The organism is Streptomyces sp. ID05-26A, assembly GCF_033794685.1.
Taxonomy (GTDB): Bacteria; Actinomycetota; Actinomycetes; order Mycobacteriales; family Pseudonocardiaceae; genus Lentzea.
The window spans coordinates 793,948-847,343 of sequence record NZ_JARAYZ010000003.1; the positions used below are offsets into that span (position 1 = coordinate 793,948).

General features: G+C 68.9%; 63 protein-coding genes and 2 pseudogenes (1 of these 65 running past the window's edge). 26 read left to right on the top strand and 39 right to left on the bottom strand.

Features of this window, described 5'->3' with window-relative positions; genetic code table 11:
- From PV646_RS30850 to PV646_RS30910, 13 genes are all read left to right on the top strand, one after another.
- A protein-coding gene (locus PV646_RS30850; protein WP_500345793.1) for a hypothetical protein crosses the window boundary here: on the top strand, positions 1-388 show its end. Its footprint begins 1,580 nt before the window's first position; 388 of the gene's 1,968 nt are visible here — the last part of the coding sequence; its start codon lies beyond the left edge, outside the window; its stop codon occupies positions 386-388.
- Positions 389-502: 114 nt separating this feature from the next.
- On the top strand, positions 503-2,395 hold the full coding sequence (locus tag PV646_RS30855; RefSeq protein WP_500345794.1) for a phosphatase PAP2 family protein: 1,893 nt from the start codon (positions 503-505) through the stop codon (positions 2,393-2,395).
- A 3-nt stretch (positions 2,396-2,398) separates the two neighbouring features.
- Entirely contained in the window at positions 2,399-2,548 is a 150-nt protein-coding gene (locus PV646_RS30860; protein WP_500345795.1) for a hypothetical protein, read from the top strand.
- The gene (locus PV646_RS30865; RefSeq protein ID WP_500345796.1) at positions 2,545-3,627 is read left to right on the top strand and encodes a Gfo/Idh/MocA family protein; all 1,083 of its coding nucleotides are present in this window, start codon (positions 2,545-2,547) and stop codon (positions 3,625-3,627) included. The genes PV646_RS30860 and PV646_RS30865 overlap by 4 nt, the downstream gene beginning before the upstream one ends.
- A gap of 2 nt (positions 3,628-3,629) precedes the next feature.
- The gene (locus PV646_RS30870; protein WP_500345881.1) at positions 3,630-4,496 is read left to right on the top strand and encodes a DUF6807 domain-containing protein; all 867 of its coding nucleotides are present in this window, start codon (positions 3,630-3,632) and stop codon (positions 4,494-4,496) included.
- A 141-nt stretch (positions 4,497-4,637) separates the two neighbouring features.
- Positions 4,638-4,940, top strand: a complete 303-nt coding sequence (locus tag PV646_RS30875) for a gas vesicle protein GvpO (protein WP_500345797.1) — start codon at positions 4,638-4,640, stop codon at positions 4,938-4,940.
- A gap of 17 nt (positions 4,941-4,957) precedes the next feature.
- The gene (locus PV646_RS30880; RefSeq protein WP_500345798.1) at positions 4,958-5,263 is read left to right on the top strand and encodes a gas vesicle protein; all 306 of its coding nucleotides are present in this window, start codon (positions 4,958-4,960) and stop codon (positions 5,261-5,263) included.
- A complete protein-coding gene (locus PV646_RS30885) occupies positions 5,260-5,943 on the top strand; it encodes a GvpL/GvpF family gas vesicle protein (protein WP_500345799.1) in 684 nt (227 codons plus the stop codon). Before PV646_RS30880 ends, PV646_RS30885 begins: the two co-directional genes overlap by 4 nt.
- Positions 5,936-6,094: a gas vesicle protein GvpJ gene (gene gvpJ / locus PV646_RS30890; protein ID WP_500345800.1), complete on the top strand. Its 159-nt coding sequence runs from the start codon at positions 5,936-5,938 to the stop codon at positions 6,092-6,094. The genes PV646_RS30885 and gvpJ (PV646_RS30890) overlap by 8 nt, the downstream gene beginning before the upstream one ends.
- Complete coding sequence (locus tag PV646_RS30895; protein ID WP_500345801.1) at positions 6,091-6,360, top strand: gas vesicle protein K; 270 nt, start codon at positions 6,091-6,093, stop codon at positions 6,358-6,360. The genes gvpJ (PV646_RS30890) and PV646_RS30895 overlap by 4 nt, the downstream gene beginning before the upstream one ends.
- Positions 6,357-6,707, top strand: coding sequence for a gas vesicle protein GvpJ (gene gvpJ, locus PV646_RS30900; protein WP_500345802.1), 351 nt, complete (start codon positions 6,357-6,359; stop codon positions 6,705-6,707). The genes PV646_RS30895 and gvpJ (PV646_RS30900) overlap by 4 nt, the downstream gene beginning before the upstream one ends.
- Complete coding sequence (locus PV646_RS30905) at positions 6,704-7,411, top strand: GvpL/GvpF family gas vesicle protein (RefSeq protein WP_500345803.1); 708 nt, start codon at positions 6,704-6,706, stop codon at positions 7,409-7,411. Before gvpJ (PV646_RS30900) ends, PV646_RS30905 begins: the two co-directional genes overlap by 4 nt.
- A gap of 761 nt (positions 7,412-8,172) precedes the next feature.
- Positions 8,173-9,357 carry a hypothetical protein gene (locus PV646_RS30910; RefSeq protein WP_500345804.1) on the top strand — a complete coding sequence of 395 codons (1,185 nt, stop codon included), beginning with the start codon at positions 8,173-8,175 and terminating at the stop codon, positions 9,355-9,357.
- 47 nt (positions 9,358-9,404) lie between these two features.
- On the opposite strand, the gene PV646_RS30915 is transcribed toward PV646_RS30910, so the two are convergent.
- Genes PV646_RS30915 through PV646_RS30970 form a run of 12 tightly spaced genes read right to left on the bottom strand, consistent with a single transcriptional unit; the run spans position 9,405 to position 21,275 of the window.
- A complete protein-coding gene (locus tag PV646_RS30915; RefSeq protein WP_500345805.1) occupies positions 9,405-10,766 on the bottom strand; it encodes a class-II fumarase/aspartase family protein in 1,362 nt (453 codons plus the stop codon).
- Entirely contained in the window at positions 10,763-12,649 is a 1,887-nt protein-coding gene (locus PV646_RS30920) for an FAD/NAD(P)-binding protein (protein WP_500345806.1), read from the bottom strand. Before PV646_RS30920 ends, PV646_RS30915 begins: the two co-directional genes overlap by 4 nt.
- Positions 12,646-13,548: a 3-diazoavenalumate denitrifying reductase gene (gene avaA7, locus PV646_RS30925; protein ID WP_500345807.1), complete on the bottom strand. Its 903-nt coding sequence runs from the start codon at positions 13,546-13,548 to the stop codon at positions 12,646-12,648. The genes PV646_RS30920 and avaA7 overlap by 4 nt, the downstream gene beginning before the upstream one ends.
- Complete coding sequence (locus PV646_RS30930; RefSeq protein ID WP_500345808.1) at positions 13,545-14,072, bottom strand: hypothetical protein; 528 nt, start codon at positions 14,070-14,072, stop codon at positions 13,545-13,547. The genes avaA7 and PV646_RS30930 overlap by 4 nt, the downstream gene beginning before the upstream one ends.
- Entirely contained in the window at positions 14,069-15,727 is a 1,659-nt protein-coding gene (gene avaA6 / locus PV646_RS30935) for a 3-aminoavenalumate diazotase (protein WP_500345809.1), read from the bottom strand. Before avaA6 ends, PV646_RS30930 begins: the two co-directional genes overlap by 4 nt.
- Positions 15,724-16,275, bottom strand: coding sequence for a beta-ketoacyl synthase N-terminal-like domain-containing protein (locus PV646_RS30940; RefSeq protein WP_500345810.1), 552 nt, complete (start codon positions 16,273-16,275; stop codon positions 15,724-15,726). Before PV646_RS30940 ends, avaA6 begins: the two co-directional genes overlap by 4 nt.
- Positions 16,272-17,414 carry a beta-ketoacyl-[acyl-carrier-protein] synthase family protein gene (locus tag PV646_RS30945; RefSeq protein ID WP_500345811.1) on the bottom strand — a complete coding sequence of 381 codons (1,143 nt, stop codon included), beginning with the start codon at positions 17,412-17,414 and terminating at the stop codon, positions 16,272-16,274. The genes PV646_RS30940 and PV646_RS30945 overlap by 4 nt, the downstream gene beginning before the upstream one ends.
- Positions 17,407-17,673, bottom strand: coding sequence for an acyl carrier protein (locus tag PV646_RS30950; RefSeq protein WP_500345812.1), 267 nt, complete (start codon positions 17,671-17,673; stop codon positions 17,407-17,409). The genes PV646_RS30945 and PV646_RS30950 overlap by 8 nt, the downstream gene beginning before the upstream one ends.
- Positions 17,670-17,939, bottom strand: a complete 270-nt coding sequence (locus PV646_RS30955; protein ID WP_500345813.1) for an acyl carrier protein — start codon at positions 17,937-17,939, stop codon at positions 17,670-17,672. Before PV646_RS30955 ends, PV646_RS30950 begins: the two co-directional genes overlap by 4 nt.
- A gap of 26 nt (positions 17,940-17,965) precedes the next feature.
- Positions 17,966-19,354 (bottom strand): class I adenylate-forming enzyme family protein, encoded by a 1,389-nt coding sequence (locus PV646_RS30960; protein ID WP_500345814.1) that lies wholly within the window; start codon positions 19,352-19,354, stop codon positions 17,966-17,968.
- The gene (locus PV646_RS30965) at positions 19,354-20,445 is read right to left on the bottom strand and encodes a 3-dehydroquinate synthase II family protein (protein ID WP_500345815.1); all 1,092 of its coding nucleotides are present in this window, start codon (positions 20,443-20,445) and stop codon (positions 19,354-19,356) included. The genes PV646_RS30960 and PV646_RS30965 overlap by 1 nt, the downstream gene beginning before the upstream one ends.
- A complete protein-coding gene (locus tag PV646_RS30970; RefSeq protein WP_500345816.1) occupies positions 20,442-21,275 on the bottom strand; it encodes a 2-amino-3,7-dideoxy-D-threo-hept-6-ulosonate synthase in 834 nt (277 codons plus the stop codon). The genes PV646_RS30965 and PV646_RS30970 overlap by 4 nt, the downstream gene beginning before the upstream one ends.
- A 288-nt stretch (positions 21,276-21,563) precedes the next feature.
- Between PV646_RS30970 and PV646_RS30975 the strand changes: the two genes are divergently transcribed.
- The 3 genes from PV646_RS30975 to PV646_RS30985 are packed head-to-tail and all read left to right on the top strand — an operon-like array spanning position 21,564 to position 24,657.
- Positions 21,564-22,169, top strand: coding sequence for a flavodoxin family protein (locus PV646_RS30975; protein ID WP_500345817.1), 606 nt, complete (start codon positions 21,564-21,566; stop codon positions 22,167-22,169).
- 14 nt (positions 22,170-22,183) lie between these two features.
- On the top strand, positions 22,184-23,698 hold the full coding sequence (locus PV646_RS30980) for an MFS transporter (RefSeq protein WP_500345818.1): 1,515 nt from the start codon (positions 22,184-22,186) through the stop codon (positions 23,696-23,698).
- Positions 23,699-23,703: 5 nt separating this feature from the next.
- Positions 23,704-24,657, top strand: coding sequence for a LysR family transcriptional regulator (locus PV646_RS30985; protein ID WP_500345819.1), 954 nt, complete (start codon positions 23,704-23,706; stop codon positions 24,655-24,657).
- A gap of 37 nt (positions 24,658-24,694) precedes the next feature.
- Here the strand turns inward: PV646_RS30985 and PV646_RS30990 are convergent, their stop codons facing one another.
- Together PV646_RS30990 and PV646_RS30995 are read right to left on the bottom strand one after the other, a co-directional pair.
- The gene (locus tag PV646_RS30990; protein WP_500345820.1) at positions 24,695-25,942 is read right to left on the bottom strand and encodes a sensor histidine kinase; all 1,248 of its coding nucleotides are present in this window, start codon (positions 25,940-25,942) and stop codon (positions 24,695-24,697) included.
- Position 25,943: 1 nt separating this feature from the next.
- Positions 25,944-26,627 carry a response regulator transcription factor gene (locus PV646_RS30995; protein WP_500345821.1) on the bottom strand — a complete coding sequence of 228 codons (684 nt, stop codon included), beginning with the start codon at positions 26,625-26,627 and terminating at the stop codon, positions 25,944-25,946.
- A gap of 1,196 nt (positions 26,628-27,823) precedes the next feature.
- Between PV646_RS30995 and PV646_RS31000 the strand changes: the two genes are divergently transcribed.
- Positions 27,824-28,297 (top strand): hypothetical protein, encoded by a 474-nt coding sequence (locus PV646_RS31000; protein WP_500345822.1) that lies wholly within the window; start codon positions 27,824-27,826, stop codon positions 28,295-28,297.
- A 51-nt stretch (positions 28,298-28,348) separates the two neighbouring features.
- On the opposite strand, the gene PV646_RS31005 is transcribed toward PV646_RS31000, so the two are convergent.
- From PV646_RS31005 to PV646_RS31020, 4 genes are all read right to left on the bottom strand, one after another.
- Positions 28,349-28,681 carry a discoidin domain-containing protein gene (locus tag PV646_RS31005; RefSeq protein ID WP_500345823.1) on the bottom strand — a complete coding sequence of 111 codons (333 nt, stop codon included), beginning with the start codon at positions 28,679-28,681 and terminating at the stop codon, positions 28,349-28,351.
- A 22-nt stretch (positions 28,682-28,703) separates the two neighbouring features.
- The gene (locus PV646_RS31010) at positions 28,704-29,132 is read right to left on the bottom strand and encodes a hypothetical protein (RefSeq protein WP_500345824.1); all 429 of its coding nucleotides are present in this window, start codon (positions 29,130-29,132) and stop codon (positions 28,704-28,706) included.
- On the bottom strand, positions 29,126-29,956 hold the full coding sequence (locus PV646_RS31015) for an NB-ARC domain-containing protein (RefSeq protein ID WP_500345825.1): 831 nt from the start codon (positions 29,954-29,956) through the stop codon (positions 29,126-29,128). The genes PV646_RS31010 and PV646_RS31015 overlap by 7 nt, the downstream gene beginning before the upstream one ends.
- 223 nt (positions 29,957-30,179) lie before the next feature.
- On the bottom strand, positions 30,180-30,521 hold the full coding sequence (locus tag PV646_RS31020) for a hypothetical protein (protein WP_500345826.1): 342 nt from the start codon (positions 30,519-30,521) through the stop codon (positions 30,180-30,182).
- Positions 30,522-30,807: 286 nt separating this feature from the next.
- Here PV646_RS31020 and PV646_RS31025 point away from each other — a divergent pair, with 286 nt between their 5' ends.
- Complete coding sequence (locus PV646_RS31025; protein WP_500345827.1) at positions 30,808-30,948, top strand: hypothetical protein; 141 nt, start codon at positions 30,808-30,810, stop codon at positions 30,946-30,948.
- A gap of 65 nt (positions 30,949-31,013) precedes the next feature.
- Here the strand turns inward: PV646_RS31025 and PV646_RS31030 are convergent, their stop codons facing one another.
- Together PV646_RS31030 and PV646_RS31035 are read right to left on the bottom strand one after the other, a co-directional pair.
- Positions 31,014-31,361, bottom strand: a complete 348-nt coding sequence (locus PV646_RS31030; RefSeq protein ID WP_500345828.1) for a hypothetical protein — start codon at positions 31,359-31,361, stop codon at positions 31,014-31,016.
- 9 nt (positions 31,362-31,370) lie between these two features.
- Positions 31,371-31,838 carry a cupin domain-containing protein gene (locus PV646_RS31035; RefSeq protein WP_500345829.1) on the bottom strand — a complete coding sequence of 156 codons (468 nt, stop codon included), beginning with the start codon at positions 31,836-31,838 and terminating at the stop codon, positions 31,371-31,373.
- A 106-nt stretch (positions 31,839-31,944) separates the two neighbouring features.
- Between PV646_RS31035 and PV646_RS31040 the strand changes: the two genes are divergently transcribed.
- Positions 31,945-33,075 (top strand): helix-turn-helix transcriptional regulator, encoded by a 1,131-nt coding sequence (locus PV646_RS31040; RefSeq protein WP_500345830.1) that lies wholly within the window; start codon positions 31,945-31,947, stop codon positions 33,073-33,075.
- 243 nt (positions 33,076-33,318) lie between these two features.
- Positions 33,319-33,648, top strand: a complete 330-nt coding sequence (locus PV646_RS31045) for a hypothetical protein (protein ID WP_500345831.1) — start codon at positions 33,319-33,321, stop codon at positions 33,646-33,648.
- Positions 33,649-33,771: 123 nt separating this feature from the next.
- Here PV646_RS31045 and PV646_RS31050 read toward each other — a convergent pair whose 3' ends face one another.
- From PV646_RS31050 to PV646_RS31060, 3 genes are all read right to left on the bottom strand, one after another.
- Positions 33,772-34,092 carry a peroxiredoxin gene (locus PV646_RS31050; RefSeq protein ID WP_500345832.1) on the bottom strand — a complete coding sequence of 107 codons (321 nt, stop codon included), beginning with the start codon at positions 34,090-34,092 and terminating at the stop codon, positions 33,772-33,774.
- Between the two features lie 68 nt (positions 34,093-34,160).
- Positions 34,161-34,796, bottom strand: coding sequence for an anti-sigma factor family protein (locus PV646_RS31055; protein ID WP_500345833.1), 636 nt, complete (start codon positions 34,794-34,796; stop codon positions 34,161-34,163).
- On the bottom strand, positions 34,793-35,314 hold the full coding sequence (locus tag PV646_RS31060) for a sigma-70 family RNA polymerase sigma factor (RefSeq protein WP_500345834.1): 522 nt from the start codon (positions 35,312-35,314) through the stop codon (positions 34,793-34,795). The genes PV646_RS31055 and PV646_RS31060 overlap by 4 nt, the downstream gene beginning before the upstream one ends.
- 144 nt (positions 35,315-35,458) lie before the next feature.
- Here PV646_RS31060 and PV646_RS31065 point away from each other — a divergent pair, with 144 nt between their 5' ends.
- Entirely contained in the window at positions 35,459-36,310 is an 852-nt protein-coding gene (locus tag PV646_RS31065) for a DUF4394 domain-containing protein (RefSeq protein ID WP_500345835.1), read from the top strand.
- 65 nt (positions 36,311-36,375) lie between these two features.
- On the opposite strand, the gene PV646_RS31070 is transcribed toward PV646_RS31065, so the two are convergent.
- Positions 36,376-36,513, bottom strand: coding sequence for a hypothetical protein (locus PV646_RS31070; RefSeq protein ID WP_500345836.1), 138 nt, complete (start codon positions 36,511-36,513; stop codon positions 36,376-36,378).
- Between the two features lie 3 nt (positions 36,514-36,516).
- On the opposite strand from PV646_RS31070, the gene PV646_RS31075 reads away from it, so the two are divergent.
- The 3 genes from PV646_RS31075 to PV646_RS31085 all read left to right on the top strand — a co-directional run bounded on the left by PV646_RS31075 (position 36,517) and on the right by PV646_RS31085 (position 37,553).
- Positions 36,517-36,681, top strand: a complete 165-nt coding sequence (locus tag PV646_RS31075; protein WP_500345837.1) for a hypothetical protein — start codon at positions 36,517-36,519, stop codon at positions 36,679-36,681.
- 166 nt (positions 36,682-36,847) lie between these two features.
- Complete coding sequence (locus PV646_RS31080; protein ID WP_500345838.1) at positions 36,848-37,012, top strand: hypothetical protein; 165 nt, start codon at positions 36,848-36,850, stop codon at positions 37,010-37,012.
- A 364-nt stretch (positions 37,013-37,376) separates the two neighbouring features.
- The gene (locus tag PV646_RS31085; RefSeq protein WP_500345839.1) at positions 37,377-37,553 is read left to right on the top strand and encodes a hypothetical protein; all 177 of its coding nucleotides are present in this window, start codon (positions 37,377-37,379) and stop codon (positions 37,551-37,553) included.
- A gap of 124 nt (positions 37,554-37,677) precedes the next feature.
- Here the strand turns inward: PV646_RS31085 and PV646_RS31090 are convergent, their stop codons facing one another.
- From PV646_RS31090 to PV646_RS31140, 11 genes are all read right to left on the bottom strand, one after another.
- Positions 37,678-39,342 (bottom strand): FAD-binding dehydrogenase, encoded by a 1,665-nt coding sequence (locus PV646_RS31090; RefSeq protein WP_500345840.1) that lies wholly within the window; start codon positions 39,340-39,342, stop codon positions 37,678-37,680.
- Positions 39,339-39,947, bottom strand: a complete 609-nt coding sequence (locus PV646_RS31095; protein WP_500345841.1) for a TetR/AcrR family transcriptional regulator — start codon at positions 39,945-39,947, stop codon at positions 39,339-39,341. The genes PV646_RS31090 and PV646_RS31095 overlap by 4 nt, the downstream gene beginning before the upstream one ends.
- A gap of 146 nt (positions 39,948-40,093) precedes the next feature.
- Complete coding sequence (locus PV646_RS31100; protein WP_500345882.1) at positions 40,094-41,296, bottom strand: MFS transporter; 1,203 nt, start codon at positions 41,294-41,296, stop codon at positions 40,094-40,096.
- 7 nt (positions 41,297-41,303) lie between these two features.
- Complete coding sequence (locus tag PV646_RS31105) at positions 41,304-42,065, bottom strand: SDR family NAD(P)-dependent oxidoreductase (protein WP_500345842.1); 762 nt, start codon at positions 42,063-42,065, stop codon at positions 41,304-41,306.
- A complete protein-coding gene (locus PV646_RS31110; protein WP_500345843.1) occupies positions 42,062-43,018 on the bottom strand; it encodes a fumarylacetoacetate hydrolase family protein in 957 nt (318 codons plus the stop codon). The genes PV646_RS31105 and PV646_RS31110 overlap by 4 nt, the downstream gene beginning before the upstream one ends.
- On the bottom strand, positions 43,015-43,482 hold the full coding sequence (locus PV646_RS31115) for a nuclear transport factor 2 family protein (protein WP_500345844.1): 468 nt from the start codon (positions 43,480-43,482) through the stop codon (positions 43,015-43,017). Before PV646_RS31115 ends, PV646_RS31110 begins: the two co-directional genes overlap by 4 nt.
- Positions 43,479-44,414: a VOC family protein gene (locus PV646_RS31120; RefSeq protein WP_500345845.1), complete on the bottom strand. Its 936-nt coding sequence runs from the start codon at positions 44,412-44,414 to the stop codon at positions 43,479-43,481. The genes PV646_RS31115 and PV646_RS31120 overlap by 4 nt, the downstream gene beginning before the upstream one ends.
- On the bottom strand, positions 44,411-45,430 hold the full coding sequence (locus tag PV646_RS31125; RefSeq protein WP_500345846.1) for an amidohydrolase family protein: 1,020 nt from the start codon (positions 45,428-45,430) through the stop codon (positions 44,411-44,413). Before PV646_RS31125 ends, PV646_RS31120 begins: the two co-directional genes overlap by 4 nt.
- Positions 45,427-46,551, bottom strand: a complete 1,125-nt coding sequence (locus tag PV646_RS31130) for an FAD-dependent oxidoreductase (protein WP_500345847.1) — start codon at positions 46,549-46,551, stop codon at positions 45,427-45,429. Before PV646_RS31130 ends, PV646_RS31125 begins: the two co-directional genes overlap by 4 nt.
- Before the next feature lie 11 nt (positions 46,552-46,562).
- Complete coding sequence (locus PV646_RS31135) at positions 46,563-47,549, bottom strand: cyclase family protein (protein WP_500345848.1); 987 nt, start codon at positions 47,547-47,549, stop codon at positions 46,563-46,565.
- A complete protein-coding gene (locus PV646_RS31140) occupies positions 47,534-48,460 on the bottom strand; it encodes a fumarylacetoacetate hydrolase family protein (protein ID WP_500345849.1) in 927 nt (308 codons plus the stop codon). Before PV646_RS31140 ends, PV646_RS31135 begins: the two co-directional genes overlap by 16 nt.
- A 107-nt stretch (positions 48,461-48,567) precedes the next feature.
- Here PV646_RS31140 and PV646_RS31145 point away from each other — a divergent pair, with 107 nt between their 5' ends.
- Positions 48,568-49,473 carry a LysR family transcriptional regulator gene (locus PV646_RS31145; RefSeq protein WP_500345850.1) on the top strand — a complete coding sequence of 302 codons (906 nt, stop codon included), beginning with the start codon at positions 48,568-48,570 and terminating at the stop codon, positions 49,471-49,473.
- A 33-nt stretch (positions 49,474-49,506) separates the two neighbouring features.
- On the opposite strand, the gene PV646_RS31150 is transcribed toward PV646_RS31145, so the two are convergent.
- The 3 genes and pseudogenes from PV646_RS31150 to PV646_RS31160 form a co-directional block, all read right to left on the bottom strand.
- Positions 49,507-50,406, bottom strand: coding sequence for a cellulose binding domain-containing protein (locus PV646_RS31150; protein ID WP_500345851.1), 900 nt, complete (start codon positions 50,404-50,406; stop codon positions 49,507-49,509).
- A gap of 249 nt (positions 50,407-50,655) precedes the next feature.
- Complete coding sequence (locus PV646_RS31155; protein WP_500345852.1) at positions 50,656-51,858, bottom strand: S8 family peptidase; 1,203 nt, start codon at positions 51,856-51,858, stop codon at positions 50,656-50,658.
- A 186-nt stretch (positions 51,859-52,044) separates the two neighbouring features.
- A pseudogene (locus tag PV646_RS31160) lies at positions 52,045-52,410 on the bottom strand (substrate-binding domain-containing protein); the annotation flags it as partial.
- 32 nt (positions 52,411-52,442) lie between these two features.
- Here PV646_RS31160 and PV646_RS31165 point away from each other — a divergent pair.
- Entirely contained in the window at positions 52,443-52,886 is a 444-nt protein-coding gene (locus PV646_RS31165) for a class F sortase (protein WP_500345853.1), read from the top strand.
- 80 nt (positions 52,887-52,966) lie between these two features.
- On the opposite strand, the pseudogene PV646_RS31170 reads toward PV646_RS31165, so the two are convergent.
- Positions 52,967-53,396 (bottom strand): annotated as a pseudogene (locus PV646_RS31170) (cytochrome bc1 complex cytochrome b subunit); the annotation flags it as partial.

The window sequence follows — 53,396 nt, forward strand, 5'->3', positions numbered from 1 at the left end:
CGGGCTCGCGTTGAGCTCGGCCGGAGAGCTGCGGGTGGAGAACCCGCCGGACGGCCCGGCGTACTTCAACAGCACGAGGACCGCGAGGATGACCCAGGAGCAGTTGTCGTTCTGGCTCGGCGACGATCCGCGGGGCTACGGCGACCCGGACGCCGGCTGGCGCCGTGTCATCGCGACCAACCAGGTGCTGGCGGACCCGATCACCGACGCGCCGCGCGGACGGGTGGTCTTCGCCCTGTGTTACGGAGCCGAGCCCGTGGCGTTGGAGGCGTCCGCGGAGGAGGTCGCGGACGGTCTTCGAGTGCGCACACCGTTCTTCACGGCGCTCGTCGGTCATCCTTCCGGCGACGTGTCCGGCGAGCCGGTGTTGCGGCTCGCCCCTGCCTAACCTGTTAACGTTCACATCACCTCGATTCGAGCCCTGACGCGTTCCGTTGCGTATTGTGCATCAAAATCCCCGTGCCGCCACACGTGTCCGCGAAGGACTGTTGGGAGCGTTAACATGACCAGCGCCAGTGGGTTCGACCGCAGAACCCTGCTGCGGCGAACCGCGATGTTGTCCGCCGGGCTGCTCCTCGGCCCCACCGCTCTGGACCGGGCGTTCGCGGCAGAAGCCGCCACGTTGCCGACGGGCGCGGTGCCGTTCGTGGACTCCTATCGGACCAACGTGCTCGCCAACCTCACGCCCGAGACCAACGCCGCGGTGCGCGTGCTGTCCGGGATGTCCGAGCTGTGGCGCACCGGAAGTGTCTGGGACAACGGAGTCGTGCTCAACCGCGACGTGCTCAAAGCCAACATCCGGTATTCCGCGCGGATCACGGGTACCCGGACCCTCGACGAGGCCAAGCGAGCGTTCATCGTGGACCGCCAGCACCAGAGCTACGGCGCCATCGGTGGTCTGGGGCCACTGGCCGAGCTGTACAAAGTCGGAGCCAAGGCCGTCACCGGCATCACCTCCGCGCCCGACGGCACTCCACCATCCACTGTGGACGACAAGCTGCCGGCGGACGCGCCGCCCGGATCAGCGCTCGGCGCCGGCTCGCCCGACTCCGCTCTGGGGCAGGTCGTGCTCCTGGTCAACACGCTGCGCGGGCCGTTCGCCTCCGGCAACCCGTCGAAGTACGCCTACCAGTACCCCCGGCCGTGGCGGCTGAGCCCGGAGAGCACCGTCAGCGCGACGGGTGCCATCGACGAGTTCGGTTACCCCGTCTACCGGTCCGACGTCGAAGTCGCCCCGCAGCTGGCGCGTCAGCGCAACCTCAGTCCCGTGGACGACGGCGGCTACCCGAGTGGGCACACGAACGCTCTGCACCTGGCCTGCCTGGCGCTCGCCTACGCGATCCCCGAACGCTTCCAGGAACTCGTGACCAGGGCGTTCGACCTGGCGGACACCCGGATCGTGGCCGGCATGCACTCTCCCACGGACGTCGTCGGCGGCCGGATCCTGGCCACCGCTCTCGCCGCGGCGACCCTCGCCGATCCGCAGCACGCCGCGCTGAAGGCCGCGGCCAGAACGCAGGCGAGCGAGTACTTCCGGCAGCGCGTGTCCGGCGACCTGGCCGCCTACGCGCGCTCAGCGGGCACCGACACCGATCCGTACGCCGACCGCGAGGCCAACTCGGCACTGGTGACTCCCCGGCTGACCTACGGGCTGTCCGGAAAACGGCGCCACGACCCGATGATCGTGCCGAAGGGCGCCGAGGTGCTGCTGGAAACCCGGCTTCCCTACCTCACCGCTTGTCAGCGACGTGAAGTCCTGCGCACCACCGCGCTCCCGTCCGGGCACGCACTGCTCGACGGTCCGGAGCAGTGGGGGAGGCTGAACCTCTTCGCGGCCGCGGACGGTTACGGCGCGTTCGACTCGGACGTGCGCGTCGACATGGACGAAAACCGCGGCGGCTTTCACGCCGCCGACGTCTGGCACAACACGATCGGTGGCCGGGGCGCGCTGATCAAGAGGGGGAGCGGCGCGCTCACGCTCGCCGGTGCCAACACCTACGTCGGTGGGACCCGCGTCGAGGGCGGCACGCTCGTGGCGGCGTCGATCTCGGCGCTGGGCCAGGGAGACGTGGACCTTCGCGCGGGAGAACTGCGCGTCACGAACGAGGTCCGGGTGAAGGGATACCGGCAGGGCGCGGGGGCCACCCTGTCGGTGACCCTGCGACCGGGCGGCCGCGCCGTGCTGACCTCGCGGCGCCCGATCTCCCTCGCTGTCGGCAGCACGCTGGAGGTCTCGCTGGAGAACGTCCGCGCCGGCGCCGTCGTGCCGGTGCTCGCCGCGCCGGCGTTGCTGGGCCGGTTCGCCCGGATCACCACGTCGGGAGGGAAAGGCCGGGTGGAGGCCGTGTACAGCCCGACCGGCCTTTCCGTGCGCGTCGTCGCTTCATCCGTATAGGGCGTGGATCGACCGCGAGGTCAGTTCGAGAAGGTCCACGAGGAAGTCAAGGAGCGTCTGGACACCGTGCCTGTCATCGGCCTGCCGCGCGTCGCCGGCGCTTTCGGCCTCGTTCATCAGAGGGTTCCGTCCGAAGTGGACGTGGCGCGGTGAGGCGCGCGGCCATCGTCGGCACCGGGGCGATCGCCACCTCCCACGCCGAGGCGTTGCGGTCGGCGGGAGATCGCGTCGAGCTCGTCGCGGTCGTGGACGTGGACATCGAGCGGGCTCAGGCGTTCGCCGCCACCTGGGGCGTGCGGCGTGCCTACGACAGCCTCGCGGCGGTGCTCGACGAGGAACGGCTGGACGTGGTGCACGTGTGCACCCCGCCGCGCCTGCACGTGCCGCAAGCGCTCGAGTGCCTCATGGCGGACGTGCACGTGCTCATGGAGAAGCCCCCGGCGTTGTCGCTGAGCGAGATGGACCTGCTGATAGCGGCGGAACGCGACTCGGCCGGGCGGGTCGCGACGGTGTTCCAGCACCGGTTCGGGCCCGCCGCGGTCCGCTTGCGGCGCATGATCGCGGACGGTGTGCTCGGCCGGTCGCTGGTGGCCAAGTGCGACACGCTCTGGTATCGCGGCGACGCCTACTTCGAGGTGCCCTGGCGTGGCACCTGGAACAGCGAGGGTGGAGGCCCGACGATGGGTCACGGCATCCACCAGTTCGACCTGCTGCTGTCGATTCTCGGTCCCTGGCAGGAGATCCGGGCAGTGGCGGCGAGACGTGCGCGGAACGTGCAGACCGAGGACGTCTCGATGGCACTGGTGACGTTCGCGGACGGCACGGTCGCCTCGGTCGTGAACTCCCTGTTGTCGCCCAGGGAGACGTCGGAACTGAGGCTCGACTTCGAGCACGCCACGGTCGAGCTCCAGCACCTCTACGGCTACACCGACGCGCACTGGACGGTCACGCCCGTTCCGGGCCACGACGAGGTCGTCACCCGGTGGCAGACGGGTCGGTCGGAGATCGTCAGCGACCACCGGTGCCAGCTCGCCGCGTTCCTCGACGCGCTGGACAGCGGTGTGGCGCCTCCCGTGACCCTGGCGGACACGAGGAACACCATGGAGTTCATCGCGTCGCTGTACGCCTCCGCGTTCACCGGCACCGTCGTGCGGGCCGGCCAGATCGGGCCGGACAGCCCGTTCTACGCGAGCATGGAAGGAAGCGGCGCCCCGTGGGCGAGCGCCCGGTGAGCATGCGGCAGGACGGCGAGGTGCTCGTCGTGGCCGCGGGTGACGTCGAGCTCTTCGAGTACGTGTACCGGCCGTCGATGCCCGCGTTCGAGGGCCCGAAGCCGTACCTGCACCCGGTGCGCACTCTCGCAGGTGATGTCGTGACGGCGTTCCGGCCGCACGATCACCGTTGGCACAAGGGCGTGCAGATGACCGCGACCGACGTGTCGGGGGAGAACTTCTGGGGTGGCAACACCTACGTTCGCGACCAGGGGTACGTGGCGCTGCCGAACGTCGGCACGATGAGGCACGAGGAGTTCGTCTTCGCCGAGGACGACGTGCGTTTCGCCGAACTGCTGTCGTGGTTCACGGAGGCCGGGCAGCACTGGGTTGACGAGACGCGCGAGTTCGCCGTGCGCGACGTGCTCGAGGACTCGTGGACGCTCGAGTTCACCACCTCCCTGACGAACGTGCGCTCGGAGCCGTTGGTGTTCGGCAGCCCGGTGACCAACGGCCGCGAACTCGCGGGCTACACCGGGTTCTTCTGGCGTGGCCCGCGGTCGTTCACCGGCGGTGAGGTGATAGCGGACGGTGGGGGAGCGGGGCAGGAGATGATGGGCCAGGCCGCGCGCTGGCTCGCGTTCGTCGGGCACCACGACGAGGTGGCCCGCTCGTCGACGTTGCTGTTCCTCGATCATCCGGGCAACAAGAGCACCCGTTGGTTCGTGCGCAGCACGCCGTTCGCCGCGGTCAACCCCTCGTTCGCGTTCCACGACACGGTCGAGCTGCCGCCCGGTGAGACGCTGAGCCTGCGCTACCGGCTGGTCGTCGCCACCGGCGACTGGGAGCGAGAACGGCTGGAGTCCTATGTGGAGGAACACCGGTGGTGACCTCGTTCCCCCGTACGGCTGAGAACCGCACTGGATCGATGTTCGACGAATTCGGCGAATTCGACAGCGCGGGTTAACGTGTCAATTCTTTCCGGGTGGGCTTTCTGTCAGGCAGGGGTTTCGCGTAACTAAGATGATCTGGTGAGTGTCGACTCGAATGATCCTCCGTCCTCCGGAAATCCCGCGAAGTTGTCGGCAGCAGTTGCCATTCGAGTCGTGGCGGAGCAGTTCGGTGCTCTGATCGGCCGTGCGCCGGAAACCGTTTCCGGGGCGCGAGCGTTGCCGGACGGCGGCTGGTCGCTGCTCGTCGACGTGCTGGAACTCGAACGTGTCCCGGCGACCACCAGCGTCATGGCGACCTATCGAGTCGACCTCGACGCGACCGGGGAGTTGTGCGGCTTCGAGCGTCTCAGGCGCTACACCCGTGGGACGACCGACATGTGACGGGATGGTTGCGACAGGTGGAAAACAGATCCAGTTCGCTCGCGGACACATTGGAACGCGTCCTGGACAAGGGCGTGGTGATAGTCGGGGACATTGCTGTTTGCGTGGTGGACATCGAGCTCCTCACGCTGCGGGTGCGGTTGTTCATCGCGTCCGCCCAGACCGCCAGGGAAATGGGGATGGATTGGTGGACGAACGATCCGTTCTTCACGCCGAAAGCGGTGACAGGTCCGGCGGAGATCACCGAACTGGCCGAGCAGAACGCCGGTCTGCGGGACCGGGTGGCGGACTTGGAACGGCTGCTCGAGGAGAGGCGGCGGTGAAGCTGGGCCTGTACGCCTACGCGATCACCAGGGACCATCTGGCAGAACTCCGCGGACCCAGGCTGATCAGGTACAGAGGCCTCGCGCTCGTCGTGGCTGACGTTGATCTCGGCCGGTTCGCCGGGCTCGAGTTCGACGAGCCCGCCGAGGACGGTGCACTGGCTGTGCTCGTTCGTGAGCACGACGCCGTCGTGCGTGCGGTGTTCGAGCGGGAACCAGTGCTACCGCTGCGATTCGGCACCGTCCTGGACGGCCCCGATGCCGCCGTGCGGCTGCTCGATGCCCGGCACGAGGAGGCGTCGGCCTGGCTGGGCCGCGTGGCCGGGCGGCGTGAGTGGGGCCTGCGAGTGCGCACCGCGGCGCACGAGCAGGTGGATCTGGACCGGGTCTCGGGAACGACCTACCTGGCACTGCGGCGCCAGCGACTCAACGCCGTGCGGGATGCACGCCGCGACGCCACGACGGTGCACGAGACGTTGGCCCGGATCACGGCCGAAAGCACGTGCCGCGACCAGTCCGGCGAGCTGCACCTCGAAGGGGCCTACCTGGTCGATGTCGCCGCGGAGGAGGACTTTCACGCGGAAGTCCGCCGGCTGACCGGGGAACTGGGGCTGTCGTTCGAGATCACCGGGCCGTGGCCGCCCTACTCGTTCACCAGGACGGAGCTGTCCGATGCCTGAGCCCGGGACCGCGAGCCTCGTCGACCTGCTCGACCGGGTGGTGCACCGGGGAGCGGTCGTGCGCGGTGACGTCGTCATCACGCTGGCGGGTGTCGAGCTCATCCGGCTCGACCTGCGACTGCTGCTGATCGGGCTCGGCAGCGCCCGGTGAGCGCCTCCGATGCGGGCCGGGGACTCGGCCGGATCGTCGTGGCGGTGCTGGAGATCGTGTGCGAACTGCTCGAGCGTCAGGCGCTGCGCCGGGTGGACGCGGGGACGTTGACCGACGAGGAGATCGAGAACCTCGGCCAGGCGCTGATCTCGTTGCAACGCCAGTTCGCCTCACTGCGCGAGGCACTCGGCGAGCCGGACACCCGGGGCGTGCGCTTGCCGGTGGACATCGCGAGCCTGCTCGACGAAGAGAGGACATCACCATGACCGCTCCCGCCGTCGCCAACTCAGGCGGCCTGGCCGACGTGTTGAACATCCTGCTGGACAAAGGACTCGTGATCGACGCGTCGATACGGGTCTCGCTGATCGGCATCGAGATCCTGGCGATCGAGATCAAGGTCGTGATCGCGAGCGTGGACACCTACATCCGCTACCTGGAAGCGATGCAACGGCTCGACGCGGCCCGCCGGGGCGGGGTCGCGCCCGCCCCCATGTCGCAGGGCATCGCCGGGACCTACGGGCTGTTGGCCTCCGCTGTTCCGGCCGTCGTCACCCAGACCGTGGTCACCCCGGAACCGGTTGCGGCTCCGGCCGCCGCCAAGCCCAAGCAGTGAGCCTGCGCCTGCACGCCGTCGTACGGGCGACGCACCGCCTGCCGGAGGACTCACCGTTCCGGCTGGTAGAGGTCGAAGGTCTCGCCGTCGTCGTCAGCGAGGTGGAGAGCGGCCGCGCGCCGACCGAGCAGGAAGCGACCACTTCACTGGCCGGCTTGTGCGCCCTGGTGCCCACCGGTCCCGTGCTCCCGTTGCGGATCGGGACCGCGGCGCCGGACGAGCCCTCCGCCCGTGCCGCCGCTCTCGCACTGACCGTGCCGGTCCTGCAGGGACATCTGGACCGGCTGGACGGACTTGCGGAGATGCACGTGCACCTGGTGTTCGACGAAGAGGTCGCGTTGCGCGAGGTGTACGACGAGGTTGCTCTCACCAGCCGCAACACCGACATGGCCGCGATCGTCGCACAGGGTGAGCAGATCGCCAGGAAGATCGTGGCGTGGCGCCGTGTCCAGGCCGATGCCTTGCTCGCACCGGTGACGGCGCTGGCCCGCGAGGTCGCGCTCATCGATGCTTCCGGGCACACCGAAGAACGTCGTGCGTTTCTGGTGCCGCTGGAGCAGGTCGAAGACGTGCGTGCCGCCGTCTCCGCTGTCGAGAGCGTCACGGCGACCTGCGTCGGCCCGTTGCCCGCGTTCCACTTCCTCGGCCCGGCGACACCCTTGGCGCGTCAGGACAGCAGGCCCACCTCGCGCTGGGGTTGGTGAGACCGCGCCCACGCCACGGTCTCCCTTCGTTCGTCGAACGTGACATCGGTGCGTTGCGGCAGCGCCCCCGCCACAGCTCTGATCCATTCAAGTGATGGTGTAACAACCGACTCGCTTTTTCGCCGGAGGCGGAACGTTTCCCATGACCTCCGGGCCCGCCTGCCCGGCAGACGCATCCATTGTGGAACCAGTGCGGAGACGTTGCCGAAACATTTTTCGGCTGACACAGTGCTAAGAGGCGTACTCGCCGAGTCGGCAGGCGAGCCGCCGCGTCCTTTGTGGATGGTGCCTGCTCCGCCGCCTCCCGACAGACCGATCAGCTCTCGCGTGAGGATGTGAGGAACCGACAACGCGTTTCGCAGGACTGGTCATGCCTGCGGTGCCGGTCTGCTGACGTAGACGCGCGGCACAGGTGGAGAACGGCCCGTACGGCAGCTTTCGGTACTGATAGCGAACTCTGAGCACCGAGCACTACCAGGCACCAGGCGGACTTCTCTGCGGTCAGCCGGCGCCTCATCCCCGCGGTTCCACCATCGACCCCTTGCCCGACCCGCCTGCCGCCCTCCCCGCCAGCGGCAACCAGTCCCCGGCCGCCTCGTCCACTGCCGGGACACCGGAGAAGGTCCTGGATGCCCGGGACCGCTCCGCCGCGATGTGACCACGCCGTCCTTCGCCTGCCCCACTGTCCGGCCGCCGCACTGACCGGTCGTCGCCATCCGGCTCGGCCCAGACGCAACCCTGCCCGACCGTTGGAGGTCTCAGTGCCGACGAAGAAGTTCCTCTCGGTGATCGCGTCCTGCGCGATCACCGCGTCCGTCATGGCCTTGCCCGGTGCGGCCGCCGCCGGCACCCCGGTTCCCATCGCCGCTGCCGCCGACCTCGGTCACACCCACGATGACCACGCTCACGCCGAGGGCACGGCTCTGCACTCGCATGGGCCGTCGGCTGCGGAACGTTGTCGCCGTGCCGATGAGTTCGCGCCCGAGCCCGGCCTGGGCGACCGTGTGTGCGCGATGGGCAACGGCCAGTTCAAGGTGCGCACGGCGCACGGCGACATGGTGACCCACATCGATGCCCCGCTGGCCAAGGACAAGGGCGTTCGGGACGCGGTGGGCTCGTCGGCGATCACGCCCCTGGCCGCGCGTTCTCATCACTGCGCTTCGGACTCGTACCGGATCCAGCTGGTCTACATGATCCCCGCCGGTGCGCCCGACGCGTCGGCGACGATGGTCCCGCTGATCAGGCAGCACTTCACCCAGTCCAACGCGATGGTGTCGAACCGCGCCGCGGAGTACGGCGGTGACCTGTCGCTGCGCGTCGCGTGCGACGCTTCGGGCCAGCCCGCCGTCCGCGTCCTGCGCAGCAGCCACAACAACAGCGACATCGGTGCGATCGACAGTGAGATCGCGCGTCAGGGTCAGCGGATCACCGGTCAGGACAACGTCGTGTACTGGGGTGACGGTGGTTGCGGAGGCGGCGTCGCCTACGGCAGCGGCGACACCCGGCCCGGTGTGGAGAACGCCGTGAACAACGCGCCCGGCATCGCGGTGGTCTACGGCCGGTGCCCCTTCACCTACATGTTGCACGAGCAGGGGCACTCGATGGGCGCCGTGCTCCCGAACACCCCCAACGGCTCGGGCGCCGGTCACTGCAACGACGACGCCGACGTCATGTGCTACAAGGACGGCGGTCCCCGTTCGGGCAACTACCGCTCGAACGTGTGCCCGTCCCCGAACGGGAACCTGGACTACTACTGGGACTGCAACGTCAACGACTACTTCCACCCCAACCCGCCGGCCGGGTCGTTCCTCGCGACGAACTGGAACCTCGCGCGTTGTTCCAATCGAATGGTGTACCGCCCCAACTGTGGCGTGACCGGAACGACCGCGCGGGCGGTTTCATCGATCACCGGAACCGTTCCTGACCCCGACCCCGTTCGGGAGTGATCTCCGTCCGTTCCGAACGGCGCTCCAGAGGAACATCGGGCCATCGTTCACAAGCCCATGTAGCTGCGGTACCTGAGCAGCACCCGGTCCACCAACGGGCCCGCGGCGCCGGTGTAGCGAGCCGGGTCGAGGAGGTCGTCCAGGTCGAGGCCGGCCAACTCCGGGAGTGTGCGCAGGACGTCGCCGAACGTCGATCCCTCCGTGGTGGAAGCCTGGGCGATCAACGCCTTGGCCCGCGCCTTGCCCAGTTCGGGTGTCAGCGCCACCGCCAGCCGTTCGGCGACGATGGCGCCGTGGGTCAGGTGAACGTTGGCCCGCATCCGGTCCGCGTGCACCTCCAGGCCCTCGACCAGTTCCGCCGCGGTGAACGCCGCACCGCCCGCCAGCCGCAGCGCCTCGCGCAGTGCCTGCCACTCGCTGTGCCAGGCGCCGGCCGGCCGTTCGTCCTCGGCGATCATCGACTGCACCAGCACCAGTGCGAGGGCGGGGACCTGCCGAGCGGCGGACACGATCAGCGTGGCCAGTACCGGATTCCGCTTCTGCGGCATGGCGGACGACGCGCCCCTGCCGGTGGCAGCGGGTTCGGCGACCTCGCCGATCTCGGTGCGGGAGAGGGTCAGCACGTCCACCGCGATCTTGCCGAGCGCCCCGGTGACGAAGCTGAGCAGCGCGGCCAGGTCCGCGATCGGGGTGCGCACGGTGTGCCACGGCAGGACCGGTTCGGCCAGGCCCAGTTCCTCGGCGAAAGGGGCGAGCAACTCCACACCGTCGAACGTCTGCCTGCCGAACTCGCGATAGGCGGCCAGGGTTCCCGCCGCGCCTCCCAGCGACGCCGGCAGGCCCGCGCACGCCACGGATCGGACCTTGGCCAGTGAGTCCAGCGCCAGTTGCAGCCAGCCCGCCGCTTTCAGGCCGAACGTGGTGGGGACGGCGTGCTGGGCCAGCGTGCGTCCTGCCATGAGCGTGTCGCGGTGCTCCTCGGCCATCGCGGCGAGTGCCTCGGCCACCCGGCTCAGGTCGCCGTCGATCTGGGCCAGCACTCGGCGGGCGATCAGCATGGCGGCGGAGTCGAGCACGTCCTGGCTGGTGGAGCCGCGATGCACATATTCGGCGGCCTCCGGGTCCACGGCGGCCACCAGCGCGGTGAACGCCGGGACCAGCGCCACCACGGGGTTGGCCGACGCGCGTGCGGCCCGTGCCAGCGCGACGACGTCGAGACCGCCCGCCTCGGCCGCCTTGGTGATCACCTCGGCGTGCGCGGCGGGCATCAGGCCCAGCCGGGCTTGGCTGCGGGCCAGTGCCGCCTCCACCTCGAGCATCGCGCTCAGCCACGCCTCGTCGCACGTGACGGCCTCGACCGGTGTGCCTGCCCACGTGGGGGCGAGAAGCCCGGAATCGGTGCGGCTCAAGCGTTCACGCTCCTGTGTCTGGTGTGGACGGTCAGCACTGCCCTGGCGATGGCGTCGGAGTCCTCCAACGTCACCGAGCCGACGCCCGGACGGATACCCGCCGCCGTCACCCAGTGCACGCCCTCGGTGGGCACACCGAACGCGAACCTGGCCGGGTGCGCCAGACCCGCGCGGTCGAGCAGCCGGTACGGGCGTTCGGTCACGGCCAGGCCGCCGCTCTCGTAACCGCCGACGTGGTACGGCCGGGACTGGCCGGTGGTGAGCAGGTAGCGCAGCAGCGGGTTGGCGCTGCGCCGCAGATCGATCTCCGGCAGCCGGGCCTCGATGAGGCCGCGGCAGCGGACGGGCGGGCCCGGGACCGACCGCGAGTCGACCAGGAACACGGCCTCCTTGGTGCAGCGGCGGATCCGGATCCGCGGCCCGACCACGTGCAGCACACCCGCCTCGACCAGCGCGATCATCTCCTCGATCCGCCGCACCGGCGGGCCGATCGAGGTGAACGCGTTGAGCGGGTTGTACCAGCCCTCCAGTTCGTGCCGGTAGGAGTCGCCGCTGATCCCGCTGTGGTCCACCACGAGACGGATCTCGTTGCGCAGATCCCGCAGCACGTCCAGAGCGGACTTGAGCGGGCTGGACAGGTTGCCGAGCCTCGCCTCCCGCACGTCGCGGCGCAGGTGGTCGAGCAGCCACCCGCGGAACTCGGCGTGGTCCGCGAACGCCCGATCGCCCTGCGGTCGCTCGATGCTGTCCCAGTCCCACCGCTCGGTGACCCCGTACCGGTTCAGCACACGGTCGTCGTCGTCCGGGATGCCCTGCACGAACGACTGGAGGAACGCTCTCGACGCCGCGTCGCCGCGCCGGGACCTGACGACCAGACCGTAGTAGACGGCCCGGACCTCTCGATCCACCAGCGGCCACACCGCGTCGCGGAAGGCCACCGGCTCGCCGGACTCGGCGCGCTTGCGCAGGCTCGCGATGACCATCTCGGTGAGGAAGTACGGGTGGTGCCTGCCGTGCGCGCCCTTCTGGTTCTCGCCGCGCGCGTGGTACGGCATGCCGCGCCGGGAACCCACGTGCAGCACCGGTTCCCGGCCGGACGGGAGGTAGCGGAGGCCTCCCTCGACCTGGTCGAACGTGCCGCCACGGCCGACGGTGAGCAGCGCCATGTAGTCGAAGAAGTTGAGGCCGACGCCACGCACCGCGACAGGTGTGCCCGGCCCGATCCCGCTCAGGTCGACGTCGGCGGGGTTGCCGGGCTCGACGTGGCTCAGCCTGTGCCGCAACGCGAACCGGCGGTTCTCGTCCTGCTCGCGGTCGCGCGCGAGCGGACCGTGGCCGAGGGCCAGCACGACCGCGTCCAGACCGGTCAGGGAGCGACCGTCGAGCAGCGTCACGGTCTGCTGCCCGCCGGCGTCGTCGTCCACGGCGACCGCTGTGCCGGTGTGCACGACGACACTGATCGACTCCGGTGCCGTGGTGACCAGCCGGTGGAACACCCAGGCGAGGTAGTGGCCGTAGAACGCCCTGGTCGGGTAGTCGTCCGGCCCCAGTGAGCGGGCCAGGTCCGGATCAAGCCCGGATGATCCAGGCCAGTCGGCCTCGCCGGCCGCGGCCATCCGCGCCCACTCGTACAGGCTGGGCCCCGGCAGCACGGGCCCTTCGCACGGCACGCTGTCGTCGGTGAACAGGCTGATCTGCGAGGAGACCGTGTTCATCAGCAGGTGGCCGGACTGGCGAGTGCGCCAGACCCCGCCCGGACCTGGCGGGAAAGGATCCACGACGTGCACCTCGACCGCGCGGCCACCGGCGTTGGCACAGATCCGTTCCAGCACAGAGGTTCCCCGCGGCCCGGCTCCGACCAGGCAGATCCGCAGAGCACTCATCCCGAGGCCAGGCCGTGGCGCCAGGACACCGTCGGCTTCCAGCCCAGCTCCGCACGCGCCCGGTCCGTGCACGCGCCGCGCATGGCGGTGAGCTGGTAGTTCGTGAACCACCCCAACACCTTCTCGGCCATGCTGGACGGGAGCGTGCGTGGTGCCGGAGCACCCAGCAGACGGGCGTACTCGGGCAGCCACGTCGCACCCTCCGCCGGTTCGTCGTCGGCGATGTTGAACACGCCGGTGGCGTCACTGTCCACAGCGGACAGGGCGGCCAGCGCGGCGTCCTGGACGTGCAGGAACGACGTCACGCCCGCGGCGGCCTCCGGGATCGGCATCTTGCCCCTGCCGACCCTGGCGCCGAACGGGCCCGCGGGGTCGTACTGGGTCCGCGCGCCGAACAGCGTGCCGTAGCGCAGGACCGTGCCCGCGATGTCCGGTGTGCCCAGCACCAGCCGTTCCAGCTCGGCCACGGCCTGCACGGTCCTCGACCACGACGGGTCCGGCGCGGTCAGGTACAGCGGCGCGTCCTCCGGCAGGACGGGGTCGCCGAGCGGGGCGGTGGCGAAGGAGATGCTCTGCACCACCAGCTTGGGGGCACCGACCTCCCTGGCCGACATGATCAGGTTCGCGGTGCCCTCGGTGCGCAGCCGTGCCGTGGTCTCCCACGCTTCCGCGCTCATCCGGCGCAGCGAGGTCAGCTGGTGCACCACGACTTCCGGCCGGGCAACGCGCAACGCGTCGCGCACGGCCACCGGGTCCAGCGCGTCCGCGACGACGGCGTCGGCGTCCACGGCAGTCGACTCGGCGCGCACGAGCGCGGTCACGTGATGGCCCCTGGCCCGCAGCAGCGGGAGCAGCGCGGACCCGATGACTCCGGTGGCCCCTGCGACGAGGATCCTCATGACGGGGCTCCTTCCGGCGCGACGCGGATCAGCAGCCGGCACGCCGGGTCGCCGAACCGCAGGCACGCGGTCGAGCAACTCTCCGCGAGCACCACGCCCAGTCCGTCCGACCACCCGGCGTGCACCTCGGTGCACGGGCACTCGTACCCCTCCAGCGAGCCCGCCATCCGGACCATGGTGACCGCGAAGTTCTGCCGCATGACGACCTCGATCGCGCCCTCGTCGAGCACCATCGCCTGGAGGTCCCGCAGCTCGCGCGGGAACGTCCTGTCCGCGCACATCTCGTAGCGCTGCCGCAGTTCCTCCATGTCCCGCGCGGGTTTCCCGCCGAACTGGCGCGCGACCTTCCGGCCGATGCCGGTCGCCACGAACCGCAGCGCCTCCGCGTTGATCTCGTTCGCGACGGCGGGCCCGAACCGCTTCGCCACCCCCTGGTACCAGCGGGCGTCGTGCAGCCACCACGAGCGGTAGACATCCATCAGATCCGCGCGAGTCGTGGTGTCGGCCTCGTTGATCGTGGTCATCCGCGTCCTCCGGTGAGCTGTTCCCGGAAGCGTTCGCGCATGAGCCGCTTGAGCACCTTGCCGGTCGCACCCTTGATCACGTCGGCCGCGTCCATCCGCAGCGCCCGCGTGACCGGTGGGAAACCCTTGGCACGCAACGCCTCGTTGGCCAGCTCCGTCCACTTGGCATCGTCCGGGCCGCCATCCGCGACCTGAAGGAGCGCGTACGCGTCCGCCACGCCGTCGCCCTCCCAGTCCGCCCGTACCCCCTCCGGCGCCACGCCGACCACCGTGCAGTCGGCCAGTTCGGGGAGTTCGGCCAGCAGCAGCTCCTCCGTGCGAGTGCTGAAGACGATGCCGTCACGCGTTCGGATCGCGTCCGGCACACGATCGAGGTGGTAGAAGTTGCCCTCCTCGTCCCGCATGGCCAGGTCGCCGGTCAGCCAGTAGCCGCCGAGCCGCAGTCGGTAGAACGTCAGCGAGTCGTTCCAGTAGCCCGGTGTCAGCGTGGGGGAGTGCACGCCGAGCCTGCCGACGACCCCGGCCGGCAGCGGCTGCCCGTCCTCGGACAGCACGGCGGCGTCGGCGAAGCTGATCGGCTTGCCGATGCAACGGCCGTAGGTGGAACTTCCCTTCCTGTGGCCGATGTGGAACATCGAGTAGCCGGCTTCCGACGAGCCGAGGCCGTCGGTGAACACCGAGCCCGGCATCCGGACGCGTTGGAAGTCCTCGTTCACGGTCATGTGGCTGCCCTGAGTGACCAGTTCGCGCACGTACGACTCGTGGATCGCGTCCCCGGTGTTGTACCAGGCCTCCACGCTCTCCAGGTCGCGCGCGGCCAGGTCCTCGGCGACGATCTCGCCATACGTCCCGGCGAACGCGAAGACGGTCGTGGGCCGGAACTCCTCGATCGCGTCCAGCACGTCGACGCCGCGCTGACTGGACTGCAGCGCCACCGGCGCGCGCAGCAGGAGGCCGAACAGCAGCACCGACACCGCCGCGTTGTGCGAGCCCGGCATCGCCACGAGCAGCCTGCCCATCGCGTCGCCGACCGACAGCTTCAGCCGGTACAACTGGGCGTACAGCAGGGTTTCGTGGGTGTGCGGCACGCCTTTCGGCATCCCCGTCGTGCCGGACGAGTGCGAGATGATGATCGGGTCGGTGCGGTGGTGCCGGTACGGGTAGCCGGCCGGCAGCGGCCCCGCCGCGGTGATGTCCGCCGCGGTGACGAGGAACCCGAGGTCCAGGTCGCCGTCGGCCAGTGTCCCGGCGTGCTCGTCGTCGGCCACCGCGCCGACCACTCGCTGACGGCGGACGTACTCGCGGGCGATCTCGGGCCGCAGGTTCCCGTTGACCAGCGACGGGATCGCGCCCAGCGACGTCAGCGCCAGGTAGTTGACCGCGAACTCGGTGCTGGAGCGGGTCTGGACGGCCACGATGTCACGTGGCCGCACGCCCTGGGCGTGAAACCACGACGCGTAGACCTCGACGGCGGCGTGCAGGTCACCGAGCGTCAGCACCGCGGGGTGGCTGCCGTCGGGCGCCCGCCACGTGCCGTCGGTCCACAGGACCTCCTCGTCCATGGACCTCCCGTAGGCCTTCAACCGGTGGATCACGTTGCCCGCGCCGAGCGTCGTGTCCGCCAGGACCTGTGCGCGTTCCGCTTTGCTGATCACGGTGTCGTCCCCTTCGTCTCGGCCAGCCCTCGGAGGTCCAGCCCACCTGGCTCGCACGGAGCGCTGTCGCGGTCGATCAGCACGGCGACCGCGAAGTCCTCGTGGGGCTGCTCCAGCCCCAGTTCCCGGCAGACCGCGGTGGTGCGGTCGCTCCCGGCCAGTTCGACGCCGACGACCAGCACCCGGTCCAGTTCCTCGTCGTCCAGCAGGACGTCCGCCGTGTCGAGGAGCGCCGAGCCGAGGTCGGTGAGCGCGGACATCGCGACCAGCGGCCCGGTGATCCCGAACTCCTTGCTCAGGTAGCCGAGGATCGCGTTCGCGGTGGCCTGCATGAACAGCAGCGGGTTGCTCACCTGCCCGCCGATCATCAACCTGCTCGCCAGGTCCGTCGTGCCGGAGTCGCCGACCACGCTGCCCAGCAGCAGCGCGGTCCGCGCACCGTCGCCGGGACGTTCGGCCAGACAGCGCTGAGTGACGTCGTGGACCAGCGGGTTGAACGCGGACTCCACGAACCCCGGTACCGGGTCCGCCCGGTTGGCAGTGATCATCGTCGCTCCAGCACGAGTGCGGTGTTGACCCCGCCGAACGCCGCGTTGACGCTCAGCGCCCGGTGCAGTTCGGCGTCGCGGGCCTGGTTGGGCACGTAGTCGAGGTCGCACTCCGGGTCGGCCCTGGTGAAGTTCGCGGTCGGTGGCAGCACGCCGTCGGTGAGCGCCAGCAGGGTGATCACGAACTCCACGACCCCCGCGGCCTCCAGCATGTGCCCGGTCGCACCCTTCGTGGAGCTGACCGGGACCTGGTCGGCGCGCGTGCCGAACACCTGGCGCAGACCCCGGGTCTCGGCGGGATCGTTGAACCTGGTGGCCGTGCCGTGCGCGTTCACGTAGCCGATCCGCAGCCCGTCCGGGTCGTCCGCCCGCCGCAGCGCCCGCCGTGCCGACGCGGCCAGTCCGGCACCTTCCGGATGCGGCCGGGAGACGTGGTGCGCGTCCGAGGCGGCGCCCCAGCCCACGACCGCGGCGAGCGGCCGGCCACCCCGGCGTCGCACCGCCTCCGCCGACTCCAGCACCACGGTCGCGACGCCGTCGCCCAGAAGCATGCCGCCGCGGTCCGCGCTGAACGGCCGGACGAAGCCGTCACGCGACATCGCCCGCCCTGAGTCGAACTTGGCGAAGACCTCTTCCTCGACGAGGTACGCCCCCGCGCAGACGGCCGACTCCACCCTGCCGGACGCGATCAGCCCGCAGGCGTGGATGATCGCCGCCGCCGAGGCGACGCACGCGTTGGTGAACGCCAGCCGCCGCCCGCTCGCGCCGATCCGTGCGGCGAGCAGATGGGCTTGCCACGCGGGGACCGTGTCGGCCGCCTCGACGCCGGCCTCGCCGCGCCAGAACCGGGTCAGCTCCGCGAAGTCGCCCGACGTCCCGATCAGGACGGCCGTGTCGTCGCGGGCGGTGAAGCCGGCCATCTCCACGGCCTCGTCCGTGCAGTCGCCGAGCACGTCCCGCATCAGGTCGGGCTTGTCGCTCCCGTCCGTGGCGGCGAACGGCGTCCGGTACGGACCGGTGTCGAACCGCCTGGTGGGCGCGAACGACGGCGCGCCTCCGAACACTCCGCGGCGGAGGGCGCCGGCACCCTGACCGAACGCCGTCCGCACGCCGAACCCGGTGACCACCACCTCACCCATCGCCGGGTTCACCCGCCTGCACGCGGTTGAGGTAGTCGGTGATGCCGCGCAAGGAGCTGAACTCGGTGAGGTGCTCGTCCTCCGGCTCGACCACCAGGTCGTACCTGGTGCCGAGCTGGTGCAGGAACCACACCAGCCCCAACGAGTCCAGCGCCAGCTCCGCTTCCTCGTCGAGGTCGGCCGGCAGCTCCGGGAAGATCTTGGGGTCGGAGAGCAGCTCGCGCACGACCGCGGTCGTGATCTCCACGCGCGTGGTCATGCCGTGGCGCCCCGCTCCACTGTGACGGCGGTCAGCTCGGCCAGCGTCATCGAGCTGAGCGGCTCGATGTCGGTCTCCGGGAACTGCACGTTGAACCGTCGTTCGAGGCGCATGGTCAGCTCGATCAGGCTCAGCGAGTCCAGGTCGATCCCGCCGCTGCCCAGCGGGCTCTCGCCGTTCACCTGGCCGGGCTCGATCGGGTGGTTCATCTCCTCCACGACCGTGCTGAGGATGAAGTCGTGGATCGCCTTCTCCAGTGTCTGCATGGGCCAACCCCTTCTGTGTCGGGAAATCAGGACGGCTCTGGAACGGCTCCGCGCAGGGCCTGCGTGCGCCGGATCAACTTTCCGTTGGGGGTGCGGGGTAGCGCGGGCAGCACGCGGATCAGCCTCGGCACCTTGTAGGCGGCCAGCCGGTCGCGGCACCAGCCGGCCAGCTCCCCGGCGGCGGGCCCGTCCTCGTCGGCCGCCACGTAGGCCTCGATCGACCCGGCGTGGATCACCACCACGTCGCTGATCCTGGGGTGCTGGCGCAGCACGGACTCGACCTCGCCGAGGTCGACCTTCAACCCGCCGATCACCACCAGCGAGTCGCTGCGGCCCAGGAGCCGCACGGCCCCGTGCTCGTCCTGCTCGGCCCGGTCGCAGGTCCGCAACCAGCCGGCGCGGTACCTGTCCACGTCGGAACCCCGCAGGTACGGGGTGCCGTCGGGCAGTTCCACCTCCAGCTCGCCCTGCTCGACCCGCAGCACGATGCCCGGTGCGGCCCGGCCGACCGCGGGCCGGGACGTTCCGCTGACGTCCATCGCGATCACGCCGGTCTCGGTGGTGCCGTAGGACTCGCCGAGGTGGACGCCGAACCGCTCCCGGAACGCCTCGGCGACCCCGGCGCTCATCAGCTCGCCACCGGACACCGCCGCCCGCAGGGAGGGCAGCACGGGCACGGACGTCGCCGTGGTCAGCAGCTCGTAGTGGAACGGTGTGCCGAAGATGAGGTGCACGTCGTGGTGCGCAGCCGTCGCGAGCACGTCCTTCGCGGACAGCCGTGGTGTGAACACCGCGGCCGCGCCGGCCACGAGCGAGTGCAGCAGCCCGGCGATCAACCCGAAGCTGTGCGCGGTCGAGCTGAGCAGCAACACCCGTTCGCCCGTCCTGGGCATCCCGTCGATCCTGGCGAACCGCTCGACCTCCGCCGCCAGTGACGCCGGTGTCCTGCCGATCACCTTCGGCTGTCCGGTCGAGCCCGAGCTGAACTGGACCAGGCGGTGCTCGGTCGCCGCCCGCTCACCTTCGCGGTGGTGTTCGGTCACCACCTCGTACGCGGCCTGGAACGCCATCGCGAACCGCCCGCCCGCCGTGGCCCGGACGCTGAACTCCGGGCGGCACAACGACCGCAGCGCGTCGACCTCGGCCGGTGCGAGCCGGTGGTCCACCAGCAACACCTGGGCCCCCAGCGACCACAGCGCGAACACCACCTCGACCTGGGTGCGGCTGGACGGGATCTGCACCAGGACCGTCGAGCCGTCCCCGATGCCGAACCCGCTGAACACCCCGGCTTCCTCGGCGGTGCCCGCGCGAACCTCGGCGCGGCTGACGACGTGCCTGTTGTGCACGAGGTAGGGCAGTTCGCCCGGATGCGCCTCGAACAGTTCGTCGAGCAGTGCCCGCATTCCGCCGCCCATCAGCTCTCCTTGCAGAATTCGCCGATCGGGATGCCCACGTGCCGCTGGTCGGTCGCCAGGTAGCCGAGCAGTTCGTCGCCCTGCTGGAGCTCGGTGACGTTGCGGACCTTGCCGCCGGGACCGAGCAGCCGGACGTGCCAGTCGTCCTGCACGGTCAGGCTGATCTCGACGCCGTCGACGGAGTGCGCGGTGATGCTGAGCAGCGGGCGGGACTCCAGCTTGGACCTGCCGACCACGACCCTGCGGGTGCGGCCCTCGGAGTTGACCGCGAGGACCGTGCTGCCGGAGTGCAGTTCGCTGAGGTAGTTGGTCCGGTTGTCCGGGCCGAGCACGTAGGAGTGCAGCGCGCCCGCGTTGACCCGGAACGGCCGGGTCGGCATGTAGGGCAGCGGATGGGTTTCGCTGCAGCTCAACAGGAAACCGGTCGAGAACGAGCCGACCAGGATGCCTTCGTCCTCCTCGAAGTGCGTGCAGGTGTCGACGCACACCCGGTCCCCGAGCCCGTGGTGCTCGATGCGGTCGACGACGAGCGTCGTCAGTTCCAGCTTCGGACTGGTCGTCTCCAGCATCCGGCTCAGCGCGAAGACCTCGGTCGCGTCCTTCGGCACCAGCAGCACACCCTCCGATCCGCGCTCCAGCACGTCGACCACGATCGACGCCTCCTCGAGGTCGGCGCAGACCGTGAACAGCTTTCCGGGCGCGCGGTCGGCCGAGGCCAGCACGATCTCCAACGGGATCTTGGTCGGGTCGGCGAACCGCACCACGCTGTAGGGCAGAGCGACGGCGGCGGCGCACGCGAGTTGGAGCGTGCGGTCGTCGTGCACGTCCACCCACGCCGCGACGGTCTCGCTGTCGCCTGCCGCCAGCACGAGCGCGTCGAGTTCGGCCTGGTCCGCCACGACGGTCGTGGTGACGCCGGTGAAGCCTTCGTCCTTGCCCACCAACACACTGGCGATGGTCGGGGGCAGAGTCGCCAGCACGGAGGGGTCGTCGGAAACGATGCCGTGCAACCGGGAGTGGATGGCGGCGTCCACGACGCCTTCGACGTGCTGCGGGGCCACGGTCCGGAGGTCGATCCAAGCGAGCGTCATCGGGCACCTGTCGTCATCGTCGGGATGAGGGAGAGATCGGCCTGGTGTGCCGCGGAATCCGGCACCCCGGTGTGCGGCCCGTGCACCACGGCGGCCAGCCTGGCCACCAGCGACGCCGGATTGGCAGAGGTGAAGACCTTGCGGCCCACGGCGAGGCCCGCGCAGCCCGCCGCCATCAGTTCGGTGGCGTAGGAGATGAGGTCGGAGCCGTCGACCGGTCCGCCCGCGGCGAGCACCGGGATCGGCGAGTTCGCCACGACCTCCGCCATCCGCCGCACCGGCAGGGTGACGGAGGTCTTCACCAGGTCCGCGCCGAGGTCGGCGGCGATGTTGACGACGTGGGCGAGCAGCGCGGGATCGTGCGGGTCGATGATCCGCGGTCCTCGCGGGTAGATCATCGCGATCAACGGCAGTCCCCAGGCGTCGCACGCCGTCGCGACCGCGCCGAGGTCGCGGAGTTGCTGTTCCTCGGTGTCGGAACCGATGTTCACGTGCACGCTGACCGCGTCGGCGCCCAGACGCAGCGCGTCCTCGGCCATGCCGACGAGCACCTTGGCGTTGGTGTCGGCGGCGTGGGCGGTGCCCGCGCTGAGGTGCACCACCAGAGCGCAGGAAGCCAGGACGGCCGGTGGCACCAGCCGCGCGCGTCCTTTGTGGACGATGAGGGCGTCCGCTCCGCCCGCCACCAGGTCCCCGAGCAGCTCGTGCCACCGGTCGTGGGGCACGACCGGGCCGTCGGACACGCTGTGGTCCAGCGGGACGAACAGGTGTCGTCCGTCGTTCGCCGAGGACAACCGGCGCATCCGGAATAGCTTTCCTGTATTCGTCATGCCGTCTGAACCCTCCTTTTCGAAAGCTGGTTCAGCGAAGAAGTCGAATGAAAAACTCTAGATCGGAAGGCTAGTCACGGCAGCTGGTTCCCAACAAATAACTCTTGCCCATGACTCGGGGGTTATACCGGTTCAGGCGAAACGAAATTCTTTCGTCGTGGGCCGTGTGGGCGTGTCGTTCCGTCCATTTGGACGGTTCCTGTTCCTGTCGATTCTCTAAGAAGTTTCTCATTTTCTTCTGACAGATTCTGTGGTGCCGCACGTATCGATGAAGAGCTGGAGGTGTCCTTGAACGGGCAGACGGATCCGGCGCGCGTGGTGGTGGCGTGCCACGGCGGGCGCGGTCACACGGGCAAGCTCGCCGCGGCGGTGCGGCAGGGAGCCCAGGACGTGGGCGGCGTCGACGTCGTGGCCATCGAGGTGGCCGAGATTACTCCTGAACAGTGGTTTCAGCTGGACGAAGCCGACGCCGTGATCTTCGGCGCCCCGACGTACATGGGGTCCGCGTCGGCCGCGTTCCACCAGTTCGCGGAGGCCAGCAGTCGCCGGTGGCTGACCCGGCGCTGGCAGGACAAGCTGGCCGCGGGCTTCACGAACTCGGGTGCGAAGGCCGGTGACAAGTCCGGGACGCTCGGGTATTTGACCACGTTCGCCGCCCAGCACGGAATGGTGTGGATCAACCTGGGCCTGCGTTCCGGGTGGAGCTCCACCAAAGGCAGTGAGTACGACCTGAATCGACTGGGCTTCTCGCACGGTGCCGCCGCGCAGTCCAACACCGACGAAGGGCCGGAACTGATGAACAAGGCCGATCTCCAGACCGCCGAATACCTGGGGAGAAGAGTGGCCACCTACGCGCGGATCGTCGTCGCGGGCAAGCGGGCGTTGACACTGTGAAAAACGTTCCCGGCGTGACCGGCGCCGAGGCGAGGAACCAGGGAAGCACACGGACCTGGGCGGTCGTCGCGGTCGCGGTCGCGGCGCAGACGCTGCTCTGGCTGGACAACTCCATCCTCAACATCGCCATGGAGACGCTGGCCGATCCGGTGCGCGGCCTCGGCGCGAACGCGGGGGAACTGGCCTGGGCGAGCAGTTCGTACTCGCTGGTCCTCGCCGCGGCGATGTTCGCGGGCGGCGCGCTCGGCGACCGCTACGGCCCGCGCGCCACCCTGTACGCCGGCTTGATCGTGTTCTCGGCGGCGTCGGTGTTCGCCGCGTTCAGCGGGAGCGCACTGGAACTGATCGTGACGCGCGGGCTGATGGGCCTGGGCAGCGCTCTGGTTCAGCCCGCGACCCTGTCGATCATCGTCCGAACGACGTCGGACGCACAACGCTTCAAGGCGATCGCGCTGTGGGCGGCGGCCAGCGGCCTCGGTGTCGCACTGGGCCCGGTGCTGGGCGGCGCGCTGCTGGCCCGGTTCTGGTGGGGCTCGGTGTTCCTGATCAACGTGCCGATCGTGCTGGCCTGCCTGGCCGGTGCCGTCGCCTTCGTGCCCCGGCTGCGCTTCGCGGACCGGCGCCCGCTCGACCCGTTCGGTCTGGCGCTTTCGGTGCTGGGGCTGGGTTTCCTCGTCTACGCGGTCATCGAGGGTGGTCAGCGCGCGGACTGGCTGGGCACCGGTGTGCTCGTCCCGCTGGTGCTCGGCATCCTGCTGCTGACGTGGTTCGTGCTGGTGCAGCGCTTCGCCGAACACCCGAGCTTCGACGTGAAGCTGTTCGCGGTGCGGCAGTTCGCCGGCGGCAGCATCGCTCTGCTCTTCACCTTCTTCGGCCTCACCGGAGTGCTGTTCGCCACGGCGTTCTACCTCCAGGGCATTCGTGGGCTGACGCCGCTGGGCGCGGGACTGGTGATGGTGGCCGCGGCCGCCGGGATCGTGGCGGGCAACCTGGTGTCGCCGCGGGTCACCAGTCACCTGAGCGTCCGCTGGACGGTCGTCGGTGGCATGGTGCTGGCCATCGCGACGTTCGCGAGTTACCTGGCGTTCGACCTGGAGACGCCGATCCCGTTGCTGGTGGCCGTGTTGTCGGTGCAGGGCTTCGGCATGGGCCTGATCAGCGCGCCGATCACCACCGCGATGATGGCCGTCCTGCCACCGAGGGTGAGCGGCGCGGGGGCCGCGATCAACAGCGCCATGCGGCAGGTCGGCGGCGCGCTCGGCACCGCCGTGCTCGGATCCGTGCTGACCGCGGACTACCAGCGGCACATCTCGCCGTCACTGCCGAGGCTGCCGGAGGCCGCCCGTGACCAGGCGGCGGAGTCGGCACAGGGAGCCAGGGCCGTGGCCGCCGCCGCGCGTGAGCCGTGGCTGGTCGACGCCGCGAACCACGCGTTCCTGCAAGCGATGTACACGTCCTCGATCTGGGCCACGCTGCTGTCCCTGATCGGGGTCGCGTTCGTGATCAGATGTTTCCGACCGGACAGGTGAGGCACATGGAGTTGGGACTTCGGCATCTGCAGGTCGTCGTGGCCGTGGCCGATGCGGGCAGCGTCAGCCGGGCCGCCGCCCTGTTGCAGATCGCCCAGTCAGGCCTCACCGCCCAGCTCGGCCGGATCGAGCGGGAGCTCGGCGCGCCGCTGTTCTTCCGCCGCCCGCACGGGGTCGAGCCGACCGAACTCGGCACCCACGTCCTCGTCGGCGCGCGGCTGCTGATCGGTCAGTTCGACGACCTGATCGCCGGGGCGCGCACCCGTGCGCAGGGCGGCGGGGAGGCGACGGTCCGGCTGGGAGGGGTGGACAGCCCGTGGATCTCCACCGTCGGCGCGGCGCTGCGCGGTCTGCTGCCGGACCACGAGCAGATCACCTACGTGGAGGAGAGTTCCGAGGCGGTCGTGGAGCTGGTGCGCACCTCACGGCTCGACCTCGGGGTGATCACCGAGCACCCGGACGCCCCGGCGCCGAAACCGCACCGGCTGGTCTTCCGCGACCTCGGCGTCGAGCCGCTGCTGGTCGGCCTGCGCTTCGATCACCCGGAGGCCGGACGCGACCGGATCAGCCTGGCCCACCTCGCCGAGTACGACTGGATCGCGCCGACCGACAGGACCGGCGGTCTGCGGCAGAGCCTGCGCACCGCCTGCGAGCGCGCCGGGTTCGTGCCGCGGTTCCGCCACTTCGGCGCCGACCGCGGCACCGCGGCGGGCATCGTCGGTTCCAGCACCACAGTCGGCCTGTTCCCCGTCACCTCGGCTCCCGTGCCGGACGTGGTGTTCCGTTCCCTTGCCGACGAACCGCTCTGGCGCCGCACCATGCTGGTCCTGCGGCCGGGTTCGCCGGTGGCGGGCGTCGCGGCTGACCTCGCCGCCATGGCTTCCGAGACGTGTTTCAGCGCCCGCAAGCCCTTGTTCGTGCTGGAAACCGACCCGGTCGGCTACCTGCGCGCGATGTGAGCCCTCGGCGTCTTGGCCCGCCGCAGCGCCGCCCGCGTCACCGAGATGGGCGCGGTGCAGGAGACGGGGTCGCGGGTGCCACGGCGGGCAGGTCCACCGTGAACATCGCGCCCGCGCCGGACCTGCCTTCGGCGGACACCGTGCCGTGGTGGGCCTCCACGACCTCGCGGACCAGCGACAGACCGATGCCGAACCGCGGGCCGCGCCCGGCAGTGCCGCGGTGGAACCGCTCGAACAGCGACCGTCCGTTCGCCTGGTCGAAGCCGACCCCGTTGTCGCGCACCGACAGCCGGACCGTGTCCGGGATCGGCACCCGCAGCGTGACGACCACCCTGCCGCCCGCCGGCGTGTGGCCGATCGCGTTGTCCACCAACGCGGTCACCACCCGGCGCAGCGCGGACGCGTCACCTGGCACCAGGAACGGACCCGCTTCGCGCTGGACCTCCAGCACCAGGCCCGTCTCGCTGGCGCGTGCTTCCTCCGCCGCGACCACCTCGTCGGCCAGTTCCGCCAGGTCGACCAGGTCCGACTGCGGCTGTTCGGCGGAGATCGCGGAGCGCAGGATGTCGTCGACCACGTCACCGAGCTGGCGGGTGCCGTTGACCAACCGGCGCATCTCGACGGTCAGGACCTCCGGGCACTCCAGTTCGTCCACCTGACGCGACAACAGTTGTGCTCGCAGGTGCAACTGGGTCAGCGGGGTGCGCAGCTCGTGGCTCGCGTCGGCGACGAACCGCCGCTGCCGCGCCAGGGCCTCGTTCAGCGGCGCAGTCGCCTGGTCGTAGAGGAAACGGCTCCCCGCAGCGACGACGACGCCCACCGTGAGGGCGGTCAACAACAACGCCACGCTGAACGCGAACAGCAGATTCTGCCGCTCCAGGGCGTGGAACCGCTCGTCGTAGACGATCTGCACGGCCTCCGCGCCGCGCCGCTGGGTGAGCACGCTGTAGGTGTTCCCGTCGCGCTCGACCTGCTCGAACCGCGGCGCGCCGGCGTGGCGCAGACTCTCGGCCAACGGGAACCCGGCGGGCAGTCCTGGCGTTCCGGCCACCACTCCGTCGCGGTCGACGACCAGCCAGGTGCACACGGGTGGGCTGGAGATCGACGAGTGCTCCATCGCCCACAGCAGGTCGTCGCGGGTGTCCTTCTCACGCATGCTCGCCGTGACGAGGTAGATGAGGAGCTCGATCAACAGCACGATCATCGTGGCCAGCAGCGTCAGCCGAGCGGTGATCGACCAGCGGGCTCGGGTGAACGTGCTGTGTTCCGGTGTGGTCGCGGTCATCTCAGACGGAGCCGGCGCGGTAACCGAGACCGTGCACGGTGCGGATGACCTCGCGACCGAGCTTGCGGCGCAGGTAGTGCACGTACGTGTCCACTATGGACTCCGAGGTGGCTTCCGGGAACACTCGCGCGCGCAGGTCCGTGCGCCGGCAGATGACGTCGGGGGCGGCGGCGAGCATGCGGAGCAGGTCGCATTCACGGGCGGACAACGTGACCGAACCACCCTGCGACGTCAGCACTTCGCGTTGGCGCAGGTCGAGGTGACCCCGGCCGAGGGGGAGCAGATCGGTGTGCTCCAGATGTCTCCGGTGCAGCGCCCGCACCCTGGCGACCAGCTCGTCCACGTCGAACGGCTTCCCGAGGTAGTCCTCAGCACCGGCGTTCAGCCCTCGCACCCGCTCGGCGACCTCGCTACGACCGGTCAGCACCAGGATCTTCGAGGTCACCCCCACCCGCCGCAGCCGGACTACGAGGTCGAGTCCGTCGATCGCGGGCAGCCCTCGGTCCAGCACCATGATGTCCGGCTTGCGGCTCAACGCGAGGTGCAGCCCCTGCTGCCCGTCCAAGGCCACGTCGACCTCGTAGCCCTCGCTCGTGAACAGTTGGGCCAGCATCGTCGCCGTCTCCTGGTCGTCCTCGACGACCAGGAGACGAATCGGCTCCGGCGCCTGGGCAGGATTCGGCACGGTGACACTCTTCCAGGTTTCGCGCCGTGCTCACATCCCCCGCGTCGAACTCGAGCATCGTGCTGGTGAAACAGACCGCGACAACTGGGCGAGCCTGTGATCACCTCATGCCGGAAGCGTGCGCTGATCGTCGTCTCGGACGCCGGCTTGACCGCCGCTGAGGCCCAGGTGGGATGTCCAGGGAGGAACCAGCCGGACAGAGGTGTTCGGTGTTCGGTTCTGACCTGTAGAGGCCCAGCCGTCGGCAAGCGTGCGGTTGCAGGGCAGTGAGTCTGCCGCGCAGTTCGCGGGACCAGGTCTGGTGGGTCTGATCACGCAGGTCTGGGCGCGTTCGTCGGAATCCTGGTTGACGCGCTCTCCTTCGTCTGAACCGCAGTCAGTGGAGCGAGTTCGCGTCAGCTGTCGCCGAACGGACTTCGAATTGGCTCGTGATCGACCTTTCGCCACTCGACGATCCGCGTTCCATCACAGGCATCTGACCCGCTGCTGATCCATCTGGTCCGACTTGTCCACATCGTCACCCGACAAGGTTCTGTCGTCGGCATGAGCGCGTCTCGGTGCGGCACGCGATCAGCGGGATGAGCGGACCCCGATGCGTCGTGATTGTGAGCACAACTCTCGTTCTGCGGTGTCAGTGCTGTGGGCGTTCGAGGTGTCGTTCCACGTAGTCGGTCACGCGTGTCCATGTGCTGACCGGGCCGTGCCCGTCACCGAGTGCCAGACGTAGAAGACCCGCGGGTGGATCCGTCGGGGTCCTGATTCGACGGCCTCGAACGAGATGATGACAGGCGGGTGGAGCACCTGCTCCACAGTGGGCAGGACCAGCAGCGCCAGGTCATCCAGATATCTGTCCTGGCGGGGTGGGACCACTAGCATGATGATCTTTAGTGGCACGAGCAGTGGTACGAGGACCGGGCGACGGGCCGCGATCTTCTCGACCGCTCAGCGGACATCGGCGGTGAAGTCTCTGCCTTGTCCGCCAGCCCGTGGAATTCCCGGAAGCGGTAGGGTGAGCAGGTCGGACAACACTAGAGGTCCGGGCTGGCTCATCGTCTTCGCGGCGTGCTGCTTGATCGCGGGCACAAGGCGGTGTGGACGTCGAGGGAGCGCCTCTGGTGCGACTGCCGAGCCACCCCCGGCGACTGGTGCGTGCAGTCAAGTGGTGACTTCTTGGTTGTGCCTGGCAGGCTGTGTGCATGGCGGATCTGACCGGGCGGATCGCGACATTGGTTGCGGCGTCGAACCAGCATTTCTACGTCGAGGACATTGATCTTCGAGAGCCGCCGGACGCGCTGGACTTCTCCGATCCTCACCGCTGGTTGCTGGTGATGCGCAACCGTCTCGCTCTGGTCAGTGAATCAGCGGTGCATTCCGACGTGCTGGCAACACTGGAATCCTGGAGTGGTGAACCGTCGCGCGTGGACGGAGCCGGAAGCTGCCAGGACGACGTGGTGGAATTGGGCGCCGGGACGGTGGAAGTCCGGGAGCTTGGTGGCGAGCTCAGGCGCGGTGATGCGCTTGAACTCGGGGCAGGCGGGGTGTTCCACGTTCGTGCGTACCGCACTGGTGGCGGTCAGCCTGTCGTTGACGAGTTCCGTCGGACAGGCGAGATCGTGCCCGGACGTGAGAGGTTCCTGATCCAGTTCTGGCCTGCAGTCGCTCGACAGTAGCCCTAGTGGTGGGGGTAGGTGGCCGGCCGCGACGGCCACCTACCCCTGGGGCTACGCGGGTCCGCGTACCTCGATCTCGTCGAGCAGAGTCCAGGCAGTTCCGTCGTCCACGACGACCTTGACGAACCGGCCGGACTTCGGCTGTGCCCCGTCCTTCAGGTTAATGGCCCTGTATGTCTTCGTCTGCAGCCCGGCGCTGACGGCGGGGATGTAGATCGAGCTCACCTGACTGAAATTGTCGCCGTCGTTGGAGATCAGGTACTTGACGTTGGGTGGCAGGAAGGCGTAGTCCTGCCTGACCTGCAGCCAGTTGCTGTTGATCTCAGTGATCGGGCGTGCGGTGCCGAGGTTGACGGTGAGCTGTAGATGCCGGCCAGGACGCACGCCCGAATGCGCCGAACTACGTCTACGACGGGGTGGGGCGGCTCACCAGGTAGTCGTCGAGAAGGCCCATGAACTGGTGGTACGCGGCAACCGGTTGTCCGGCACGTCCCAAGCTTTCAGCGGCGAACCTCAGCACGCGGCGGGCATCGGTCGCCCACAGGTGGCCTGGGTTGGTGATGGCCAGCAGGACCTGTGCCAGCCCAGTGTGTCCCTCCCGGTCCGGCCACACCTGCAGCATGGCCTCGGCAGCGGCACGCACTACGACTGCGGTTCGTTCGTCCGGCAGGTCATCTCGGGTCGCGCGCTGGACCAACGCGTGCACCCGCACTGCCCGCGATGGCGAGTCTGGACTCAAAGTGATCAGGCTAAGCCGGTGCAAGCATCCCAACCCGTCCCGCGCGTCGTGCTCGTCGATGACCCGTCCAGCCGTTTCGGTGAGCACCTTCAGCACGGCGGGTGCGATGAACACCCGAGTGGAATTCCGTTGGCGTCCAGGACACTTGCCACCTCCAGCAACGGCCGCGCAACACCCTCTGGCACCAACCGGTCGGCCTGCTGCAACGACAACGACCACGTTGCCGCCACCGTGGCCCGATGCTCGTCGGGTAACGCATCGGGCTCGGGCACCACACTCGCCAGCCGCCGCTCGACCAGCCGAACCTGATACGCGGCGCAGGACAGGTGACGGTCCAGCATGTAGGCCGCGGCCTGCGCCAACGCCAGCGGCAAACATCCCAGCTCCACGGCCAGCTCGGCTGCGCCAGCCACCAGGTGCGGCTGCTCCGCCAGCGAGGCCCGCAGATACCCCTCGGCTTCCTGCGGTGTGAACACGTCGACCTCGACCAGGCAACGTCCGTGCTCACGCAGTGCGGCATCACGGCGCCGTGTCGTCACCAGCACCCGCCCGCATGTGGTCGCGGGTGGCCACAGCCCACTTAGATCCGCAGGGCTGTGCACGTCGTCGAGCACGACCAGCCATCGGGCAGATGCTGTGGACAGCCATTCCAGCAGCCGCCGCGCACCATTCTCGGGGTCAGGTTCCTCGACGCCGGTGAGGTCGGTGGCCAGGCGTGCGAAGCTGGACACGATCGTCTCCCTCGATGACGCCGTGACCCACACCCACAACTCCACTTCACCCGCGGCCCAGAGTCGATGGGCGTAGTCCAGCGCGACCTGTGTCTTCCCGACCCCGCCCATTCCCGACACCACACCGGTGTGCACACCTGAGTGGCCGGTCAGCACCGCCGTGTCCCCGCGTTCCGGCGCTTGCGCCAACAGGCGTGTTGTTCCCTCGCGGTTCTGAAAGCCGCCGCCCGCGGCAGCGCGACACCAGCCCGACAAGGCAAAGTCACGGCCGGCCGGTGTGCCTGGTGGTGATGGACGTGCACGTCGCCCATCACTCCGGAGTTCGCCACACCGCCGTGTTCGGCCGTCGCCTCACCCGTGTTCTGGAGCTCCACCACGTCACGCGCGGCGGCAGGCCGGGACTCTTGAGTGGTCACGAGCGGGGAACATGCCGCACACCGGTATTGGCCACCGATCCCGACCCTTCGGCGACCGCCTTCCCCGACCCGGTCACCCGTACGGCAGCCGCGTCTCTCTCGACGGTCTCCACGCCGGTGTTCGCCACGCCTCCCGCCGTGGCTTTGGCGTCACCGGAGCCTTCGACCACCACCTCGCGGGCCTGAGCACCGTTCGGCATCAGGTTCTCTCCTTGCGGCCGGGGTAGCAGGTACGGAGCGCCCAATGCGACCAGTGCGACAACACCGCCAACACTGCCGCCCACCTTGTCGGCCCTGTCCAGACCGACCACGAACTGGTACACCACCAGACCAGCCACGATCACACCGAAAACAACCCGACCCACCCACACCCACCGTGCACTGCGCCGAACGGCCACGATCTACCCCACCTGACAACCGATCAGGCCAGCGGCCCTGGCCTGCATCCGATTGGCCCCAAACTCGTACCCGGCATCTCGCTCACATCTCGAGCAGCGTCACTTCCGCCTCCTCCGTCCAGGCAGCTGCACAAGGCCAACACCGGCTTGGCGGCTGCGACCGGGTGTTGGCAAATGCGGTTCAGATGGCCGCTGGTCAGGCGGTCGAAGCGACTGGAGGCGGCCCGTGGCGGCCGCGCAGAAGATCAAACGAGGCGCCTGCAAGAGCGCGCAGGCACTCGAGAAGGACGTCCGGACCTGGATCGCCGACTGGAATACCCACCCCAGGCCGTTCCTGTGGACCAAGACCTCCGAAGAAACCCTCTAATCACTCGCACGCTCTTGCAGGCGGATTTCCGGCGCAGGACGCCAGCGTCGACCGGTCGGGAACCTTCACGCTTGCCGTTGTTCGCCCAGGTGCGTCCTTGCGGTGGCGCGTTCGGCAGGGAGAAGCACCGAGATCGCGAACCGCCAGCCGTTCCCGTGTCGGCAAGCGACGTGCGCGGATCCCGCGCCGAGCACGAGTGCCATGCCGCCGCGTTGTAGAACGTGCTGCTGCACGGCGACGTACCTGGTCTCGAGCAATGATCTCGCGATGAGGCGGCGGCCACGTAGCTCCGGCCCGCCGATCACGCACAGCGCGTCCTGTTCGAACAGCTGTGGCAGGGCTGTGCGGTCGCGGAGCAGGATGGCGTCCTCGAGCAGTTGGTCCAATTCCTCCGGAGTGCGGGCGGGTGGCATGCCTTCCGCCTAGAACAGCAGTCCGTGGCGTTCGGCGAGCGGGCCTGTGGCCGCGAAGTCGACGTCGCAGCCGTACTCGGCGGCCATGTCCGCTAGCGCTGACGGCGCAGGTGGCTCGGTCAGCGCGCCCAGAGCGCGGAACAGGTGCTCCAGGCCCGACGGCGAGATGATCTCGAGAACGCGCGCGGGTTCATCGCCCGCGTTCCAGAACGTGTGCCACTGGCCGCGCGGTTTGAAGATCAGGTCACCAGGGCCGCCGACGATCTCCTCCTCGCCCAGCAGCACGCCGACCTTTCCTTCCAGCACGAAGCTGTACTCGTCCTCGCGGCTGTGACGGTGCACGGGTGCGGCAAGTGCGCGGGGTGCCATTGCGTGCTCGACGAGCGCGAACCGGTCGCAACTGGTCAGGTATCTGTCGGTGACTGCGGCCGGGTCGCCGGTGATCTCACCGGTGCCAGCGGTCAGGATCGTGGTCATGGGGCTCCTCCTTCGTCCTGACCCGAAGTTAGGAGCGGACGCTGCCGAAGCCCATTCCAGGTTTCTGGTATTTCTCGCGCACCAGCCAGACTCGTAGTCTGACTCGGTGGACGCGTTGCGGCGGGCCGGCGACGAGATCGCCAGACTCGCGGGCAGGCAGCTGGACCTCGTGTCGTTCTGGCGCGAGGCGTCCGGCGTGCTGAGTGACGCCGTGCCGCACTTCCTGTCGCCGTGCTGGTACACATTGGATCCCGCGTCCCTGCTGATCACGAGCCACTTCCAGGAGGGACTGCAGGAGTTCCCCGCGGAGTGGCTCACCGCCGAGTACTTCGCCGACGACGTGCACAAGCTCACCGACGTCAGCAGGTCGGCGAGCGGTGTGTCCACTTTGCACGAGGCCACTGGCGGCGACCCGTCGTCCAGCTCGCGGTGGCGGGCGAACATGGAGTACGGCGCCGACCAGGAGATGATCGCGGCACTGCGCACGCGGTCCGGCGAGGTGTGGGGCGCGGTCGGTCTCTACCGGGAACCGGGACGGCCATTGTTCGCCGCCGCCGAACTCGGCTTCATCCGGTCCGTCGCGCCGCGGTTGGCCGAGGGCGCGCGCCGGGCTTTGCTCGTGGGTGAGGCCGGTGATCCGGAAGGGCCGGAGGCTCCTGGTCTGCTGGTGCTGAGCGAGGACGGCGCGGTCGAGTCGGTCACGCCGGGCACCGAGCGGTGGCTCGACGACCTGCCCGACGGCGGCGACGGCCACCTGGCGTCCTCGGTACTCGCGATAGCGGTGCGGGCGTTGCGGTCGGGCTCGGATGCGGGAGATTCCGGTGAGGTCGCGATGTCAAGGGTGCTGACGCGGTCGGGCCGGTGGGTCGTGCTCCATGGCGCGAGCCTCGTCGGGCCGGGGTCGCGGCGCGTCGCGGTGATCGTCGAGCCCGCCCATCCCGGACGCATCTCGCCGCTGCTGATGTCCGCGTACGGGCTGACCGAGCGGGAGCAGGAGGTGACCCGGCTGGTGCTGCAGGGCAGCTCCACCACCGAGATCGCCGCAGCTCTGGTCGTGTCGGCGCACACGGTGCAGCAGCACCTCAAGAGCGTGTTCGACAAGACCGGTGTGCGGAGCAGGCGCGACCTCGTGGGGAAGATCTTCTTTGCGCACTACGAGCCTCGGGTCCGGGACAACGAACGTCGTGCGGCAGCAGGACGACCGCTGCGCGGCGGTCCGTTTCCCGGCTCCGAGTGATCGAAACTGGTTCTGTGCCCAGGTTGATCGCCCTACTCAGTTGATTTGCCTAGCCCTTGTTTGGTGGCGTAGCCGAGTGCGTTGAGGTCGGCGATCCACTTGTGGCGCCAAGTGCGATGATCGCATCGAGTGGCGTAGAGCTCCAGTGCAGGAAGATGTGGCAGAGGCGCATGCTGCGGCAGTCGTTGACAACTCCTGCCGTGCAGGCTGGTTGCAGCTGTTGAACTCCGCGAGGATGGCTTCGTGGCCGTCCTCATCATCGAGATCCATGTCCCCTTCCCCCTGGAGCCGGTTGTGGCCGAGGGTGAGTATCCGTTTCCTTGGATCGATGTGATCGAGGACTTCCTGGGCGAGTTGGAGGAACAAGGCGAGATCGAGGTCTTCGACGACGGCGAGGAGCACGAAGACGCTTACATCTTCTTCGTCACCGGTGCGGACGAGCGCGATCTGTTGGCCGCAGCATCGCGCACCGCGAAACTCGAGGGCGTTCCTGCAGGCGTGTTCGCCGTGATCAGTGACGACGAGGCAGGGGAGTGGGGAGTCGGCCGTCGAGTAGATCTGCCGCTGAACTGAGTGACCCCTGGTTCGGGCACCGCGCCTTCGTGCGGTGCGTGCGACTGCTCGATGCGATCCTCACCGAGGTTGCCTCTAGCTGTTACGACGCTTCTGGCACACGGTAGGAAGAACAGGGATAGATCAGCGCCGCCAGGCACCGAACTGCTTCGCAACGGCGCCATCCACATCGGACAACAGCGGGTAGTCGGATCCGTGGGTGGTGGAGATCTCGCTCTGCTTGTTGACCGCGTCCGGGCTGATCCCGATCCGGTGTGCCCCGAACACACGGAACTCTCCTGCGAGGTCACGGAAATGACAGCTCTCCTGGGTGCAGCCGCCGGACAGCGCTGCCGGGTAGAAGAACAGCACGACCGGGCCGTTGGCCAGGAATTCCGACAGCGTGCGGAGTGTGCCCGTGTCGTCGGGAGGGGTGAAGTCGGGGCAGGTGTCTCCTCGTTTCATGCTGATGCTTCGGATCGGCGGTCGGCGCAGATGCAGCCCGCGGCTGCGGCGGACGGGCGTTTTCCTGCTCAGCCGCGGGGAAACGTGGAGGACAGCATGGTCCTGCCGTTCTCGTCACGGACGACGAAGCCGTAGGCGTTCGCGCGCAGGACTGAGCTGTTCAGGTTGCATTTCATGAGGTTCGTGCCCGTGCCGATGAATGAGCCCGCAGACACCTCACCTCCGTCGTTGCCGGTGACGGCGACCCGGTAGGTCTGTCCGGAGGCGAATCCGCGGCCGTCGAGTTTGATCTCGACTCCCCAGGTGTGCGGGACTATCGAGGCCTCGGCCGTCACTCCGGGGGCCTGCTGGGCGAGTGCGACCGGCTCGATCGGCACGGAAGGGCGCAGCAACCACCAACTGGTGGCCGCGACCGCCAGGACGGAGGCAGCGGCGGCTAACAGCAGCCGTGTGCGTACCCGCCGTCCGCGCTGGACGTCGAGCCGCCGCGCCACCGAGTCTTCCAGATGCGCGGGCACCGTGACGGTGTCAGCGTTCACGCCGGCGAGCGCGCGTGCCACCGGGGCGAGTTCGGCGACGGTGTCCTGGCAGGCGGCGCACCTGTCCAGGTGGTCCCGCACGGCTTGCAGTTCGGAGCCCGTGAGGTGACCGAGGACGTAGGCGCCGAGCAGTTCGGTCCGCCGTTCGTGCACGGAGTCGTTCACCGCCGCACCCCCATCTCCTGCATGGCCAGCCGCAGTGCCTTCAGTCCGAAGAAGACGCGGCTGCGCAGCGTCACCTGCGACACATCCAGCTCGGTTGCGACGTCCTGGTAGGACCGGCCGCGCAGGTAAGTCTCCACCAGGGCTGTGCGGTGGTCGTCGCTGATCCTCAGCAGGGCCTGTTCCACGAGACGTTGGTCGAGCACCGCGTCCGCGTGATCGGAAACGCTCCCGGCGGGCTCTGCCGCCACGGCGTCGAGCCGCCGGTGGTGCCGCGCACGTGCTCGCGCCTCGTCGATGACGACGTTGCGCGCGATCGCGAACAGCCACACGCGCAGGCTCGCCAGCTCCGGGTCGAAGCGGTCCGCGGACCGCCACGCTCTCAGGAACACTTCCTGCACGGCCTCCTCCGCGGCCTGGCCGTCCCCGAGCTGCCGGAGCGCGAAGCGGTACAGCTCAGGTCCGTGCGCGGCGTAGACCTCCCGGAGGTCCAGATCCACCCGCTTGCCGGTGATCGCCATGAGCTCCCCATCGCCGCACCTGAAATCCAGTTCGTGGCACAGCCCGTCATGGATGGGTCGGAATTGTTCGGTTCGCCCTTCAACACCGGATGGGGACGTGTCGTAGACACCCGTGTTCCGCGTTCACGGCCTTTGGGAGAAACCATGCGCATCGTCCGCACGACCGTCATCGCCGCCGCGGCGGCACTGCTCGCCGGTGTGCTCGGCGCGGCCCCCGCCTCGGCGTCGGGCGACCAGCTTCGCGTGCACCTGCTCACTGACGACGGCGTGCTCAGCACTCGCACCTGGTCGTCCCCGCTGTTCTCCCAGCACCGGGTCCGCGTCACCGGCCTGAAGGCCCACGACCGGCTCGCCGGCATCGACGTGCGACCCGCCACCGGCGTCCTGTACGCGATCGGACGCTCGGGCCAGCTCTACACCCTCGACGCCCGCACCGGCCGGGCCACCGCGGTCGGGTCCCCGATCGCGCTCAACGGCACGGCGGTCGGGTTCGACTTCAACCCGACCGTGGACCGCATCCGCCTGGTCACCTCGACCGGCCAGAACCTGCGGCTCGTTCCCGACACGGGCGCACTCGCCGCCACCGACGGTCCGCTCGCCTACGCATCGGGCGATCGTGCGGCGGGCTCCACGCCGAGGGTGTCGGCGGCCGGTTACACCAACAGCGTCGCCGGCGCGACCTCCACCACGCTCTACGACCTCGACAGCACCAAGGACGCGCTCGTCACCCAGGGCACCGCGGCCGGGGTCACGCCGGTCGTCTCCCCGAACACCGGCCAGCTCTTCACCGTCGGCAAGCTCGGCATCGATGTCGACAAGGCCAACGGCTTCGACATCGCCACCGTCAACGGCCGCCATCACGCCCTTGCCGCCGTGCGGCCGGGACTGTCGTTGCTGGGCGGCTCGCTCCTGGTGAAGGTCAACCTGGAGACCGGCCGCGCCTCGGTCGTCGGACTCGCGGGCGGCGAGGTCGTCGGCGTGGCGTTCGCGAAGTAGTAGTCAGAGGCCGGGACGTCGATGCCGGAACGGCACCGGCGTTCCGGCACCGGCTGGGCTGGTGCTCACTGAACCGGGAGCGCGTGGTTGAGGAACCGCATGATCGCGAAACGTGCCGTCTGGGCGGGGAGCGATCCCCAGACCAGGTCGAAGCAGTGGTCCGCCTGCTTGAGCGCCACGAGCGTCGGCAGTTCGACGGCCATCAGGTGGCCACCACGCTCACGATCGTCGGCCTGCTCCTGGTCCGCCTACGCGACCGCCTGGCCGCAGCCGAACGCTTCCGAGACCGTTTCACCGCCCTGCCCGCCATCACCGCCGGGCTCGTTCTCGTCGTGGGCCTCGGGCTGACCTTCCGAGCCCTGTTCGAATAGGAGACGTGATGCGCGTTCCGTTCCTGCTCCTGTGCTGCGCCATCAGCCTGATCTCCTGCTCCTAGCCACCCGATCCCGGCCCGGTCTTCGACAACGAGAACGGCGCCGAATTTGCCTGCCTGCGCCACCAACCCAACCGCCAGGGCCGCGCTACACCGACGAGTCAATGCGCAACACCGGCGAAACCCTGTCGCTACTGCGCTACTACACCGCACACGGACGCAAACCCTTCTGCGACAGCCAAAAACCCACCGACATCGACAAGCAATGGGCCCAGCTCTACGTGACCCTCGGCGCCGACCGCGCCAACGTCACCGCGCTGCTCGGCTGAGATCACCGCACACGCAGCCCCAGTTCCGTTCTCGCACGAGGACAGTGGCGTGCACGCCCGGACCCTGTCGCCGCGAGTTCCGACCCGCTCAGGCCCGCTGACGGCACGATCAAGGCGACCCGTGACAGTCAAGGACCGGACTGGGCAGCACAAGTCCCGGCCACCCGAAACATCGGGGAGACGTAGACGCTGGTCGATCTCTTGCTACCGGCGCTCGCCGGTACGACTGGATCGGCGCTCCGATCAGTGCTGACGGGCCCGCTCTGTTGGATCTCGAGCTTCGGTTCCGGCTCTGCCGTGCAGGCGCGGCAGAGCCGGTAGAACACCTCGTTCATCGCGTTTCACAGAGCAGCACGCTGCTCGCATGCGGGGATTGCCGCTGTCGATGAGCAACATGATCGGGTTTCCTGCAGCAAGCAATACGCCACCGAATCATTCAAAGTGGACGCGCTCTCGTGATCAGGAAAGCGTCGAGGTCGTCCGGCACCGCGACGGCTGGGAAGTCGGTTTTCAGCACGGTCAGCCGCGCGTTCGGCTGTGATGCCATCACTGAGTTCACGGCGCAGCCTCCGGCGTCGCCGTATCCGATGACGAGAACCTGGGAGCCCGTCGGGCTCGGTGATCCCCCTGCGGGCTCAACGGTGAGCGTGGCTTCGCTGAACTCGTTACGACAGGGTCCGGGCCAGCGCGCGACCCGCGGCGCGGCCGGAGAAGATGCAGCCTCCCAAGAACGTTCCTTCCAGAGCGTTGTAGCCGTGCACGCCACCGCCACCGAATCCGGCGACCTCGCCGGCCGCGTACAGCCCGGCAAAGGGTTCGCCGTTGGGGCGCATGACCTGCGAGTCGAGATTGGTCTGCACACCGCCGAGGGTCTTGCGGGTGAGGATATTGAGCCGTACGGCGATCAGCGGGCCGTGGGCGGGGTCGAGGATGCGGTGTGGCTTGGCAACTCGCGCGACCCGGTCGGCGATGTAACGGCGAGCGTTGGCGATCGCCATCATCTGCAGGTCTTTGGAGTACGGGTTCGACACCTCGCGGTCTCGGGCGACGATCTGGTGTTCCAGCGCTGCGAGGTCCAGTTGTGGGCCTCGGGATAGCTTGTTCATGCCCTCGACGAGGTCGGGCAGCGTCTCGGCGACGACGAAGTCCACACCGTGCCGTTTGAACGCGTCAACAGGGGCGGGTGCGCCTTTGCCGACACGGCCTGTCAGCGTGCGCTTCAAATCCTTGTCTGTCACGTCGGGGTTCTGTTCGGAGCCGGAGAGCGCGAACTCCTTTTCCAGGATCGACTGGGTCAGCACGAACCAGGAGTAGTCGTAGCCGGTGGCCAGGATGGCCTTCATCGTCGTGTTGGTGTCGAATCCGGGAAAGTTCGGCGCGGGCAGCCGCCGACCGGTTGCGTCGAACCACATCGACGACGGCCCGGGAATGATCCGGATCGCGTGGTCCGGCCAGATCGGGTCCCAGTTGTGGACGCCCTCGACGTAGTGCCACATCCGGTCGGCGTTGACGACGGCTCCGCCGGCGGTCTCCGTGATGGCGATCATCCGCCCGTCCACGTGGGCGGGGACACCGGAGATCATCGTCTTCGGGCACGGGCCGAGCCGTTCGGTCGGCCAGTTGCGCCGGACGAGGTCATGGTTGTGGCCGATGCCGCCCGAGGTGACCAGGACGGCTTTCGCGCGCAACTCGAACTCGCCTGCCTTCACGCGCGATGAGGCTTTGCCCCGTTCGAGATCGCTGGGCTCGAGTACGGTGCCGCGCACACCGACCACCGCACCGCCCTCGTCGAGGACCAGTTCGTCGACCTGGTGGCGGAACGCGAACCGGACCAAACCGCGCCTCTCACCATCGAGGACTGGTTCGGCGAAGACACGGACGACCTCCGGCCCGGTGCCCCAGGTGAGGTGGAAGCGGGGTACCGAGTTGCCGTGCCCTTCGGCGCTGCCGCCGCGTTCGGCCCACCCGACCAGCGGGGTCACCCTAAGGCCGAGGTCACGCAGGTACTGTCGCTTTTCTGTGGCGGCGAACCGGACGTAAGCCTGCGCCCACTGTCGTGCCCAGTGATCTTCCTCGTCACGGTCGAAGCCCGCAGAGTCCATCCAGTCCTGCAACGCCAGTTCGTAGGAGTCCTTGACTCCCAGACGTCGTTGCTCCGGGCTGTCGACGAACAGCAGGCCGCCCAGCGACCAGAAGGCCTGGCCTCCCAGGTTGGCGCGGTTCTCCTGCTCGACGACGAGCACACGGCGACCGTCGCGGACCAGTTCGTGCGTCGCGACCAGCCCTGCCAAGCCCGCGCCGACGACGATGACGTCAGGTTCGAAAGTCATGATCGTCCTTTGGTTTCGGTGCTGTAGGCCGTCATCACCCGCGCGGCCAGATCCGCGCGGCGCTGCCAGACGGCAGGATTGTCCGGATCCATCAGGCATTGCAGGGTCGTGCCGTCGTGGACGGCGACCAGCGCCTGCGCGAGAGCGGTCGGATCCGGCGCGGTGCGGCCGATCCGGGCCAGCAGGGTTTCCAGAAATGGCGCGATGGCGTCGGTGATTGCATCCTCGCGCGCGGTCATTACCCGGCGCAGCGCCGGGTTGCGCAGGGCATGTGCGGAGAACTCGGCGCTGACGCGATACCAAACGTCGTCCACCTGGGCGGCGGGGAGCAGGTGTTCGACGATCGACCGCACGTCGGTGACATCGGTGCTCGCCACATGCTCGAGTGTCGCCCGCATCACTGTGATCAGGTCGTTGGAGCGCTGTTCCCACATGGCCAGGAACAGCTCGTCCAACGAGGCGAAGTTCGAGTAGAACGCACCCCGTGTGTAGCCGGCGCGAGCGCACACCTGCTCGACCGTGGAACGGCCGAAGCCCTCCTCGGCGAACACGAGTGCTGCGGCGTCGAGCAGCCGCCCGCGGGTCTCGTTGCGCCGCTTGGTCACCCGAGCACCCTGTTCACCGTCCACGTGTCGCGGCGAGGCTGCCGGTGTCGGCTTCACGACGGGTCACCTCCGGCGGTAATTCGATACATCCGTGTATCAGATACGCGACTGTATCCGATACACGGATGTATCCGGAAGTGGGTGGGCTACGGCGCCAACGCCTGATCAGGAAGCGTGGCTACCTGGCCGGACGACGTCATGCGGAACCACAAGGCAGCAGCCATGACCGCGCTGGCGACGCCGAGGACGGTGAGTGCGGGCCGCAGGCCTCCCGCTGCCGAGGCCACGCTCGCGATCACCAGCGGAGAGAGGAACTGACCCACGAACAGCGTGCCCGTCCACAGGCCCGTGCCACGGCCGCGGTGCGCGAAGTCGAGCTGGTCCAGCGCCCAGGTGAGCAGCGTCGGCAACAGCGCTCCGGTGCCGAGGCCGGTCAGCACGGCGCCCACTGTGATCACCGGCACCGCGTCCGACGCCGCCACCACGACAAGCCCCACCGCCGACAGCAGGAACTCACCGATCAGCAGCTTCTTGCGTCCCAGAACGGCCAGGCGTCCGAACGCCGCGCCACCAGTGGCGGTCGCAATCGCCATCACGGCGCTGATGAGACCAATGAGACCGGTGGACGTGACGCCCGCTGCGTCGAGCACGTACGACAGCTGCACGATCAACGCGTAGAACACGATCCCGCCGAGGAACGTGACACAGCACGGCGCGAGGAGCTTGCGCCACGGCACAGGTGACCGCAGCGCGCGTTCCGCAGGAGAAGGCGTCGGCGCCCACAGCGACCGCGCCATCGGGATCACCAGCACCAGGGAGACGAGGTACATCCAGAACGGGGTGCGCCAGCCGTTCGCGCCGAGCAGTCCTCCCAGCAGCACGAACAGGGTGGCGCTGATTGCCGCCACGGTGGCCTGCAGGCCGAGGTAGCGGTTGCGCCTCGCGCCGGACCAGTAGTCACCGATCAGCGTGGTGCAGCACGTCATGATGGCGGCCTCGCACACACCGACCATTACACGGCTGCCGATGATGGCGCCGAGGCCGTCGAGGTAGAGCGGAGCCGTGCCGAAGATCGCATAGGCCACCATCGCGGCGACGAGCAGCCGCACCCTGCCCAGCCGGTCGACCACCACCCCGGCGAACGGCGACGCGAGACCGATCATCAGTGCGGGCACGGTCAGCACGATCGGAACCAGGACCGCCACGCCGGGTGTCGCCCCGAACTCCTTGGCCATCAGCGGAAGCACGGGCGCTATCAGCACCGCTCCGAGTACCGACATCGAACTCGCTGCGAGAAGCAGGATCAACTGAGGCATGCCCGCCACGCGGGTGCTGCCGTTGCCGTTCATGGTCACCTCACGACGTTGTGGGAGCTGGAGCTCTGCGGGCGGCGTCCGAAATGGACTTGACGCCGCCGTGCGCGGTGAGTCCGCCGTCCACGGCGATCTCCGCGCCGGTGACGAACGACGCCCCGTCACCGAGTAGGAAGAGCACGACCGCGGCGATCTCCTCGGGAGTGCCGGTGCGGCCGAGCGGGGTCTCCGCGATGTTCGCCGCGCGGAACGCAGGAGATGTGGACGCGGTCATCGGTGTCTCGACGTAGCCGGGATGGACGGCGTTGACGCGGATGCCGCGAGGCCCCAGTTCGGTCGCCGCGGCGCGGGTCAGGCCCCGCAGTGCCCACTTGCTTGCGGTGTAGGCGACGGGGTAGTGCCCCGTCAGCGCGGCGACCGAACCGACCGTGACGATCGACGCTCCGGTGCCCATCAACGGCGCGAGGTGCTGGATGCCCAGCAGCGGACCGGTGAGGTTGACGTCGAGCACCCTGCGCAGATCGGCCGCGTCGAGCTCGTCGAGCCGCGCCCGCCAGGTGACACCGGCGTTGGCGACGAGCCCGTGCACGGTTCCGTGCCGGGTACGCATCTCTGTCGCGAACGCCGCCCAGCCATCAGCGTCGGTGACGTCGATCTGCCGGCCGATGACACCGTGGCAGGACGGCACAGGCTCGCGATCGATCCCGTAGACCACCGCGCCCGCACGCGCTGCGGCGAGTGCCTCGGCGGCGCCCTGCCCGCCCGCTGCTCCCGTGACGACCACAACCCTGCCGCCGAGGCTCATGGTCGTGTCCTCGGCCGCTGCCTCGCGGTGGGGATCTTGACCGGATCCCGGCCTGCCACGACGGTGTTGGTGATGGTGCCGATGCCTTCCACCGTCATGGTGACGACGTCACCGGGACGCAACCCCGTGATGTCAGCCGAGTGGCGGCCCCACCTCTCGGCCAGGCACCCGCCGTTGCCACACGTGCCCGACCCCAGCACGTCGCCGGGCCGGACCTCGGTTCCCCGGCTCGCGTAGGCCACGAGCTCCTCGAACGGCCAGCCCATGTTGGACAACAGATCACGGCCGATCTCGATCCCGTTGACCTCCACGGTCATGCCCAGCGCCAGGAACCCGTCCTCGTCCCGCCACGGTTCGAGCTCGTCCGCGGTGACGAGCACCGGGCCCAGCGTGGTGGCGAAGTCCTTGCCCTTGCACGGGCCGAGCCCGACCTTCATCTCGCGGCGCTGGAGGTCGCGCGCCGACCAGTCGTTGAAGATCGTGTACCCGGCGATGTGGTCGCGGGCGGCGTCCGGCGTGAGGTCGCGGCCCGCGCGGCCGATGATCGCGGCGACCTCCAGCTCGAAGTCGAGAGCCACACAGCCCGGTGGCACCGCCACGTCGTCGTGGGCGCCGATCACCGCGTAGGGGTTGGCGAAGTAGAACGTAGGTGCCTCGAACCATTCCGGCGGCACCTCGGTACCGCCGGACACCGACCGCACGACGCCCTCGACGTGCTCCTCGAACGCGACGAAGTCACGCACCGTCGGAGGTTCGAGCGGCGGGATCAGCCGCAGACCGGCCAATGGTGCGGAGTCACCCGTCCTGAGCGCGATGTCGCCCGCCGAGTGCAGCTGTTCCGACCACAGGAGGTCGAGCAGGGTCATCCCGGCAGGAAGCCTGTGGAGCATCTCCCCGTCGACGAGTCCGCACCGAGTGCCGGCGTCCTTGTCCCACACCGTCGCGAACCTCATGCCGTCCCCTCTACGCGCACGTGCGACAGCGGTGCGCCCGCATGCCACACCTCGGTGATGCGGACCTCGGTGAAGCGCCACCCTTCTGCGGTACGGCGCAAAGTGCAGTCGTACCAACCTGAACCGTCGGCGTGGTCGAACGTGTCGTCGCTGCGCAGGTGCACTCCGAGCAGGTAGGACCGAGTCGTGGCGGTGTCGCCGTCGATGGTGATCGCGTGGTTGGACGACCCGTGCCAGGTGGCCGTGTACCCGCCGAGTCCACGCTCGTCGGCTGTGGCATCGCGGATGGCAGTGCGGCCTTCGAACCGCACCGCACCGGCGATGTCGAGCACGCCGTCCTCGGTGTAGGTGGCGGCGTAGGCGTTCCAGTCCCGCTCGTCGAGCGCCCTGGCGAACTCGACCAGCAGGTCCGAGATCAGGGCGCGGTCCACCAGCCAGCGCACCTGCTCCTCCAGCGCGCTCACAGCGGCGGCGCCACGAAGAGGCCCTTGTCCAGGTCGTTGAACGACTTGGCGGCGACGAACTCGTCCATCTTGTTGGCCGTGCCCCACTGGTCGGAGACCTCGGGATCGGAGAAGTCGTGCAGTCCGGGGTGCCAGGTGTCCTCGTCGAGCACGTCGAGTTCGGTCGTGTACTCGATGGTGTTTCCCTGCGGGTCGAGGAAGTAGGAGAAGGTGTTGTTGCCCGCCTTGTGCCTGCCGGGGCCCCAGATCTTCTCCACACCCAGCCGCAGTAGGCGGCCGGTACCGCGCATGTACTCGTCGATGCCGCGCATCTCGAAGCTCGCGTGGTGCAGCGACGGGTGGGGACCGCGGGCAATGGCGAAGCTGTGGTGCCAGCTGTTGCACCGCATGAACCACATCGCGTTGCCGATGTGGGGGTGGGTGAGGACGTCGGAGACCGCGAACGACAGATGCCGGGTGTAGAAGTCGACGGTGCCCTCGGGATCGGCCGAGTTGATGACGACGTGCGACAGGCGCACGGGGATGGCCTCTGCCTCCTCGATCTTGCGGTGTGTGCGCTGTGCGACGTCGCAGGACACCTCGACGGTGCGGCCTTCGTTGTCGAAGAATCGGAACCCGTAGCCACCACCGGGTGTGCCGACCGTGCCCGGCTCGGACACGATGGTGACGCCTGCCCGCGCGAGTCGCTGCGCGAGCGCGTCGACGTCGGCGGGGCTCGCCGCGCCGAAGGAGATCAGGTCGATGCGCTTGTCGGGAGTTTCGCGCAGCCGCAGCACGTACTGCTCGGGTGATCCTTCGGCTGCCAGGAACGACAGGCCGGTGTCGGTGACGGTCTCGGTGAGACCCCACTCCCCCGAGTAGAAGGCGCGTGCCCGCGCGAGGTCGGGCACACCGATGGCGACGTGCCGCAGGTGCGTGACAAGCCGGGTCATGGTCGTTCCTTTCCGGACAGTCGTCTCGTGGGCCACAGGCCCAGCTTCTCGGCGTTGCCCGCCGCGATCGCGTCACGTTCGCCCGCGGCGAGACCGGCGGCGTCGAGCGCGGCGAGCGGGCCGGGCGTGCCCATGTCGAACGGGTGGTCGGAGCCGAGCAGCACTCGGTCGGCGCCGACCTTGCGGACCAGCGCGCCGAGTTCCTCCGGGGAGTGCACCAGCGAGTCGAACCACAGTCGCCGCAGGTACTCCGACGGCGGCTCGGCGCATCCGCGGGCGTCGGGACGCACCCGCCACGCGTGGTCGGCGCGGCCGATGTGGTGCGGGAGGTAGCCACCGCCGTGCGCCGCGAGCACCCGTAGGCCCGGATGGCGGTCCAGCACGCCGGAGAAGATGAGGTGCGAGAGCGCGACCGCGTGCTCGACCGGCTGTCCCACCGAATTGGACAGGTACTGCAATGCCAGCCGCGCGCCGAGTGAACAACCGAAGGGATGCAGGAACACGACGGCGCCCGTCTCCGCGGCACGTGCCCAGAACGGCTCCAGCCGTGAATCCGACAGCTCGACACCGGGCGCGTGCGAGGAGATCTCCACACCCGCGAGGCCCAGCGCGAGCGCGTCCTCAAGGGACTCGGCCAGCGTCGCCGGGTGCTGCAACGCGACGAGCCCCAGGCCCGCGAGCCGTTCGGGTGCGGCCGCGACGAGGTCCGCCACCCCGCGGTTGGCGGTGCGCACGATCCGCAGGGCGAGTTCCTCGTCCGCCCAGTAGTGGTACTGCGATGGCGACGGGGACACGACCTGCGCCTCGACGCCCGCCGCGTCCATGTCCGCGAGCCTCTGCTCGAGGGTGGTCAACGAGGGCAGGCTCTCCCGGACCATCCGCGCCGATTCGGCACGCGACTGCGGGCTGTCCCGCTGTGCTTCGTCCTGTCGCTGCTCCTGCAGCCTCGGGTCGTCGCGGACGAGCGCCTCGACCGCCTCCACGACGCAGTGCGCGTGGACGTCGATGGACTTCATGCCGGCTCCGAGACCAGTGCGGACACCCGGCGCATGAGCTCGGGCACACCACTGTGCTCGCCCGCTGCCACCATCTGTCCGATGTGGAGGGACGCGTTCACCACCGTTCGCACCCTCTCCAGCCGCCGCGCGGAGAACGAGGCCCACAGGTTCTCGTCCAGGTCGTCCGCGACGAGCAGGAGTTCGGCCAGCACGGCGGCGTCCTCGAGCGCCATCGCCGCCCCTTGGGCCAGGGTGGGCGGACAGCAGTGCGCGGCGTCACCGATCAGCACGACGCGGCCGCGGTGCCACGGGCCGTCGAGCAGATGCGTCTCGAACCAGGTGTAGTGCACACGAGAGGCGTCGACGAGGTGGGCGCGGATCTCGTCCCAGGGACCGTGGTAGTGCTCCGCCAGCGCACGCATCGCCGCGAGCCTCTCGGCCGGCGACAGCGCGCTGCGGTCCTGCGCGTCCTCCACCAGGTAGGCGTAGAGCGAATCTTCGCCGGTCGGGCAGCAACCCGCGATGTGCGCGGCACCGCCGTAGCAGAGCTCGGTGCGCGTCACCGACGCCGGACGCGGGGTGAACGCCCGCCAGATGCCCATGCCCGTGGCGCGGGTCTCCAGCTCGACCCCGATCGCCTCACGCGTCCACGACCGCACTCCGTCCGCGCCGACGACCAGGTCGTAGCGGCCACCGCTGCCGTCGGAGAACCGGAGGTCCACGCCGTCCTCGTCCTGGACGAGCGAGACCGGCGAGGTGCCGGTGCGCACCTTGACGCCGGCCTCGGTCGCGCGGGCGGCCAGCAGCCGGGCGAGGTCCGGCCGGTACATCCCCGCGGTGGCGGGAAGGTCCTGCCCGCCGGTGCGAGCGTCGGACACCTCGGCGACCAGTTCACCACTGGGCACGCGCAGGCCGATCGAGTCGAAGCAGTGTCCGGCGCTCCGGACCTGTTCCCACACACCGAGCCTGCGCAGCACGCGCAGGGCGTTGCCCTGCAGGGTGATTCCCGATCCGAGGGCGGTGACGTCCGGCTTCGCCTCGACGAGGTCGACGGCGACGCCCGCCTCGGCGAGCAGCACGGCGGTGGCGAACCCGGCGACCCCACCGCCGATCACGGCCACGGAACTGACTGCGGGCATCGTTGCCCTCCTCACTTGACGGCGAGCGGGTTGACCGGTGCCCCGACCGCACCGGTGAAAGGGATCGGAACGGCCGTGAGCCAGAACGCGTAGGTGCCGTCAGCTGCACAGGCCTCGGCGAGTTCGTCGAGGTCCCACATCTCGCCGACGTACAACCCGATGTGCGGGATGACCACTTGGTGCAACGGCTGGAAGGCGTCGTCGAACTCGTTGGGCCGCACCTCGAAACCCCAGGTGTCGGTGGCGATCGCGGCGATGCGCGAACCGTGCAGCCAGTCCGCGGACAGGAACGACAGGCCGGGGGAGTCGCCGCCCGCGTACTCGCCCCACCCATCGCGGCGAGCACGGGTCAGCCTGCCCGTGCGCACGCAGACGATGTCGCCCTCGTCGATCGTGACGCTGTGCGCCGCCGCCGTGGCGTCGAGGTGTTCCGGTGTGATGGCGAACCCGTCAGGCAGTTCGCCGCCGCCCACGACCCTGCCCACGTCCAACAGCACCCCACGGCCCGCGATGAGTGCCGCCGCCGTCTCGATGCCGGTGACCGCGTCCCCCGCGCTGGTCACCACGTCGCCGGCGCGGCGGCCGTTGTACGCGGCGCCGTGGTCGAAGATGTGGCCCAGCCCGTCCCATTGGGTGGAGCACTGCAAGGGCATCGCCACGACGTCGTCAGCGCCGCCGAATCCGTGCGGGAAACCCTGCACCCCGCGTTCCGCGTCGGTACCGGTGTCCGTCATGGAGTGCACGGGGTTGGTGCGCCGCCGCCACCCGCGTTGCGGTCCGTGCTCGTCGAAAGCCTGGGCGAGGGAGAACGTCACGCCCTGCCGCACCAGCGCCGCCGCCCGCACACGTGCCTGCGGGGTGAGGAAGTTCAGCGTGCCGCGTACGTCCTCGGAGCCCCACCGGCCGGTGTTGGAGCACCGCTTCGCCGCGGCGGCGATGGCACCTTCGGGATCGGTGCGGTCGAGGGCGGGCCGGAGCGCGGTCACGGTGCCACGCACCGAGTGCGCTGCGTTCCCAGGCCGGTGATGGTGCCCTCCATGACATCCCCGGCCCGCAACAGCCTGCCGTGGTGGAAGCCGTTGCCCGCCGGGCTGCCGGTCAGCACGACGTCTCCCGGCCGCAGCGGTGTGGTGTGCGAGGCAGCGGAGACGAGTGCGGCAACGTTGAAGATCATGTCCTTCGTGGACTCGTCCTGCATGACTTCTCCGTTGAGCCGCAACGTGATGCGTGGATCCTCGGAGACGAACTCCGCGGGCACCAGCCACGGACCGAGCGGCGTGAACCCCGGCGCGTTCTTCGAGCGGAACCAGTCGGCGCCGAGCTCCGGCATGTCACGGCGGAACACGAGGTCCCGTGTCGTGAGGTCGTTCGCGATGGTGTAGCCGGCGACGTGCTCCAACGCGTGTGCGCGGTCGACGCGGAAGGCCTCTCGTCCGATCACGACCGCGAGTTCGAGCTCCCAGTCGTGCTGGTCGGAGTACGCGGGCAGGGTCACGTCGTCGTGAGGGCCGGTGATCGCGGAGGGAAGGCCGACGAAGAGGTAGGGCTCGCCCGTGGCGGCTCGCCGGTCCATCATCTCCGCGGTCTCGGCACGCACCTCGTCCGCGTCGCGGCCGGGGGAGTGCCGGACGGCGAGGTCGATGACGTGGGTGCGGTAGTTCGCGCCGGCCTGGATGACCTGTCCTGGTTCGAGAGGGGCGCAGACCCGCAGGCCTTCCGTTGCCCGCCAAGGTCCTGGCCCGGCCGCGATCCGGTGTAGTGCGGGAAGCACCTCGTCCCAGTTCTGCAGCAGCTCCCACACGGACTCGGCCACGTCGCGCAGATCGCGAACCCGGTCATCGAGCACGAGACCGGGGAAGCGGTCTCCCGCGTCTTGGGCGAAGGTTCCCAACCCGAATGAGGTGTCCACGCGAGACGTCCCTTCCGTCAGCAGTGACTGGGACCACTGTCGGACCGCGAGCGGACATCAGGGAAGCGCTAGTTGCTGATGTGGGTTATCAGTGGCATTAATAGTGCGTGAACCTCGCCGCGCTGGATCTCAACCTTCTGGTTCCGCTGGACGTCCTGCTGGCCGAGCGGTCCGTGTCCCGCGCGGCAGCACGGCTCGGCCTCTCCCAGCCGGCGCTGTCCGCGTCTCTGGCACGGCTGCGCAGGCACTTCGACGACCCGTTGCTCGCCCGCAACGGGAACACCTACGAGCTGACCCCGCTGGCCGTCCAGCTGCGTCAGCGCACCGCGTCCGCGCTCAACGGTGTCGAACGCGTCTTCGCGAGCGAGCCCGTGTTCGACCCGGCGACGTCACGCCGCACGTTCACGCTCCTCGCCTCGGACTACGCGATGACGATGATGGGTCGGCGGATGGTCGACCTGCTCGAAGAACGCGCGCCCGGCACGACCCTGCGACTGGAACGGCACAGCACCCCGCTCATCGACGCGGGTGTCCACGCCCTGCGCGCCTACGACGGAATCCTGTTCCCGCACGGGTTCTTCTCCGAACTGCCCTCGGCCGACCTGTTCACCGACACGTGGGTGTGCCTGGCCGACCGCGACAACCCGCACATCGGCGAGGAACTGACCATGTCCAACGTCGCCGAACTGCCCTGGGTCTTCACCTACAACGCCCCGACGGCGTTCACCCCGGCCGGACGGCAGCTGCAGATGCTCGGGGTGGCGGCGAAGGTGCTCACGGTGGTGGAGAGCTTCCTCGTGCTGCCGCACTACCTGGCCGGCACCAACCGCATCGCGCTGGTGCAGGACAAACTCGCGGCACTGCTGACCCGGGACGACAGGCTCCGGCGGCTGCGGTGCCCGTGGGACGCCGTGCCCCTCGTCGAGGCGCTGTGGTGGCATCCCATGCACACGCACGATCCCGAACACGTGTGGCTGCGGTCGGTTCTGATCGAGGCGGGCTCGTCCGTCTGAGTCGTGGTCAGACCGGCTGCGGCGGGCCGGGCGTCACGTCGTGGTGCACGCCGTGCCGTTCAGGCTGAATGATCGCGGGGATCCGCTGCCACGGTCCGACCTCACCGTGTACCCGATGCTCACCGAATCGCCGGCGGCGATGGAGCTGTTGTAGGACGCGTTCCTCGCGTCGATCTGCGCGCCGTTCTGCGTCGCCTCGGCGTTCCAGATGTGATCAAGCCGCTCACCGTTGGAGAACGTCCACTTGAGAGTCCACCCGTTGATCGGTGTCGTGTTGCTGTTGCGAACCTCTACTGAGCCCTCGAATCCGTTCTGCCACCGCTTGACGACGCGGTAGGTGACGGCGCATCCGTTCGGCTGGGGAGCGGAAGCTCGCGCGGAGGTGGCTGGTGGCGGTGCGGGCGGTGCGGGGGAGGGCGATGGGGCCGAGGTCGTCTCTCTGCCGTCACAGGGTGGTCCCCACAGACCGAGATCTGCTCTCTCGGCCGACTCCTGTGCTTCTCGCATGAGATCGACTTCGGTCGACTCGGCACGCAACACGCCCCGGCTCACCGCCAGCAGTGAGTAGTCGGAGTCGTCGGTCAGGTGCAGGGTCGCCAGCCCGTCGGACAGGCGCGTGTATCTCACGAGCTTGCCGACCAGCATCGACTTGGCGAATTCAACGGCCGCAGCGGCCCAGCACTCCGCAGGTGCGGCAAGCCCTATCAGCCGGAACTGGTTGCCGTCCGACAACACGACTGTACGTGCGTCCGCAATGCTTTCGACTGTCACATAGGAACTGGGCAGCAGTCCTCTCGTCGTCAAACCCATTGCTTTTGTCGACGGCGGTGTCGAAGAGGCGGTGGTGGGCGAGGGATCGCTTGAGCATCCGGTCAGCAGCAAAGCCAGGACGAGAACAGATCCCTTCAGGCCCTTCCAGGTGTGCAGCGTCATTCTTCCTCTGCGGACAAAAGTCGTGTGCGCTCCCATGGCGGTCAGGTGCCGGAGAGAGTACAGCTCTGCGGCGGATGGCGGAAGGATGTGTTCGAAACCGGTGGGCCAATCGGGCCCTGGCTGACTTCAAGGTGTCGATGTTCGACGTTGTTCGAATCGAATGCGTCGAAACGCGGCACCGGGCGAGTTGCGCCGAAAGGGAGCCTTCGCGTCGCTGGTGGCGAGACGAAGACTCCCCTTCGGATTCGATCAGGAGCCCGGAGCCAGGTACAGCAAGCGGTTCGGCGAACCCGTGCCGGCGCTGGTGACCTTGCCGGTCGTGGCGGCTGAGATCAGCGCGCTCGACACCTGGGCGGGCGTCGCCGACCTGTTGTTCTGCAGGTAACGGGCAACCACGCCGGCCACGTGCGGGGTCGCCATCGAGGTACCGCTGATGGTGTTCGTCGCGGTGTCGCTGGTGCTCCAGGAGGACGTGATCGACGAGCCGGGCGCGAAGATGTCCAGCACCGAACCGTAGTTCGAGTAGCTGGCGCGCGCGTCCGTGCTGGTCGTCGCACCGACGGTGATCGCGGCGGCCACGCGGGCCGGGGAATAGCTCGACGCGTTGGCGTTGCTGTTGCCGGCGGCGACGGCGTAGGTCACGCCGGACGCGATCGAACTGTTGACGGCAGCGTCGATGGCGGTCGAGGCGCCACCGCCGAGGCTCATGTTCGCCACCGCGGGCTTGACCGCGTTCGCGGTCACCCAGTCGATGCCCGCGACGACACCGGCGGTCGTGCCGCTGCCCGCGTCGTCCAGCACACGCACCCCGTAGACGGCGGCGGCCTTGGCGACACCGTAGGTGCTGCCCGCGATGGTGCCGGCCACGTGGGTGCCGTGACCGTTGCCGTCCTGCGCGACCGCGTCGTTGTCGACGAAGTCGTACCCGTTCTTCGCCCTGCCGCCGAAGGTGGAGTGGCTGATCCGGACACCGGTGTCGATCACGTAGACGTTCACGCCGTTACCGGTCGAGGTGTAGTTGTAGGAGTTGCTCAGCGGCAACGAGGCCTGGTCGATCCGGTCCAGTCCCCACGGCGGGCTGGTCTGAGTGGTGTCGGTGCGGAAGACCTGGTTCTGCTCGACGTACTCGACTGCGGGGTCGGCCGCGAGACGCCTGGCCTGTCGCTCGGACAGCTTCACGGTGAAGCCGCGCAAGGCGCTGCCGAACACCCTGTCGACCCCGCCGCCGTGGCGCGCCGCCACGGCGTTCGCGGTGGCTTCGGTGGCCGACACGGACACGGGCGTGTCCTTGAGCTTGACGACGTAGCTGTTCGGGATCTTCTCCGCGGCGTTGGCGGAACGGATCTCGCCAACTGCTGCCTGAGCGGGTGCGGCCAGCATGGAGACAGCGGTGACGACGGTGCTCACAATCCCGATTCCGGCCAGGAACCGGACGTTTCGTGACTCTTGCATCAGTGGTTTCCGTTCTCGGAAAACGACGAGCAACGCACCCGCATAAATCTGCACAGGGGCGGGACGCTGCTGTCATTTGTTCGGCGGCTTGCCTCGGGATCGCGAAGACCCTTCGGCTTCGTTGCAGAGCCTAAGTATCCGAACCGCAGCGGGAAAGGCAGGAAAATTGCCAGTTTTGGCAAGGTGTCAAAACGTGGCTGAAGTGAGGGTTCTCATGACGTGGCGCACATTTCTGTGCGGCTGCTGTGAATTGTCTGTGCATCCGCTTCGGTCGACTGTCGTGACGGCAAGAGTCCGGCGTGTTTCGTCTTTGTTTCGCGCTCGGTGCGAGATACACGAATCACGTGGAGTCGCGGACACGAGCGAAGTCGGCAGAATGGCGGCCTCCGGCGACTTTCCGTGGACCAGGTCGAGCAGGAGCCGCACCATCTCACCGGTGATCCGCTCGAAGGGTTGCCTGACCGTGCTGAGAGCGGGGCGAGTGGCGGTGGCGACGCTGGAGTCGTCGAAACCGCCGACAGCAACGTCGTGCGGCACCCGGCGTCGCCTCCGCGTTCCGGCACCGCACGACAGCTCGTGCCCCGGTGAAGCCTGTCCAGCTCGCGATCGCGGCGATCGGGCTCACCGCACGCGTCGTCCCGACCGGTGTCGACGACAAAGGTGAGTTCTCGGTACCTCCCAGCATCGACGAGGTCGGGTGGTATCGCTTCGGTCCAGGTCTGGGCGAGGCTTCCGGATCTGTGGTGATCGGCGGGCACGTGGACGACGCCACGTCCGGACCCGGCGCCTTCTACCGGCTTCGCGACCTGGTTGAAGGCGATCAGGTCTCCATCACAGGCGAAGACGGCAACGTGCGAAGTTTCCGTGTGGTGGCGAAGGAACAGGTACCGAAGAAGAATCTCGATCTCACGCCCTACTTCTCCACGGACGGTTCGGTCCGCCTCAGCCTGTTCACCTGTGGGGGACAGTTCGACGGTGCGCAGCGTTCCTATGTGGACAACGTCATCGTCACCACTGTCCCGGCGTGAAACGTTCATGTCGTGGGAAAGAGTCAAGCTGAAGGCCCCCGTGAGAGTTCACGAGGGCCTTCGTCGTGTCCAGCTGTGGATCAGGCCTTCGGGTCGGAAGGCTTGCCCGCGAGCTCGCTGGCCTCGTCCTGAGAGCTGAGGCCCTCAGAGGCGTGGATGTGCTTGCGCGCGTTCTGCAGGGCCACGGTCTCCTCGACCGGGTCCGGCGACCACGTGCTGCCGACGACCGGGTGACCGGCCGAGCCGAGCTTGTTCATCTTCTTCGGCACCGACGTGCCCTGGTAGGCCAGGGGCAGCGGGTGGCCGTGGTCGTCCACCGGGCCGAGCGGCTGGTGGATCTCGATGAACTCGCCGTGCGGCAGGCGCTTGATGATGCCGGTCTCGACACCGTGCTCGAGCACCTCGCGGTCGCCGCGCTGCAGGCCGATGCAGATCCGGTACGCGACGAAGTACGCGATCGGAGGCAGCACCAGCATGCCGATGCGGCCCATCCACGTCGTCAGGTTCAAC

Coding starts and splice junctions, on each gene's coding strand:
- PV646_RS30855 (WP_500345794.1), top strand. CDS start 503: ATGACCAGCGCCAGTGGGTTCGACCGCAGAACCCTGCTGCGGCGAACC.
- PV646_RS30870 (WP_500345881.1), top strand. CDS start 3,630: ATGCGGCAGGACGGCGAGGTGCTCGTCGTGGCCGCGGGTGACGTCGAG.
- gvpJ (WP_500345800.1), top strand. CDS start 5,936: ATGCCTGAGCCCGGGACCGCGAGCCTCGTCGACCTGCTCGACCGGGTG.
- gvpJ (WP_500345802.1), top strand. CDS start 6,357: ATGACCGCTCCCGCCGTCGCCAACTCAGGCGGCCTGGCCGACGTGTTG.
- PV646_RS30920 (WP_500345806.1), bottom strand. CDS start 12,649: ATGAGTGCTCTGCGGATCTGCCTGGTCGGAGCCGGGCCGCGGGGAACC.
- avaA7 (WP_500345807.1), bottom strand. CDS start 13,548: ATGAGGATCCTCGTCGCAGGGGCCACCGGAGTCATCGGGTCCGCGCTG.
- PV646_RS30930 (WP_500345808.1), bottom strand. CDS start 14,072: ATGACCACGATCAACGAGGCCGACACCACGACTCGCGCGGATCTGATG.
- PV646_RS30940 (WP_500345810.1), bottom strand. CDS start 16,275: ATGATCACTGCCAACCGGGCGGACCCGGTACCGGGGTTCGTGGAGTCC.
- PV646_RS30945 (WP_500345811.1), bottom strand. CDS start 17,414: ATGGGTGAGGTGGTGGTCACCGGGTTCGGCGTGCGGACGGCGTTCGGT.
- PV646_RS30950 (WP_500345812.1), bottom strand. CDS start 17,673: ATGACCACGCGCGTGGAGATCACGACCGCGGTCGTGCGCGAGCTGCTC.
- PV646_RS30955 (WP_500345813.1), bottom strand. CDS start 17,939: ATGCAGACACTGGAGAAGGCGATCCACGACTTCATCCTCAGCACGGTC.
- PV646_RS30960 (WP_500345814.1), bottom strand. CDS start 19,354: ATGGGCGGCGGAATGCGGGCACTGCTCGACGAACTGTTCGAGGCGCAT.
- PV646_RS30965 (WP_500345815.1), bottom strand. CDS start 20,445: ATGACGCTCGCTTGGATCGACCTCCGGACCGTGGCCCCGCAGCACGTC.
- PV646_RS30970 (WP_500345816.1), bottom strand. CDS start 21,275: ATGACGAATACAGGAAAGCTATTCCGGATGCGCCGGTTGTCCTCGGCG.
- PV646_RS30985 (WP_500345819.1), top strand. CDS start 23,704: ATGGAGTTGGGACTTCGGCATCTGCAGGTCGTCGTGGCCGTGGCCGAT.
- PV646_RS30990 (WP_500345820.1), bottom strand. CDS start 25,942: ATGACCGCGACCACACCGGAACACAGCACGTTCACCCGAGCCCGCTGG.
- PV646_RS31000 (WP_500345822.1), top strand. CDS start 27,824: ATGGCGGATCTGACCGGGCGGATCGCGACATTGGTTGCGGCGTCGAAC.
- PV646_RS31030 (WP_500345828.1), bottom strand. CDS start 31,361: ATGCCACCCGCCCGCACTCCGGAGGAATTGGACCAACTGCTCGAGGAC.
- PV646_RS31035 (WP_500345829.1), bottom strand. CDS start 31,838: ATGACCACGATCCTGACCGCTGGCACCGGTGAGATCACCGGCGACCCG.
- PV646_RS31050 (WP_500345832.1), bottom strand. CDS start 34,092: ATGAAACGAGGAGACACCTGCCCCGACTTCACCCCTCCCGACGACACG.
- PV646_RS31060 (WP_500345834.1), bottom strand. CDS start 35,314: ATGGCGATCACCGGCAAGCGGGTGGATCTGGACCTCCGGGAGGTCTAC.
- PV646_RS31065 (WP_500345835.1), top strand. CDS start 35,459: ATGCGCATCGTCCGCACGACCGTCATCGCCGCCGCGGCGGCACTGCTC.
- PV646_RS31070 (WP_500345836.1), bottom strand. CDS start 36,513: ATGGCCGTCGAACTGCCGACGCTCGTGGCGCTCAAGCAGGCGGACCAC.
- PV646_RS31080 (WP_500345838.1), top strand. CDS start 36,848: ATGCGCAACACCGGCGAAACCCTGTCGCTACTGCGCTACTACACCGCA.
- PV646_RS31085 (WP_500345839.1), top strand. CDS start 37,377: ATGCGGGGATTGCCGCTGTCGATGAGCAACATGATCGGGTTTCCTGCA.
- PV646_RS31090 (WP_500345840.1), bottom strand. CDS start 39,342: ATGACTTTCGAACCTGACGTCATCGTCGTCGGCGCGGGCTTGGCAGGG.
- PV646_RS31100 (WP_500345882.1), bottom strand. CDS start 41,296: ATGAACGGCAACGGCAGCACCCGCGTGGCGGGCATGCCTCAGTTGATC.
- PV646_RS31105 (WP_500345842.1), bottom strand. CDS start 42,065: ATGAGCCTCGGCGGCAGGGTTGTGGTCGTCACGGGAGCAGCGGGCGGG.
- PV646_RS31110 (WP_500345843.1), bottom strand. CDS start 43,018: ATGAGGTTCGCGACGGTGTGGGACAAGGACGCCGGCACTCGGTGCGGA.
- PV646_RS31120 (WP_500345845.1), bottom strand. CDS start 44,414: ATGACCCGGCTTGTCACGCACCTGCGGCACGTCGCCATCGGTGTGCCC.
- PV646_RS31125 (WP_500345846.1), bottom strand. CDS start 45,430: ATGAAGTCCATCGACGTCCACGCGCACTGCGTCGTGGAGGCGGTCGAG.
- PV646_RS31130 (WP_500345847.1), bottom strand. CDS start 46,551: ATGCCCGCAGTCAGTTCCGTGGCCGTGATCGGCGGTGGGGTCGCCGGG.
- PV646_RS31150 (WP_500345851.1), bottom strand. CDS start 50,406: ATGACGCTGCACACCTGGAAGGGCCTGAAGGGATCTGTTCTCGTCCTG.
- PV646_RS31155 (WP_500345852.1), bottom strand. CDS start 51,858: ATGCAAGAGTCACGAAACGTCCGGTTCCTGGCCGGAATCGGGATTGTG.